Source organism: Bradyrhizobium sp. SZCCHNGR1005, from assembly GCF_032489995.1.
Classification (GTDB): Bacteria; Pseudomonadota; Alphaproteobacteria; order Rhizobiales; family Xanthobacteraceae; genus Bradyrhizobium.
The window spans coordinates 1-53,914 of sequence record NZ_JAUEZC010000011.1 but is presented as its reverse complement, the minus strand read 5'-3'; the positions used below and the strand labels follow the sequence as shown (position 1 = coordinate 53,914).

The 53,914-nt window shown below is 64.0% G+C and carries 59 protein-coding genes and 1 pseudogene (1 of these 60 cut by a window edge); 31 read left to right on the top strand and 29 right to left on the bottom strand.

From position 1 onward, the window contains the following. The 4 genes from mgtE to QXZ85_RS30780 all read left to right on the top strand — a co-directional run. Positions 1-329, top strand: partial view of a magnesium transporter gene (gene mgtE / locus QXZ85_RS30795; protein WP_315703255.1) — the 3' portion only. 1,087 nt of this gene lie to the left of the window's left edge; 329 of the gene's 1,416 nt are visible here — the last part of the coding sequence; the start codon falls outside the window, past its left edge; it ends in the stop codon at positions 327-329. A gap of 95 nt (positions 330-424) precedes the next feature. Continuing rightward, complete coding sequence (locus QXZ85_RS30790) at positions 425-712, top strand: helix-turn-helix domain-containing protein (protein WP_315703256.1); 288 nt, start codon at positions 425-427, stop codon at positions 710-712. Positions 713-782: 70 nt separating this feature from the next. Next, positions 783-1,601 (top strand): aldo/keto reductase, encoded by an 819-nt coding sequence (locus QXZ85_RS30785; RefSeq protein WP_315703257.1) that lies wholly within the window; start codon positions 783-785, stop codon positions 1,599-1,601. 113 nt (positions 1,602-1,714) lie between these two features. Then, positions 1,715-2,539, top strand: coding sequence for a hypothetical protein (locus tag QXZ85_RS30780; RefSeq protein WP_315703258.1), 825 nt, complete (start codon positions 1,715-1,717; stop codon positions 2,537-2,539). A 16-nt stretch (positions 2,540-2,555) separates the two neighbouring features. On the opposite strand, the gene QXZ85_RS30775 is transcribed toward QXZ85_RS30780, so the two are convergent. After that, the gene (locus QXZ85_RS30775) at positions 2,556-3,233 is read right to left on the bottom strand and encodes a DUF599 domain-containing protein (RefSeq protein WP_315703259.1); all 678 of its coding nucleotides are present in this window, start codon (positions 3,231-3,233) and stop codon (positions 2,556-2,558) included. Positions 3,234-3,367: 134 nt separating this feature from the next. Here QXZ85_RS30775 and QXZ85_RS30770 point away from each other — a divergent pair, with 134 nt between their 5' ends. From QXZ85_RS30770 to QXZ85_RS30750, 5 genes are all read left to right on the top strand, one after another. Then, entirely contained in the window at positions 3,368-4,027 is a 660-nt protein-coding gene (locus tag QXZ85_RS30770; protein ID WP_315703260.1) for a glutathione S-transferase family protein, read from the top strand. Positions 4,028-4,118: 91 nt separating this feature from the next. Then, positions 4,119-4,487, top strand: a complete 369-nt coding sequence (locus tag QXZ85_RS30765) for a YidB family protein (RefSeq protein WP_315703261.1) — start codon at positions 4,119-4,121, stop codon at positions 4,485-4,487. 205 nt (positions 4,488-4,692) lie between these two features. Next, positions 4,693-4,884 carry a hypothetical protein gene (locus QXZ85_RS30760; RefSeq protein WP_315704252.1) on the top strand — a complete coding sequence of 64 codons (192 nt, stop codon included), beginning with the start codon at positions 4,693-4,695 and terminating at the stop codon, positions 4,882-4,884. Positions 4,885-5,259: 375 nt separating this feature from the next. Then, positions 5,260-6,234 (top strand): hypothetical protein, encoded by a 975-nt coding sequence (locus tag QXZ85_RS30755; protein ID WP_316175456.1) that lies wholly within the window; start codon positions 5,260-5,262, stop codon positions 6,232-6,234. 29 nt (positions 6,235-6,263) lie between these two features. Beyond that, a complete protein-coding gene (locus tag QXZ85_RS30750; RefSeq protein ID WP_315703263.1) occupies positions 6,264-6,704 on the top strand; it encodes a DUF1489 domain-containing protein in 441 nt (146 codons plus the stop codon). Positions 6,705-6,742: 38 nt separating this feature from the next. Here the strand turns inward: QXZ85_RS30750 and panC are convergent, their stop codons facing one another. Continuing rightward, positions 6,743-7,594 carry a pantoate--beta-alanine ligase gene (gene panC, locus QXZ85_RS30745; protein WP_315703264.1) on the bottom strand — a complete coding sequence of 284 codons (852 nt, stop codon included), beginning with the start codon at positions 7,592-7,594 and terminating at the stop codon, positions 6,743-6,745. Positions 7,595-7,858: 264 nt separating this feature from the next. Between panC and QXZ85_RS30740 the strand changes: the two genes are divergently transcribed. The 4 genes from QXZ85_RS30740 to QXZ85_RS30725 all read left to right on the top strand — a co-directional run bounded on the left by QXZ85_RS30740 (position 7,859) and on the right by QXZ85_RS30725 (position 11,699). Then, the gene (locus tag QXZ85_RS30740) at positions 7,859-8,782 is read left to right on the top strand and encodes a division plane positioning ATPase MipZ (protein ID WP_315703265.1); all 924 of its coding nucleotides are present in this window, start codon (positions 7,859-7,861) and stop codon (positions 8,780-8,782) included. Between the two features lie 395 nt (positions 8,783-9,177). Further along, complete coding sequence (locus QXZ85_RS30735) at positions 9,178-10,056, top strand: alpha/beta fold hydrolase (protein ID WP_315703266.1); 879 nt, start codon at positions 9,178-9,180, stop codon at positions 10,054-10,056. 98 nt (positions 10,057-10,154) lie between these two features. Then, entirely contained in the window at positions 10,155-10,910 is a 756-nt protein-coding gene (locus tag QXZ85_RS30730; protein WP_315763008.1) for a VWA domain-containing protein, read from the top strand. 72 nt (positions 10,911-10,982) lie between these two features. Continuing rightward, entirely contained in the window at positions 10,983-11,699 is a 717-nt protein-coding gene (locus QXZ85_RS30725) for a DnaJ domain-containing protein (RefSeq protein WP_315703268.1), read from the top strand. Between the two features lie 239 nt (positions 11,700-11,938). On the opposite strand, the gene QXZ85_RS30720 is transcribed toward QXZ85_RS30725, so the two are convergent. Next, positions 11,939-13,687: a D-alanyl-D-alanine carboxypeptidase gene (locus tag QXZ85_RS30720; RefSeq protein WP_316175453.1), complete on the bottom strand. Its 1,749-nt coding sequence runs from the start codon at positions 13,685-13,687 to the stop codon at positions 11,939-11,941. Between the two features lie 396 nt (positions 13,688-14,083). Between QXZ85_RS30720 and QXZ85_RS30715 the strand changes: the two genes are divergently transcribed. The 4 genes from QXZ85_RS30715 (at position 14,084) to QXZ85_RS30700 (ending at position 18,569) form a co-directional block, all read left to right on the top strand. Further along, on the top strand, positions 14,084-14,428 hold the full coding sequence (locus QXZ85_RS30715; RefSeq protein WP_315703270.1) for a phasin family protein: 345 nt from the start codon (positions 14,084-14,086) through the stop codon (positions 14,426-14,428). Positions 14,429-15,151: 723 nt separating this feature from the next. Further along, complete coding sequence (gene clpS, locus QXZ85_RS30710; protein ID WP_315703271.1) at positions 15,152-15,487, top strand: ATP-dependent Clp protease adapter ClpS; 336 nt, start codon at positions 15,152-15,154, stop codon at positions 15,485-15,487. Between the two features lie 414 nt (positions 15,488-15,901). After that, a complete protein-coding gene (gene clpA, locus QXZ85_RS30705) occupies positions 15,902-18,298 on the top strand; it encodes an ATP-dependent Clp protease ATP-binding subunit ClpA (RefSeq protein ID WP_315703272.1) in 2,397 nt (798 codons plus the stop codon). Between the two features lie 67 nt (positions 18,299-18,365). After that, complete coding sequence (locus tag QXZ85_RS30700) at positions 18,366-18,569, top strand: hypothetical protein (protein WP_315744385.1); 204 nt, start codon at positions 18,366-18,368, stop codon at positions 18,567-18,569. Positions 18,570-18,649: 80 nt separating this feature from the next. Here the strand turns inward: QXZ85_RS30700 and QXZ85_RS30695 are convergent, their stop codons facing one another. The 6 genes from QXZ85_RS30695 to QXZ85_RS30670 form a co-directional block, all read right to left on the bottom strand. Beyond that, positions 18,650-18,793 (bottom strand): hypothetical protein, encoded by a 144-nt coding sequence (locus tag QXZ85_RS30695; protein ID WP_315766588.1) that lies wholly within the window; start codon positions 18,791-18,793, stop codon positions 18,650-18,652. A 22-nt stretch (positions 18,794-18,815) separates the two neighbouring features. After that, positions 18,816-19,100, bottom strand: coding sequence for a hypothetical protein (locus QXZ85_RS30690; protein WP_315744383.1), 285 nt, complete (start codon positions 19,098-19,100; stop codon positions 18,816-18,818). Positions 19,101-19,415: 315 nt separating this feature from the next. Then, a complete protein-coding gene (locus tag QXZ85_RS30685) occupies positions 19,416-20,837 on the bottom strand; it encodes an MFS transporter (protein ID WP_315769450.1) in 1,422 nt (473 codons plus the stop codon). A gap of 108 nt (positions 20,838-20,945) precedes the next feature. Beyond that, positions 20,946-21,281, bottom strand: a complete 336-nt coding sequence (locus QXZ85_RS30680) for a cytochrome c (protein ID WP_315769451.1) — start codon at positions 21,279-21,281, stop codon at positions 20,946-20,948. A 56-nt stretch (positions 21,282-21,337) separates the two neighbouring features. Continuing rightward, positions 21,338-21,499, bottom strand: coding sequence for a hypothetical protein (locus QXZ85_RS30675; RefSeq protein WP_315769453.1), 162 nt, complete (start codon positions 21,497-21,499; stop codon positions 21,338-21,340). 55 nt (positions 21,500-21,554) lie between these two features. Then, positions 21,555-22,511, bottom strand: coding sequence for a helix-turn-helix domain-containing protein (locus QXZ85_RS30670; RefSeq protein ID WP_316167357.1), 957 nt, complete (start codon positions 22,509-22,511; stop codon positions 21,555-21,557). A 196-nt stretch (positions 22,512-22,707) separates the two neighbouring features. Between QXZ85_RS30670 and QXZ85_RS30665 the strand changes: the two genes are divergently transcribed. Next, positions 22,708-23,748, top strand: a complete 1,041-nt coding sequence (locus tag QXZ85_RS30665; RefSeq protein ID WP_315703277.1) for a carbon-nitrogen hydrolase family protein — start codon at positions 22,708-22,710, stop codon at positions 23,746-23,748. Positions 23,749-23,978: 230 nt separating this feature from the next. Here QXZ85_RS30665 and QXZ85_RS30660 read toward each other — a convergent pair whose 3' ends face one another. Further along, positions 23,979-24,434 (bottom strand): PEGA domain-containing protein, encoded by a 456-nt coding sequence (locus QXZ85_RS30660; RefSeq protein ID WP_315703278.1) that lies wholly within the window; start codon positions 24,432-24,434, stop codon positions 23,979-23,981. 98 nt (positions 24,435-24,532) lie between these two features. Next, positions 24,533-25,465: a glycine/sarcosine/betaine reductase selenoprotein B family protein gene (locus QXZ85_RS30655; RefSeq protein ID WP_315703279.1), complete on the bottom strand. Its 933-nt coding sequence runs from the start codon at positions 25,463-25,465 to the stop codon at positions 24,533-24,535. Positions 25,466-25,617: 152 nt separating this feature from the next. On the opposite strand from QXZ85_RS30655, the gene QXZ85_RS30650 reads away from it, so the two are divergent. Next, positions 25,618-26,688 carry a transglycosylase SLT domain-containing protein gene (locus tag QXZ85_RS30650; RefSeq protein ID WP_409977515.1) on the top strand — a complete coding sequence of 357 codons (1,071 nt, stop codon included), beginning with the start codon at positions 25,618-25,620 and terminating at the stop codon, positions 26,686-26,688. A 102-nt stretch (positions 26,689-26,790) separates the two neighbouring features. Further along, positions 26,791-27,285, top strand: coding sequence for a tRNA (N6-threonylcarbamoyladenosine(37)-N6)-methyltransferase TrmO (gene tsaA / locus QXZ85_RS30645; RefSeq protein ID WP_316167352.1), 495 nt, complete (start codon positions 26,791-26,793; stop codon positions 27,283-27,285). A 107-nt stretch (positions 27,286-27,392) separates the two neighbouring features. On the opposite strand, the gene QXZ85_RS30640 is transcribed toward tsaA, so the two are convergent. The 4 genes from QXZ85_RS30640 to QXZ85_RS30625 form a co-directional block, all read right to left on the bottom strand. After that, positions 27,393-27,818 (bottom strand): HIT family protein, encoded by a 426-nt coding sequence (locus QXZ85_RS30640; RefSeq protein ID WP_315730178.1) that lies wholly within the window; start codon positions 27,816-27,818, stop codon positions 27,393-27,395. 66 nt (positions 27,819-27,884) lie between these two features. Next, positions 27,885-29,096: a GNAT family N-acetyltransferase gene (locus QXZ85_RS30635; RefSeq protein WP_315744368.1), complete on the bottom strand. Its 1,212-nt coding sequence runs from the start codon at positions 29,094-29,096 to the stop codon at positions 27,885-27,887. Positions 29,097-29,197: 101 nt separating this feature from the next. After that, positions 29,198-29,950, bottom strand: a complete 753-nt coding sequence (locus QXZ85_RS30630; RefSeq protein WP_315703284.1) for a glycerophosphodiester phosphodiesterase — start codon at positions 29,948-29,950, stop codon at positions 29,198-29,200. Between the two features lie 26 nt (positions 29,951-29,976). Beyond that, positions 29,977-30,444 (bottom strand): RidA family protein, encoded by a 468-nt coding sequence (locus QXZ85_RS30625; protein WP_315730180.1) that lies wholly within the window; start codon positions 30,442-30,444, stop codon positions 29,977-29,979. Positions 30,445-30,692: 248 nt separating this feature from the next. Here QXZ85_RS30625 and QXZ85_RS30620 point away from each other — a divergent pair, with 248 nt between their 5' ends. Further along, positions 30,693-31,550, top strand: a complete 858-nt coding sequence (locus QXZ85_RS30620; protein ID WP_315703286.1) for a cell envelope integrity EipB family protein — start codon at positions 30,693-30,695, stop codon at positions 31,548-31,550. A gap of 85 nt (positions 31,551-31,635) precedes the next feature. Here the strand turns inward: QXZ85_RS30620 and QXZ85_RS30615 are convergent, their stop codons facing one another. Both QXZ85_RS30615 and QXZ85_RS30610 read right to left on the bottom strand, forming a co-directional pair. Next, positions 31,636-32,961: a DNA polymerase IV gene (locus tag QXZ85_RS30615; protein ID WP_315703287.1), complete on the bottom strand. Its 1,326-nt coding sequence runs from the start codon at positions 32,959-32,961 to the stop codon at positions 31,636-31,638. Beyond that, positions 32,940-33,239: a DUF3572 domain-containing protein gene (locus tag QXZ85_RS30610; protein WP_315703288.1), complete on the bottom strand. Its 300-nt coding sequence runs from the start codon at positions 33,237-33,239 to the stop codon at positions 32,940-32,942. The genes QXZ85_RS30615 and QXZ85_RS30610 overlap by 22 nt, the downstream gene beginning before the upstream one ends. 217 nt (positions 33,240-33,456) lie before the next feature. On the opposite strand from QXZ85_RS30610, the gene QXZ85_RS30605 reads away from it, so the two are divergent. From QXZ85_RS30605 to QXZ85_RS30590, 4 genes are all read left to right on the top strand, one after another. After that, positions 33,457-33,822, top strand: a complete 366-nt coding sequence (locus QXZ85_RS30605) for a response regulator (RefSeq protein WP_315703289.1) — start codon at positions 33,457-33,459, stop codon at positions 33,820-33,822. A 10-nt stretch (positions 33,823-33,832) separates the two neighbouring features. Further along, positions 33,833-35,251 carry a PleD family two-component system response regulator gene (locus QXZ85_RS30600; protein ID WP_315730181.1) on the top strand — a complete coding sequence of 473 codons (1,419 nt, stop codon included), beginning with the start codon at positions 33,833-33,835 and terminating at the stop codon, positions 35,249-35,251. Positions 35,252-35,733: 482 nt separating this feature from the next. Continuing rightward, complete coding sequence (locus QXZ85_RS30595; protein WP_315751201.1) at positions 35,734-36,141, top strand: DUF1127 domain-containing protein; 408 nt, start codon at positions 35,734-35,736, stop codon at positions 36,139-36,141. 121 nt (positions 36,142-36,262) lie between these two features. Then, the gene (locus QXZ85_RS30590) at positions 36,263-36,787 is read left to right on the top strand and encodes a GNAT family N-acetyltransferase (RefSeq protein ID WP_315703292.1); all 525 of its coding nucleotides are present in this window, start codon (positions 36,263-36,265) and stop codon (positions 36,785-36,787) included. A gap of 175 nt (positions 36,788-36,962) precedes the next feature. On the opposite strand, the gene QXZ85_RS30585 is transcribed toward QXZ85_RS30590, so the two are convergent. The 3 genes from QXZ85_RS30585 to QXZ85_RS30575 form a co-directional block, all read right to left on the bottom strand. After that, on the bottom strand, positions 36,963-38,315 hold the full coding sequence (locus QXZ85_RS30585) for a globin-coupled sensor protein (RefSeq protein ID WP_315703293.1): 1,353 nt from the start codon (positions 38,313-38,315) through the stop codon (positions 36,963-36,965). A gap of 293 nt (positions 38,316-38,608) precedes the next feature. After that, positions 38,609-38,776 (bottom strand): 50S ribosomal protein L33, encoded by a 168-nt coding sequence (gene rpmG / locus QXZ85_RS30580; RefSeq protein ID WP_008960778.1) that lies wholly within the window; start codon positions 38,774-38,776, stop codon positions 38,609-38,611. Positions 38,777-38,899: 123 nt separating this feature from the next. Further along, a complete protein-coding gene (locus QXZ85_RS30575; RefSeq protein WP_316175449.1) occupies positions 38,900-40,225 on the bottom strand; it encodes an LLM class flavin-dependent oxidoreductase in 1,326 nt (441 codons plus the stop codon). A gap of 192 nt (positions 40,226-40,417) precedes the next feature. Here QXZ85_RS30575 and QXZ85_RS30570 point away from each other — a divergent pair, with 192 nt between their 5' ends. Together QXZ85_RS30570 and QXZ85_RS30565 are read left to right on the top strand one after the other, a co-directional pair. Then, entirely contained in the window at positions 40,418-40,672 is a 255-nt protein-coding gene (locus QXZ85_RS30570) for a hypothetical protein (protein WP_315703295.1), read from the top strand. A gap of 99 nt (positions 40,673-40,771) precedes the next feature. Further along, entirely contained in the window at positions 40,772-40,966 is a 195-nt protein-coding gene (locus tag QXZ85_RS30565; RefSeq protein ID WP_315703296.1) for a hypothetical protein, read from the top strand. Between the two features lie 257 nt (positions 40,967-41,223). Here QXZ85_RS30565 and QXZ85_RS30560 read toward each other — a convergent pair whose 3' ends face one another. Further along, positions 41,224-42,159, bottom strand: a complete 936-nt coding sequence (locus QXZ85_RS30560; RefSeq protein ID WP_315703297.1) for an alpha/beta hydrolase — start codon at positions 42,157-42,159, stop codon at positions 41,224-41,226. A gap of 122 nt (positions 42,160-42,281) precedes the next feature. After that, positions 42,282-43,064 (bottom strand): SDR family oxidoreductase, encoded by a 783-nt coding sequence (locus tag QXZ85_RS30555; protein ID WP_315703298.1) that lies wholly within the window; start codon positions 43,062-43,064, stop codon positions 42,282-42,284. Positions 43,065-43,222: 158 nt separating this feature from the next. Between QXZ85_RS30555 and QXZ85_RS30550 the strand changes: the two genes are divergently transcribed. After that, positions 43,223-43,732, top strand: a complete 510-nt coding sequence (locus tag QXZ85_RS30550; protein WP_316175447.1) for a helix-turn-helix domain-containing protein — start codon at positions 43,223-43,225, stop codon at positions 43,730-43,732. Here the strand turns inward: QXZ85_RS30550 and QXZ85_RS30545 are convergent. The 5 genes and pseudogenes from QXZ85_RS30545 to topA all read right to left on the bottom strand — a co-directional run. Then, positions 43,694-44,007: pseudogene (locus QXZ85_RS30545) on the bottom strand (hypothetical protein); the annotation flags it as partial. The gene QXZ85_RS30550 and the pseudogene QXZ85_RS30545 overlap by 39 nt on opposite strands. 15 nt (positions 44,008-44,022) lie before the next feature. Beyond that, on the bottom strand, positions 44,023-44,781 hold the full coding sequence (locus QXZ85_RS30540; protein WP_315703300.1) for an NUDIX domain-containing protein: 759 nt from the start codon (positions 44,779-44,781) through the stop codon (positions 44,023-44,025). A gap of 32 nt (positions 44,782-44,813) precedes the next feature. Beyond that, entirely contained in the window at positions 44,814-45,269 is a 456-nt protein-coding gene (locus QXZ85_RS30535) for a DUF983 domain-containing protein (RefSeq protein ID WP_315703301.1), read from the bottom strand. Beyond that, on the bottom strand, positions 45,257-47,644 hold the full coding sequence (gene rnr, locus QXZ85_RS30530; RefSeq protein ID WP_315744364.1) for a ribonuclease R: 2,388 nt from the start codon (positions 47,642-47,644) through the stop codon (positions 45,257-45,259). The genes QXZ85_RS30535 and rnr overlap by 13 nt, the downstream gene beginning before the upstream one ends. Before the next feature lie 4 nt (positions 47,645-47,648). After that, positions 47,649-50,432 (bottom strand): type I DNA topoisomerase, encoded by a 2,784-nt coding sequence (topA, locus tag QXZ85_RS30525; RefSeq protein WP_315703303.1) that lies wholly within the window; start codon positions 50,430-50,432, stop codon positions 47,649-47,651. A gap of 249 nt (positions 50,433-50,681) precedes the next feature. Between topA and QXZ85_RS30520 the strand changes: the two genes are divergently transcribed. Then, the gene (locus QXZ85_RS30520) at positions 50,682-50,894 is read left to right on the top strand and encodes a hypothetical protein (protein WP_315703304.1); all 213 of its coding nucleotides are present in this window, start codon (positions 50,682-50,684) and stop codon (positions 50,892-50,894) included. Positions 50,895-51,236: 342 nt separating this feature from the next. After that, complete coding sequence (locus QXZ85_RS30515; RefSeq protein WP_315769466.1) at positions 51,237-51,428, top strand: hypothetical protein; 192 nt, start codon at positions 51,237-51,239, stop codon at positions 51,426-51,428. A 61-nt stretch (positions 51,429-51,489) separates the two neighbouring features. Here the strand turns inward: QXZ85_RS30515 and QXZ85_RS30510 are convergent, their stop codons facing one another. Beyond that, positions 51,490-52,104: an FMN-dependent NADH-azoreductase gene (locus QXZ85_RS30510; RefSeq protein WP_315769467.1), complete on the bottom strand. Its 615-nt coding sequence runs from the start codon at positions 52,102-52,104 to the stop codon at positions 51,490-51,492. 88 nt (positions 52,105-52,192) lie between these two features. On the opposite strand from QXZ85_RS30510, the gene QXZ85_RS30505 reads away from it, so the two are divergent. After that, entirely contained in the window at positions 52,193-52,603 is a 411-nt protein-coding gene (locus QXZ85_RS30505; protein WP_315704253.1) for a helix-turn-helix domain-containing protein, read from the top strand. A 15-nt stretch (positions 52,604-52,618) separates the two neighbouring features. On the opposite strand, the gene dprA is transcribed toward QXZ85_RS30505, so the two are convergent. Continuing rightward, positions 52,619-53,737, bottom strand: a complete 1,119-nt coding sequence (gene dprA / locus QXZ85_RS30500) for a DNA-processing protein DprA (RefSeq protein ID WP_315769470.1) — start codon at positions 53,735-53,737, stop codon at positions 52,619-52,621. Positions 53,738-53,914: the final 177 nt, after the last annotated feature.

Genomic DNA, 53,914 nt, shown 5'->3' with positions numbered 1-53,914 from the left:
CCACGCGCGAGCTCGGCTCCAACAACGCCTTTCGCGTCGTCTTGCGCGAGGGACTGGTCGGCCTTGTCAACGGCGTTGCCTTCGCCCTGATCACAGGCGTCGCTGCGGTCGCCTGGTTCAAGATCCCCGGGCTTGGCATCGTGATCGGGCTCGCGATCATCTCGAACCTGGTGGCCGGCGCGCTCGGCGGCATCCTGATCCCGATGGTGCTCGATCGGGTGAAGGCGGATCCGGCCGTCGCGTCCGGTACTTTCGTCACCACCGTGACCGACGTGGTCGGCTTCTTCGCCTTTCTCGGCATTGCGACATTGTGGTTCGGGCTTAAGTGACCGGATCGAATAGCTGAGAGATTTGAAGGGCTTTTATCGTTAATCCGACCTTAACGCGGCTGCGCGAGAGTGGCGCACCGAGACGGAGTCGGATCATGCAACGTTTGCGCTTGAAGGCAGATGGACGGATCGTGGAGCTGCGCGACGGCCAGGAATTTCCACTGGCGCCGGCTGCGGCACCCACCGCGCCTGCCGAGGTTCGCGACCTCAGGCGTCGCGCCCATCTCACTCAGCAGGAATTCGCCGCCAAGCTCGGGGTCCCCGTCGAGACGATCCGGAACTGGGAGCAGGGCAAGCGCATGCCGCGGGGGCCGGCCCGCGCACTTCTGACAGTGATCGCGCACGCGCCGGATACGGTGTTCGCTGCCTTAGCCAAGACTTAAGCTCAAACCTAGTCTCGCATGGCACCATCTGCAGATGCGGACATAATGCCTCCCATCGGAGGGCGCGGCCATGCAAGCGATCGAGGCCAACGGCGCCAGCATCCCGGCGATCGGACTGGGAACCTGGGAATTGCGCGGGCGGAGCTGCGCCCGCATCGTCGAGCAGGCCTTGAAGCTCGGCTATCGCCATATCGATACCGCCCAGGTCTATGAGAACGAGCGCGAGGTCGGGGAGGGGCTGCGTGCCTCGGGCATCCGCCGCGATGCCGTCTTCCTGACCACAAAGGTCTGGACCACCCACTTCGCGCCCCATGACCTCGAACGCTCGGCGAAGGAGAGCCTGGCGCGGCTGCGCGTCTCCGAGGTCGACCTGTTGCTGCTGCACTGGCCGAATCCGCAGGTACCGCTGGCGGAGACCCTGGGCGCGCTGGCGCATGCAAAGGCGCTCGGGCTGACCCGCCACATCGGCGTGTCGAATTTCACGGTGGCCCTGGTCGAGGAGGCGGTCGCGGCCAGTTCCGAACCCCTGGTGTGCAACCAGGTCGAATATCATCCCTATCTGGACCAGACCAAGGTGCGCGAGGCCTGCGCCCGCCACGGCCTCGCCGTGGTCGCCTACAGTCCGGTGGCCAGGGGCAAGATCAAGTCCGATGCGACGCTGATCCGAATCGGACGCGCGCACGGCAAGACGCCGGCGCAGGTCTGCCTGCGCTGGCTGGTGCAGCAGAATGTGGTCCCGATTCCCCGCACCTCGCGCATCGAGCGGCTGTCGGAGAACATCGCCATCTTCGATTTCGCCTTGTCGGATGCAGAGATGGACGAGATCTTCGCGCTCGCTAGTCCTGAAGGACGGCTCACCAACTTCGCCTTCGCGCCGAAATGGGATTGAGGCCCGACCGCGGCTTGCTATGCTCGGGCTGAGATGGCACACGCGATGGCCAGCGCGCCGCGTGGCGGCGCCAGGGCCTCGGCGATGACCGCGCGGACGCGCGAAGAAGCAGCATGGAACGGTGGCAGTTTATCCGTTGGGGCATCGCGGCGTCGGTGCTTGCGCATATCGTCATCGCGGCCCTGATTTTCCTGTCGACCGGCGTGCGGCGCTTCGAGCCTCCTGCACCGGAGGTCGTGGCGGTCGACATCGTCGATCCGGATGAGCCTGCGAAGGCGCCTGAACCCGCGCCGAGCCCTTCACCGACGCCTGACCTCGCCTTGCCCAAGCCGGACGTCTCGCCGGCGCCCGCGGCGGCCGCACCCGCTCCGGCACCCGCACAACAGCCGACCCCGGCGCCAACGCGCGAAGCCAAAGTGCCACAGCCGCCCGAGCCGCAGCCAGAAACGAAGCCGTCCGCGCAGCCGCAAGCTCCGGCCCCGTCACCGGCAGCACCGAGCTACGTCCCCGCGCAACCGGACCTGACGGTCAAATATGGCGTGATGCTGGGGCTACCGCCGCCCTTGCCGCCTTTATCCGCGTCAGGGGACGGTTCGGAGGACGGCAAGGATGCCGGACCTTCGGCGAACACCAATCTCTCTGCCAATCTCGTGGCGCCGTTCCGGCAGCATCTGAAAAGCTGTTCGAAATTGCCGGCTTCCGTGTCCCGTTCCGACAACATCATGGTCAAGCTTCGCGTGGCCATGATGCCGGACGGTCGGCTCGCGGCGGAGCCCGTGCTGATCGCGGGCACCGCCTCGGTCAAGGCGTTGGATCTGAAGCAGAGCGCCGTGCAGGCGCTCACGGCCTGCCAGCCTTACGGGATGTTGCCGCCGGACCGCTATCGCGAATGGAAGGTCCTCGAACTGTCGTTCACGCCCCAGGATTTCGTGGACTGAGGGACGCTGCTCCCACTCAATGGCCCATGGCCTCCCAGGCGCTGGAGGCGAATTGCCGGCGCCAGGTCACGATGACGACGGCCGCCGTCGTGACGAATAGCGCCCAGGGGCTCACGAACCACCCGAGATAGCCGAGCGCGAAAAAGAAGGCGCGCTGGCCGCGATTGAAATGGCGGCCGCCGGCCTCGAACAGGCGCGTGGTTCGGATCACATGGGCTTCGGCCTCCGGCGTGCCGCGCTGCGGCGCCAGCGGCATGCCGCCGATCAGGATCGCGACATAGTTGAACAGCCGATAGGCCCAGGCGAACTTGAAGAAGGTATAGATGAAGATCAGGACCAGTCCGACGCACTTCACCTCCCACAGGGCCGGGTGCGGGCTGAGGTCGACCGGGAAGGTCTTGAACACGGCGAGCGCATCGCTGGTCGAGCGCAACAGCGCAAGCCCGCCGCCGATCGCGATCAGGCTCGAGGAGGCGAAGAAGGCGGTGCCGTTCTGCAGGGACGACATGATCTGCATGTCGACCATGCGCGCGTCGCGCTCGAGCAGGCGCCGGATCCAGACCTCGCGGTACGCATTCATCCGGGCCGAGAGGCTGTTCCGCCCATAGGCCGTGTGCTCCAGGGTGATGGCATAGACCACCCATTCCAACACGAAAAAAGAGACCGCAGCGATATCGACGGTATACGTGCTCATCCTGTATTCCTTGCCAACCGCGAGTGTCCTGAATCCGAAGCTTGCTTCAGCCGTGGCTTGGCTGCGCGGGACCAAGGCAGACGCCGCGCGGCTCGGCATCGCAAGACGACGTCGCAATGGAGACAGGTTCGGACATGACGTTGAAGCTCGTAATCGGCAACAAGAATTATTCATCCTGGTCGATGCGGCCGTGGCTGGCGATGCGCGGCTGCAACATCGCCTTCGAAGAAATCTTCGTGCCGCTCTATACCGACGACAAGGCTGACAAGGATCGGCTGTTGAGCTTCTCGCCGGCGGGAAAAGTGCCGATCCTGATCGACGGCGACATCACCGTGTGGGATTCGCTTGCGATCATCGAATATCTCGCGGAGCGTTTTCCCGACGCCGAGCTGTGGCCGAAGGACCTCGCCGAGCGCGCCTATGCGCGCGCGATTTCGGCCGAGATGCATTCCGGTTTCGTGCCGCTGAGGAGCGCGTGTCCGATGAACTTGCACCGGCCGGTGCGGGCAATCGCCTTGTCGGAGGAGGTGAGGGCCAATATCGCGCGCATCGAGCAGATCTGGCAGGAGTGCCGCCTTCGCTATGGGACGCGCGGACCGTTCCTGTTCGGCGCATTCAGCGCGGCTGACGCCATGTTCGCCCCGGTCGTCCACCGCTTCCGCACCTTTGCCATCGACGTCACGCCGCAGGCGCAGGCGTATATGGATACCATGCAGGCGATGCCCGCCTGCGCGGAATGGACCCGGGACGGGCTTGCGGAAACGCTGGTCATCGACCGGATCGAGCAGATCTGAGCGCACAGCAAGATGACCGCGGGGAGCTTGGGCCTGCCCTGTGCGTCCTGGTATGCTTGCTGAAGTGGATGTAGCGGACGGAGCGGTAGCGATGGGATTCCTCGACGAACTCAAGAACTCGCCGGCCTTTCGGGGCGCTCTGGGGCAATTGGAGGCCGCCGTGCTTCCCGTCGTCCTGAACGAGGTCTTCGGCCAAGGCGGGCAGGGCGGTTTGAGCGCGATCGTCGCCAAGCTGGAGCAGGCCGGTTACGGCGCCCAGGTCAAATCCTGGCTCGGCAACGGCCAGAACCTGCCAATCTCGGCCGAGCAGCTGCAGCAGGTGCTCGGCAGCGACGTGGTGAAGCAGCTCGCGGCCCGCTACAACATTCCCGTCGACCAGCTCTCCAAGGTGCTTGCCGAGCAATTGCCGCTGGCCGTCGACCACGCGAGTCCGGACGGGAGGCTTCCCCATACCGCCTGATCGGCCGGATCGCCGGAATGCGGGGCGCGCTGCCGCTCCCGGCGGGCATCATGCTGAAAAGGTTTGCAAAATTGACGTATTCGCCATGCGCGCTTCGCTGGCCAGGGAGCGGGCCTGCGTGCTATAGACGCCATTAATATAAGAGAGCCGGATGGCTCCGCCGCGGGGGACCGTTGGCGGCCCGGCGTTCAAGCAGGAGAAGGCGTTGAAACACAAATTCCCCGTCGGGGCGACCGTCACCTTTACCGCAAGCAGCGTCTCGCGCCCGGCCGCCAATGGTACCTATGAGATCATCCGCCAGCTCCCGACCGAGGGCGACGACTACCAATACCGCATCAAGAGCTCGACGGAGGCGTTCGAGCGCGTTGCCAAGGAAAGCCAGCTGGCGCAGTCTTAGCGCGCACTCTGGACTGAGGCGGCGAGCAGCTTCCGCCAGTGCGATTTATTTGACCCCGTTGCCGCGTGGCTACGGTCCGGTGGAACAAGGAGGGGAACAACCGCCGCTGCGCTGCTGTGCTCGCTGGACGCCGCGCAGAGGAGGGGCAGAGGGGGTAACGACGGGACGTTCCATCCGCTTGCGGATGGGGTGGGGATAGCGGGTCGCCTTGAACCACTCTCCGCGCGCACAGCGGTCGGAATCGGCCTATGGTCGGGTGGCTGGGCCGCCTGAGGTCTGTGTTGCATTTGGCCATTGCTGATCGCCTATCGCGGCCCCGCGCTCCGGGCGCGACTATCGCAATCGATCGCCGGCTCGCCAAAGGGACCGTTGCGCATGAACTTGACCTTGCCCGACCAATTCTGGAGCTCTCCGGCCTTCCCGATGTGGCTCACCTTGGCGGCCGCGGCCTTTTTCGGCCTGGTCGTCCTGGTCACGCTGTTGCGCGCCGAGAAGTCGGTTGCCAATGGAGCGCTCACGGTCATCACCCTGTTGGCCGTCGGGATCGCGGTTGCGTCCACGATGCGAAGCCTGGATGAGGGCGGCCATAGCGAAGCCAGCGAGAACGTGGCCATGCCGGCGGGCACCATGCTTCCCGCGCTCGCCTGCGTCGACGATCTCGCGGGCGATCTCGTGCTGTCGAACTGCGAGAAGAATCTGTTCGGGGCGGCCGACGCCACCGCGGCCGCGGTGAGCTATGCGGGCGCCATGATCTCCCGCTTGACCGCAACCGGCGACGTGACTGCCGCCAACAAGATCATGACCCCCGAACTGCTCGCGCTGCGTCGGGCGATCGAGCGCGACCGCTACGGATTGATGGCCTATGTGCTGCTCACGCGTGACCGCTGCACACCCTCCGACTGCTACGCGTTCCGCTCCGTGACCGACCGTCAGCAGCTCGTCAGCAATATGGAGGGGCGAACCTATGAGGGGTTGGTGACGCGCTATGCGTCGCAGTGGAATGTCCCTCAAGCGGCCCCGGGCGCGCAGTCGCAAGCGGCGACCGGCAGCTTTGCCGGACTGGCGCCGTCCATGCCGACGGGCAAGCCCACCAATGCGGAGTTTCCGAGCGCGTCCTCGACGCCGCCGGTCAGCATCATGGTTCCGGAGCCGACCGCATCGACCTCGCGCTCGGCCGCAACCGGGGGCGCGGCTTCGGCCGCTCCCGCGCCGCGGGCGCCGCCGCCTGCGGTCGCGGCGAGCCACGCCCAGGCGCCGGCCAAGAAGCCTGCGGCGCCGAAACCAAAGCCGCCTGCATCGACGCCACAGGCCGCACCCGAGGCAGCCGAACCGGCGCCGAGCAACGAGTAAGCGCTAACCCCTAACCCCTCTGTAAGGCCATGTCCCTCCATTTGATCAAGCTGGCCGTCGGCTGCGAGTCGGTCAACGAACTGAAGGAATGGATCGCCGAGCGCATGCAGGCGGCCAGGAAGAAGGGGCTGCCGGAGCACCACGTGCATGTGACCCGGATGACGCCGAAGCGGATCGAGGAGATCCTGGCCGGCGGATCGCTCTACTGGGTGATCCGGGGCGAGATTGCCGCGCGCGAGAGGATCATCGCCGTCGAGCCGTTCCGCGATCGCGACGGCATCGGACGCTGCCGCCTGGTGATGCAGCCGAAGGTGATCTCCGTCTCGCCGCGGCCGATGCGTCCGTTCCAGGGCTGGCGCTACCTGAAGCCGGACGATGCGCCGCCCGATCTCGGCAAGGCGAGCGCCGACAGCGTGGCCGCCATGCCCGAGCCGATGCGGCGTGAATTGCGCGATCTCGGGCTGCTCTGATTCGTCGGTGGCACCTCAGCCTGCCGGGCTGCGTAGACTTACGCCCCGATGTTGTCGATCAGCCGGGTCTTCCCGAGTTTGGCTGCCACCAGGATACGCCAAGGTCCGTCCTTGGCCGAGGCGAGCGGGGCGAGCGTCTCCGCGTGGCGAACCTCGAGGTAATCGAGCACGAAACCGGCGCTCGTGATCAATTCGGTCCCGCCCGCAACTGCGGCTTCGATGCTGCCTCCGGCGCGCAGCCTGCCGGCAACCTCCTTCATGGCCTTATAGAGCGTCGGGGCGGCGCGGCGTTCCTCCGCGGACAGGTAGACGTTGCGGGACGACATCGCGAGGCCGTCGCGCTCGCGCACGGTGCGTGAACCGATCACCCTGACGCCGAGATCGAGATCGCGTGCGAGTTGCGTCACCACGCGCAGCTGCTGATAATCCTTCTCGCCGAACACAGCGATGTCGGGCCGGCATTGGGTGAAGAGCTTGGCGACCACGGTTGCGACCCCGCCGAAGAACTGCGGGCGGTAACGATCTTCGAGGCCGGCCAGAGCTGCCCCCTCCGGGACAATGCGGGTTGCAAAGCCATCCGGATACATCGCCTTCGCGTCGGGATGCCAGATCAGGTCCACCTTCTCGGCGGCGAGCTTTGCTACGTCCTCCTTCCAGGTGCGCGGATAGGATCCGAAATCCTCGGTCGGTGCGAACTGAGTGGGGTTGACGAAGATGGAGACGGCCACCTTGTCGGCGCGCCGCTTTGCCAGTCGCACCAGGGACACATGCCCGTCATGGAGCGCTCCCATGGTGGGGACCAATGCAAGCGACGCCTTTCTTGCGCGCAAGCCATCGAGCGCACGACGCAGTGCGGACAGGTTGCGGACGATCAGGGGACTTCGTGACATTTTTGCTCGATCTGCAGACTGAAATGATGAGGTCGTGTGTTAGTTCTTGACCGGTTGACGGCCGACCTTATCAAGGACGATGCGAGACCACCAAGCGTACTTAGCACGTCTGCTGCTGCTGCCGCACGCATCCGCGTCGCAGGCCGCTCGGTCGTGAGTCAGACGCCGGCGCGTCGCGCATTGCGATGCGGGCTTACAATACGCGCGCATTTAACTTGACCGCAGACGAGCGTGACTCGAAGATGATCGCGAGGGGTCGTTGACATGCTGGTGCAGACGAGCCAGGGGCAATCGGGTTCGGCCCATGTGATCGTGCTCGGTAACGAGAAGGGCGGTTCCGGCAAGTCCACGACCGCTCTGCACATCGCCGTGGCCTTGATGAAGGCCGGCCAGCGCGTCGCCACCATCGATCTCGATTGCCGGCAGCAGAGCTTCACCCGCTACATCAACAACCGCAGCGCCTGGGCGCGCCGCACCGGTCTGCCGCTCGAATTGCCGACGCACTACTGCATCAAGCTCGGCCAGACGATGCAGATCGCCGAAAACGAGAACGCCGAATTCCAGCAGTTCATCGAGGCCGTCGCCGCGGTCGAACATGCCTTCGACTTCATCGTGATCGATACGCCGGGGACGGACAGCTACTTGATGCGGCTCGCGCATTCGATGGCCGATACCCTGGTGACGCCGATCAATGACAGCTTCCTGGATTTCGACGTGCTCGGCACGGTCGATCCTGCCACCTATGCGGTGACCGGCGAGAGCCATTATGCGGAGATGGTCCGCGACGTCAGGCGCAAACGGCGGCAGGTCGACGGTGCGAGCACCGACTGGATCGTGGTGCGCAATCGGCTTTCGATGCTCGGGTCGCGCAACAAGCAGTTGGTGGCGGAAGGGCTGAGGGAGCTGTCGTCGCGGCTCGGCTTCCGTTCGATCGACGGCTTTGCCGAGCGGGTGGTCTATCGGGAATTCTTTCCGCGCGGCCTGACCGCGCTCGACGATATCGACGAGGCGACGCTCGGGACCCGTCCCAATCTCGGCCACGTGACGGCCCGGGAAGAGGTCATGACCCTGTTGCGGCAGCTCAAGCTGCCGCTGGACGAGCGCGGACGGCGGCGCGCCGCGAACCGGGCGGAATGGTTTGCCCAGGTCGATAAGCCGCTGGATGTCCACGACATCATCAGTGCCTGAGACGCCGGGGGGGCAATCGCTTCGGCTTGCCTAAGGTTCGACTTGCTTAAGGTTCGACTTGCCTGAAGTTCGCCTTGCCAAAAATGTCCGGATCCGGCGAGGGGTCCCGCAAATCTACGGATTTGTCGCAGCGCGACCCGGGAACCCGAATTGCGTGATCCGCTTTACGGACAATTTGGCATCGGATTGAATTTTTCCATTGCCATCCAGTGTCCAAATAGAGCCGGCGCGTGCCCCAGGTTATGCTGCACAGCAGTTAGCTGCAACGCACAACGATGAGGCGGCCGATACACAACATTTAGTCTTCCGGTCACAGGGCCGTTACATATATTAAACACAAGGGGCAGTCAGAGTTCGGTTGCAACCGCTAAGGGCTGAGGAGCCCGAGGACGAACATGAAACGTGGAATCAGCGTTCTGTTGTCTGTCAGTGTTCTGGCCGCGGCCGGCTACGTGACCATGAGCAAATGGGCGATCCGGCACGAGACGCTTCGTTTCCATGACGCATCCCGCGACAACCGCTTGGTCGAGGTCGATGTGGCCGTCCGGCGCGACAAGGAGATGCAGGCCGACGCCGGCATGATCAAGCTGCCGGTCGCGATCCTCAATCACGGAAATACCGTCAAGTTCACCGAGTATTCCTTCCTGGCCAACGTGTTCGCCGCGCGCGGCTACATGGTGGTCAGCATCCAGCACGACCTGCCGACCGACCCGCCGATGGTCACCAAGGTCGGCGAGATCTATGTCGGCCGGCTGCCGCAGATTCAGCGCGGCGTCGCCAACATCAAATTCGCCGTGGAGGAGATGCGCCAGGTCGAGCCCAACGCCGATTATGGCCATCTGACCATCGTCGGCCATTCGATGGGTGGCGACATCTCGATGTATTTCGCCAAGCAGTATCCCGATGAAGTTCGCAAGGTGGTGACGCTCGATAATCTGCGCGTGCCCTTCATCACCCAGGGCAGGTTCAAGATCCTGTCCTTCCGCTCCAACGATCCGCAGTTCAAGACCGATCCGGGTGTGCTTCCGAGCGACGATGTCTGCGAGAAGGAAGGCATCACGGTCGTGAAGACCGACTTCCAGCATAACGACATGCGCGACACCGGCCCGGAAGAGGCCAAGGTGTCGATTCAGGCCATGCTCGACAAGTTCCTGGCGGATAGCGACAGCGCAAGCGACGTATCGCCGGTCAAGACCAAGTCACCGCTGACCGATCCCGGCCCGGTCGCGCCCTATGCACCGGTGGCAAAGCCCGCCAAGCCGCTGACCCACTAACAAGGGAGCGTGCCTGCCGGGCCGTCTTCCGAGCCCGGGAGCGCATTGCAGGTCCTGCCGCGGCTGCCCACATCCCAGGGGCAGCTTCGTGAGCGAGGATGACGACCGACCCCACCAAGATACGCCCCGACGAGGCGACCTCGACCAGCGCCGAGACGCGACACGGCAGCGTGCCGGAGGAGGCGCGCTCGAGCGCTTCCGCCATTGCCGACTTCGTCGCCAAGGCCCGCTCCATGGCGCCAGCGGCGGGCACCCGAGGCCGGCTGGTCTTCGCGCTCGACGCCACCATGAGCCGACAGCCGACCTGGGACATAGCCTGCGCGTTGCAAGCCGACATGTTTCGCGAGGCGGCTTCGCTCGGCAGCCTCGATATTCGCCTGATCTATTATCGCGGCTTCGACGAGTGCCGGGCCACGCGCTGGATTTCCGACAGCGCCCAGCTCGCGCGCTTGATGGGCAAGATCGACTGCCGCGGCGGCAACACCCAGATCGGCAAGGTGTTGAGTGAAGCCCGCCGCGACGCCACCGCGTCCGGTGTGCGGGCTCTGGTTTTCGTCGGGGACGCGATGGAAGAAAGCGTCGACGAGCTCTGTAACAAGGCCGGCGAACTCGGCATCCTCAAGGTGCCGATCTTCATGTTCCAGGAGGGACATGATCCCGCAGCCGAACAGGCCTTCCGTGAGATCGCCCGGCTCAGCGGCGGCGCCTGGTGCCGCTTCGATCCAGGTGCTGTCGCTCAGTTGCGCGAGCTGCTGCGCGCAGCAGCCGCTTATGCCGCCGGCGGCCGGGAGGCGCTGCTGCAGCTGTCCGCACGCGAAGCGGGCGCGGCGCGGCTGCTTGGGCAGATGAAGTAGCGGCACGGCCGGCGTCGGGCGAGGCGTAATCTCCGTCCTGCTTTTTCCGGAGCACGCGACTATATTCGGCCCATGACTCTCGTTGCAGGCGCCGTCGCCGTCATCACCCTTTATTTGCTGCTGCAGATGTTTCGCGCCGCGAACCCTGCCGTGCTCGCGCGCGCGATCAAGATCGTGGGCGGCATCCTGTGTCTGGCCGTGGCGGCCTTTACCGGAATTCGCGGCGAATTCGTCGTGGCCATCCCGATCGGGCTGTTTGGGGCCGGTCTGTTGGGCTGGGCGCCGTCCGGCATCGGCAATTTCGGAAATATCTTCGGACTGGGGTCGAAACGCTCTGCGGGCAACAGCTCGCAGGTGCGCTCGCAATTCATCGAGATGATGCTCGATCACGACAGCGGACGGCTGGCGGGGCGGTTCGTCGCCGGTCCGCATACCGGCCGTTCGCTCGACGATTTCGATCTGCCGCAGCTGGCGGCGATGATCCCGACGCTCGACGTCGATAGCGTCGCGTTACTTGAAAGCTATCTGGACCGCCGGTTTCCCGCTTGGCGTCAGCACGCGGATCGAGACGCGGCAGGGGGGCAGCGCCGCGCGGCGGCGAACGGCAAAATGACGGCGGAGGAGGCCTATCAGATCCTTGGCCTGCAGCCGGGGGCGGGGCGGGACGAGATCGGGCGCGCCCACCGTGCGCTCATGAAGAAACTGCATCCCGATCAGGGGGGGTCTACGTATCTCGCCGCCCGGGTAAACGAGGCCAAGGATACTCTGCTTCGCACGCATCACGGCTGACTCCGGCAACGCCACTCACGCCACAAGACCGAAACCGCTTCCATCGCTTGCTCTGCCGACGCCGGCAGTCGCCCGCCGTTGACCGGCGCGATCGATCGTTCATGGTGAAGAAGTTCTAGCCCTAAATTCTTGACGAGAGGTTTGCGCGGCGGCTGTTGGCGGCCGCGGTCAAGGCGAGACAAACAAAAAAGGCCCGTGCGCGTGGCGCACGGGCCTCATGGTTGCAGGATTTGCCGTTCTTAGTTGTGCACGGTCATGCAGGAGATGTCGGCGCGCTTCAGCTTCTTGCAGACGGCTTCGGCTTGATCACGATCCAGACCGGCGAAGCGGGCGCGGATCAGCGTCTTATCGCCCTTCGACACGGTTTCAGTGAACGGATCCGCCTTGCTGAGCAGGCCTTGGGCCTGGCTCCGCGCGGTTTCGATTCGCTTCTGGGCTTCCGCTTCGCTTTCCAGAGCGCCGACCTGAACGATCCATCCGCTGTGAGTGACGGTGACTTTCGTGGCAGCTTCCGAGGCCGGAGCGGCGGAGGCCTGCTGCTGCAGCGGGGCCGGAGGTTGCGGCGCCGGCGCGGCATAAGCCATGGCCTGCGAGGAGGCTGGCGGCAGGCTCGAGGCGGGCAGGACGCCGAGGATGCCGTTGCCCGTGCCGTGGCCGGGCGGCTGCGGCGGCAACTCGGCCCGCTGCGGCTCGGGCCGATAGCCGTCATTCCGGGCGGCTTCGACCGGGGCTACCGGCTGCGGTGAGGCGGAGGCGAGCTTCACCGGACCGGCCTTGACCTGAACGGTCTTCACTCTGACCGGCTTCATCGGCTCGGTGGAGCCGGGCATGATCGACATCGGCTGGCTCTCGATCACGCCCGAGGTCATCGGAGCCGGTTCGCTCTTCGCCTCGAACTTCTTGTTGTCCTTCGGCTGCGTCGGCGGCAAGGCGGCGGTCGCCTCCGACAGCGCCGAGAAAACCCTCGCGGCGCGGCTCGGTGCCGGGGCGTCGGGAGCGGCCGAGGCGACCTGTGTCGCGCCTTGGTCGGCCGTCTCGGTGGATGAATCGGAGCCGCTGCGTTCCGTGATCGCCGCGACCGTGCGCCTGGACGCGGCCTTATCGAGATTCTCCGCCAGCAGGTTGCGCATGATGGCGTCGCGGGAGCCGCCGCTGCGGCCGCCCAGCACGACGCCGACCAGGAAGCGGTTGCCGCGATGAAGCGAGGTGACGAGATTGAAGCCCGACGCGCGCGTGTAGCCGGTCTTGATGCCGTCGACGCCATCGACGCTGCCGAGCAGGTGATTGTGATTGCGGATCGACTGACCGCGATAGTTGAAGACCTCGGTCGAGAAGTAACGATAGTAGCGCGGGAAGCGATCCTGGATCGCGCGGCCGAGGATCGATTGATCGCGCGCCGTGGTGATCTGGTCATCGTCCGGCAGGCCCGAGGCGTTCACGTAAGTGGTGCGGCTCATGCCGAGCGCGCGCGCCTTGCGGGTCATCATCTTGGCGAAATTGTCTTCGTCGCCGCCGATGGCCTCGGCAATCACCACTGCGGCGTCGTTGGCCGAACGCGTCACCAGGCCCTTGATGGCATCCTCGACGCGGATCGACTGGCCCGGGCGCAGGCCGAGCTTGGTCGGCGATTGTTCGGAGGCGTGCTCGGAGACCGACATCTCGGTGTCGAGCTTCATCTTGCCGGACTCCAGCCGCTCGAACAGCAGATAGAGCGTCATGATCTTGGTCAGCGAGGCGGGATGCCGCAGCGCATCGGGGTTGGTCGCCGTCAACGTCGCTCCGGAATTGCCGTCGACGATGATCGAGGCGAAGGCGGGACTGTAGCTGCCCTCGTCATTACGCGGCGAGTGGCGCGATGCGTGATGGTGCCGATGATGTCGACGCGCTTCGGCGCTGTCGACCGTGAACACCGCCGCGGTCGCGAGCGTGAGCATCCCGTAGATGCCAACCCGCACCAGGCGCGAGGAAGCCAAGTTTTTGCGAAGCATGAAATCCCCGTCCAATTTCTGACTTGATCACCGGCTCGTGAGGCAAAATTGTGCCGAACGCTCCCGTGACCTTGAGCCTGCCGGGCTGCCGATTGGCCGATAACGGTGACCACAGATCGAAAGACCGGAACTGAGGTTTTGTTAAGACGCTGTTTCCGAACAGCTTTTGCTGGATCCGCCGGCTTTTTTTTGCGGCAGGACCATAGGAGAGGTTAGGGCGGGCGGGTTGCCAAAAGATTAAAGAACTCTTGCGGAGATCTCCGGGATATCCCTCTAATCCCATCTGTTGTGCATTGCACAAGATTCTTGCTTTCATTGTGCGGTGCAGTATATATGGCCTACGCCTCAGAAGAGCGAAGGCCTTCTGAGTTGCGCTTCGTCAGGGAAAGGGATGCCATGTTTAAGGTTGAGGACTTTCAGAACTACGGCAAGGAGCAATTCGAAACCGTCGTGAGCTCCGCGACGTCCGTACAGAACGGCCTGCATGCGATCGCCACCGCCTACGGCGACTACACCAAGAAATCGTTCGAAGACACCAAGTCCTTCGTCGAGAAGCTGTCGGGTGTGAAGTCGCTCGACAAGGTGTTGGAAGTTCAGAACGAATACGCCAAGTCAGCCTACGAGACCTTCGTCGCCGACTCGCAGAAGATCGCGAGCCTCTATTCGGATCTGGCCAAGCAGGCATTCAAGCCGCTGGAAGGTTTCGCTGCCAAGTTCACCCAGCCGGCCGCGACCCACTAAATCGGCGTTCGCCCGCTGTGGGACGACAAAAGCCCGGCGATCGCCGGGCTTCTTTTTTTGGCTGATGTTCGACATCAGTTTTGCTTCGATTGCCGACGCCTGCGCGGAACCATCGCCTTCGTCCGGCCAACGATCCTCCATTTTCAAGGGGCAGGACAATCAACGGCAACGGGCGCGACGATGATGACGGGCTCATGGATCGCGGCAAGCGCTGTTGGCGGCGATGTCCATCGTGATCATCGCGGCCTACGACCGGTCGTGTCGGTCACGAGCAGGAGGAAGCTACCGACGCTTGCGAGAAGCGCGCCGTTGAATGCCGGTCACGCGGATCATAAAAACTGAGGCAAAGACTTCACAGCCCGTCATTGCCTGCGGGGACCGGTTCCTCGTTGATGTCCACTGAATCCGCTTTGTAAAATCCGGACGAATTGATTAACCTCTTCCACCGTCGCCTGGGTGGAGAGTCGGTCCTTGCGGCGAGCGTGGTTGACCGCGATGCGTGCTTGCGGCGAGCCGGCAGCTGACCCATATTGCCGGTGTCGGTCCAGCCGGACCGGTCGGCTGGGAAAGGCGATCTGGGACGCTGGTCCGGGCAGCCAGAGTGGCTCCGGCGGGGACAAGGCAGAAAACCCGTTGAGGGATTCTGCCGTAATATCTAACGCGTGTACCATGTCGCAGCTAACGTCCAGATTTGACCTGTCAGCACCTCTGCCACTGCCCAATATGAGCAGCAACGAGAATCGGCCCGGCGGAACCGGCGGCGGCCCCGTCACGTCCGTCATCACCAAGGTCAAGCCGAAGACCAAGCGTCCGAACCTCTATCGCGTCCTGATCCTGAACGACGATTACACGCCGATGGAGTTCGTCGTTCACGTCTTGGAAAAATTCTTCAACAAGGACATCGAGGCCGCGACCAAGATCATGCTTCACGTCCACCACCACGGCATCGGGGAATGCGGGGTGTTCACGTACGAGATCGCCGAAACCAAGGTGACTCAGGTGATGGATTTCGCCCGCAAGCACCAGCACCCGCTGCAATGTGTGATGGAGAAGAAATAGGCAGGGAAGATAGGGCCGGGCCGGTCTTGCCGACTGCTGTCTTGACCGACGCGTCTTGGCGGACGTGGTGGCTGGAGTCGACGGGTTCGCAAGCCGGCCTTTTTCGATTTCGTAGCCTTTGATCTGCAGCCCGCCATCTTCGCGCGACATGCCCTCACGCGATCGTTTCGCAACCGATCGTTCTGTGAAATAGGCGCAAGAGCAGACTCCCCGGACCGCAAAAACCATCCAACTCGGCGTCAGCGCCGGTCCGCCACGGTCGGAACGGGTTTTGCATTGACGATCCGGTGAACGCGTAATCGGGCGGCTCTGCCGGTCTTTTGTCGCACTCGATTATAACTATATTTGACAAAGGTTGTTGTTGCCTGACCGGGCGGCGGCGATCATGATGCCAAGGGGCCATAGAGGACGCGCATGCCGACTTTTTCTCAAAGCCTTGAACAATCCCTGCATCGTGCGCTGGCGATTGCCAACGAGCGTCATCATCAATACGCGACACTGGAACATCTCCTGCTGTCCTTGATCGACGACTCCGATGCCGCGGCCGTGATGCGCGCATGCAGCGTCGATCTCGACAAGCTGCGCGGCAGCCTCGTCAACTATCTCGAAACCGAATTCGAAAATCTGGTCACGGACGGCAGCGACGATGCCAAGCCGACCGCGGGGTTCCAGCGCGTGATCCAGCGCGCGGTGATTCACGTCCAGTCCTCCGGACGCGAGGAGGTGACCGGCGCCAATGTGCTGATCGCGATCTTCGCCGAGCGCGAAAGCCACGCCGCGTACTTCCTGCAGGAGCAGGACATGACGCGCTACGACGCCGTCAACTACATCAGCCACGGCATCGCCAAGCGGCCGGGCGTCTCCGAGGCGCGCCCCGTGCGCGGCGTCGACGAGGAGACCGAGACCAAGGGCACCGAGGACTCCAAGAAGAAGGGCGAGGCGCTGGAAACCTATTGCGTCAACCTCAACAAGAAGGCGCGCGACGGCAAGATCGATCCCGTCATCGGCCGCAACTCGGAGATCAACCGCGCCATCCAGGTGCTGTGCCGCCGCCAGAAGAACAACCCGCTGTTCGTGGGTGAAGCGGGCGTCGGCAAGACCGCGATCGCGGAAGGCCTCGCCAAGCGTATCGTCGATAGTGAGGTTCCGGAAGTTCTGGCCGCTGCCACCGTGTTCTCGCTGGACATGGGCACGCTGCTCGCCGGCACGCGCTATCGCGGCGATTTCGAAGAGCGCCTGAAGCAGGTGCTGAAGGAACTCGAGGCGCACCCCAACGCAATCCTGTTCATCGACGAGATCCATACCGTGATCGGTGCGGGCGCCACCTCCGGCGGCGCGATGGATGCGTCCAACCTGTTGAAGCCGGCGCTGGCGTCCGGAACGATCCGCTGCATGGGCTCCACCACCTACAAGGAGTACCGCCAGCACTTCGAGAAGGACCGCGCGCTGGTGCGCCGGTTCCAGAAGATCGACGTCAACGAGCCGTCGGTCGAGGATGCGATCGCGATCCTGAAGGGATTGAAGCCGTATTTCGAGGATTATCATCGCCTGAAATACACCAACGAGGCGATCGAGGCCGCGGTGCAGCTCTCCTCGCGCTACATCCACGACCGCAAGTTGCCGGACAAAGCGATCGACGTGATCGACGAATCCGGCGCGGCGCAGATGCTGGTGTCCGAGAGCAAGCGCAAGAAGACGATCGGCATCAAGGAGATCGAGACCACGATCGCCACGATGGCGCGGATTCCCCCGAAGAGCGTTTCGAAGGACGATGCCGAGGTGCTCAAGCATCTTGAGCAGACCTTGAAGCGGGTGGTGTTCGGTCAGGACAAGGCGATCGACTCGCTGTCGGCCTCGATCAAGCTGGCGCGCGCCGGCTTGCGCGAGCCGGAGAAGCCGATCGGCTGCTACCTGTTCTCGGGGCCCACCGGCGTCGGCAAGACCGAAGTCGCCAAGCAGCTCGCGGCTACACTCGGCGTGGAGCTGTTGCGCTTCGACATGTCCGAATACATGGAGCGGCACACCGTATCGCGCCTGATCGGCGCGCCTCCGGGCTATGTCGGCTTCGACCAGGGCGGTCTCCTGACCGACGGCGTCGACCAGCATCCGCATTGCGTGGTGCTGCTGGACGAGATCGAGAAGGCGCATCCGGACCTGTACAATGTGCTGCTGCAGATCATGGATCACGGCCGGCTCACCGATCACAACGGCAAGCAGGTCAATTTCCGCAACGTGATCCTGATCATGACCACGAATGCGGGCGCCGCTGACCTCGCCAGGCAGGCGTTCGGCTTCCATCGCTCGAAGCGGGAAGGCGACGATCACGAGGCGATCAACCGCCAGTTCGCGCCGGAATTCCGCAACCGGCTCGATGCGATCGTGTCGTTCGCGCATCTGTCGGTGGACGTGATCGGCATGGTGGTCGAGAAGTTCGTGCTGCAGCTCGAAGCTCAGCTCGCCGACCGTGACGTCACCATCGAGCTGTCGGAGCCGGCCAAGGCCTGGCTGATCCAGCACGGCTATGACGAGCAGATGGGCGCGCGCCCGATGGGTCGCGTGATCCAGGAGCACATCAAGAAGCCGCTGGCGGATGAAGTGCTTTTCGGCAAGCTGAAGGGCGGCGGCCATGTCCGCGTCGTCCTGGTCAAGGACGAGGCCGATCCGGAGGCCGAGAAGATCGGCTTCGAGTTCGTCGAAGGCCCGGTCACGCCCAAGTCGGAAGTGCCTGCGGCCCGCAAGCGCAAGCCGAAATCGGGCGGATCCGGCGGCTCCAAGGGGCCGGCCTCGAAGGGACCGCTGGTGAAGGCCTGATCGGCACGAGCTGGAAGATCATTCAACTGAAAAGGCCGGCTCTCGCGCCGGCCTTTTTGCGTATCTGATGAAAGTCGTTACGGAAGGACAAGCACATTTTCAAACGCAATCAAGTGCGATCAAGGCGGCGATTGGGCGCCGCTTTTGGAGATCGACCGAAGAAAAAGCCAACAGCGTTGACCATCGTGGTGATCAGAGCAGTTGCAAGAACCTGTATGACAGCGGGCGGATTGTCTTTCAGGGTGATGGCGGCAATAAGTGGCAAAAGTAATAGGAAACACAGCACTAAAGTTAGACCAACGACATGAGAAGGAGAGAGTTCATCCTCGCCGAGAATGTGGTGGAGCCACCCTACTTTTTTTTTATGATTTTGGGATCGACGCGTTTATCCCGAGCTTCCTTCACCTGTTTAGTCAGCTCCGGTAGTAATTCTCGGAGCTGTTTGACCAATTCAGTTTCTTGAGGCGACAATTCACCTTTTACCGCTCCAGCCATATCCCCCTCTTACCCGAAGTGGCTACGTGTCTTCTCTGAGACCCTCAAGCAAGAGAGGGAAGATTTGTTCGGTTGCTTCCTGGCTGAAGTCTCCGTCGATCAACCGAGCTCTAGCCTTTTCATCGTCCCCCAAAAGAACAAGACGCATTGCTTCCACCAACGCTTCTCTCTGCTTTGGGGTTGCTGAAGTCTTCGCCAATTCGGGCGTGGCACTTTCCGCGGCCAGCTTGGAGGCCGTCGCAATATCGAGAAAGCCGGTTTCGTGTTCCACCACGGTGGTGCTCCCATACCGCGCAGCTGACAACATTCGCCCTCCCGAGGTTGGGGCGATATCGCTAACGAAACGTTACCTTCATGGAAATATCGCGGCCTAAAGGGTCCGTTTCGCGAAACGAAATCACTCCGCTGATAAAGAATCCGGCGAGGCGAACTTTCAACTAATGGTAGCCGCGTTGTCAACGCCGCTCGTTACACTCGGTTCAGGTGTATCGCGAAAAAGCTTGGTCAAGGGAGCGCCTCGAATGTGAAGTCTATTATATTTTCTTCAGTTGCCCAAATTAGTTATCGGTCCTTCCGATCTGTTCTTGAGGCATTCGCTCCGATAATGCTGGAACACCATCGGTCACTCGCCCTTCAGCCGCTGTCCGTCCCGGACCCGGACATGTTCGGCGCCTCTGGCTCCGGCCGGCGACAGGCGGAGCATGCTGAGCGCTGCACCGAGCAGCGCGAACCCCACGCCGGTCGACAGTGAAAACCGCGTCCCCTCGGTCGGACTGATCGCCAGGAACATCGCAACCAACGCCGCGCCCATGGTCTGGCCCAACAGCCGAGCGGTGCCCAGCATGCCGCTGGCGCCGCCGGCGCGCTCGCGCGGGGCTGCCGCGATCATGGTGCGATTGTTCGGGGTCTGGAACAGGCCGAAGCCAAGCCCGGCCAGCGCCATCCGCCAGACCACGTCCAAGGCCGAGGGTTGGGGCGGCAACAGCGCCAGCGCGCCAAGGCCGCAGGCGAACAAGGTCAGGCCGACACCGCCGAGCAGCCCCGCCGGGACACGGTCGATCAGCCGTCCCGAGATTGGTGCGGCGATCCCAACCGCAATCGGCCAGGGCGTGATCAAGAGTCCCATCTGCACGGCCGAATAGCCGAAATGGCTTTCCAGATAGAAGGGGATCGCCACGAAGGCGAGCATCTGACCGCAGAAGGAGGCGATCGACGTCGCGATCGAGAGCCCGAAGATCGGAATGCGCAGCAGGTCGAGCGGCAATAGCGGCGAGGCCATGTGGGTCTCGCGGTAGAACAGCGCCACGCCGGAGATGCCGGCGATGGTGAATTCGATGGCGCAGGTCAAGAGCGCCTCGCCATGTCCGAGGCTGTCGATCGCGGCGATGCCGAAGCCGAAGGTGAGCGCGCTCAAGGCTGCGCTCTGCCAGTCGAACATGTGCGGCGAGCGCAGCGTATGCGGCAGACAGCGTATGCCCAGCGCGAACGTCAGGAAGCCGAGCGGCACGTTGATCGCGAACAGCCAGGGCCAGGTCCCGACCGAGAGGATGCCGGCCGCGATGGTCGGGCCGACGGCCGCCGAGACCGCGACGACCATCGCGTTGACGCCGATGCCCCGGCCGAGCAGCGCATGCGGATAGATGAAGCGCACCAGCGCCGAGTTCACGCTGAGGATACCGGCGGCACCGAAGCCCTGCAGGATGCGGGAGAGCGTCAGCAACAACAGCGTGTGCGACAGCGCGCAGGCTGCGGAGGCGATGGTGAACAGCACGAGGCCGGCGAGATAGACGCGGCGGTAGCCGATGATCTCGCCGAGCGAAGCCAGCGGCAACAGCGAGATGGTAACTGCGAGCTGGTAGCCGTTGACGATCCAGATCGAGAAGGCCGGGCTGGCGTTGAGGTCGCGTGCGATGGTCGGCAGCGCGACATTGGCAATCGCGCCGTCGACGACGGCCATGATGATGCCGAGCGCGATCGTGACGATCGCCCAGTTTCGCTGCGGCAGAGGAAGGCCATCGGCGTGGACGACAGGCGAGTCCGGCATCACTCGGCGGGCTCCGGGGTCGACCGCGGTTGCGGTCCGTGTGGGGGACGGCCTGCGACAACCGTTCCGGCGGAACCCCGTTCCTCGAGCAGCCCCCTCGGGCGCCGGTCATTTCCGCTTCGGATGGACCTGGATCGCCTTGAGGTAATTGACCACGGCCTCGGCGTCGGCGCGGTCGAATTGGAAGGTCGGCATGTCCGGGTGGATCGTCGACAGACCGCTCTGCAGACGCTGGGCAAAATCTTCGTCGTAGAGTTTGGGGTCGCCAAAAGTGCGGAAGGGCGGGGCATCCGGGTGCGGGCTGGCTCCAGTCTGACCTACCGCATGGCATCGACTGCAAAGCGTTTGCAAGAGCGCTTTTCCTCGCGCCTGCTCGCTGTCCAATGCATGGCTGGGACTGCCGACGACCCAGAGCAGCACGGCGAACAGGATGAGCTTTTTCATGCGAGCATTCCGTCGCGCGAGATGGCGGGGGCCGACGGCGGAGCTTCGGGCACGGCCTACCAGCGTCCGGTCAGCTTTTCATAGACGTAAAGCGCGACCAAGCCAATCGTGACCAGGGTCGAGACGACGGCGATCACGCGCCCCCAATCGAAGCGCGTGTTGTCGCCCTTGTGCAGCGTCAGCAGCGCAAACAGGGCTTTGGGTGCAAAGCGGCGCATAGCACGGTCCTGCTGCGCCGGACCTGCGGAAGAGGCCCGGCGCGTTGCTGGGAGCTTAGCGTGTTTTGGCGCTGCGCCGCCACTCGCGCGGTGACAGGCCGAACTGTTCGCGGAACGCGCGACCGAAATGCGAGAGGTCGTTAAAGCCCCAGCTGAAAGCGATCTCGCTGATCTGACGATGTGTATGCGTCGGCGAGCCGAGGTCGCGCTGGCATCGCCTGAGACGCTCGGCGAGCACGTAGCGCCGGAACGAGGTCTCCTCGTCGGAGAACAGATCGTTGACATAGCGCGCGGACAGGCCCAGCTCGCGCGCGACCTTTGGCAGTGACAAATCGGGATCGGACAGCCGTGCGCTGATATGCGCCCTGATGCGATAGAGCAGGGCCGCGCGATGGCTGGAGCTGGGCAGGGGCTGCGTGCGGAGCCGCTCGGCCAAGGTCATGGCCAGCAGGTCGGCGGCCTGCTCCGACAGGCGCTCGGCATGCTCGGCCCCGATGTGATCGGCGCGCTCGCATAGCTTGATGATGAAGTCATAGGCGAGCGGCTGCAGCGGGCTGTCGGCGCCGAAGGAAATCGCCGTCACCGCTTCGATCGCGCCAATCCTGCGCTGCAATATCTGGCGGGGGAGCTTGAACACGGTCTGCCTGAACGCGGCATCGAACTGCAGCTCATACGGGCGCGTCGTGTCGTAGATCGCGAACTCGCCGGGCCGGATCACCGTGTCGCGGCCATCCTGGACCACGCCGCCGATCCCCTCACGTCCCAGCGCAACCAGGACGAAGTCCGCGTCAGCGCGGGAGATCCGCTGCGACGTCCGGTATACGTGTTGACGGTCCGAGCACACCTCGGAGCAGACGGCCTGTCCGAACGCGGTGTGCGTCACCGAGCCACGAAAGGCGCTGCCGAGATCGGACGTGCAGTCGAGGCCGACATAGACGTCGCAGACGATGTCCTGCCAGAGCGCCAGCCTGCGATGGCCCGGGCTTCCGTCGGTGGTGAACAGGATCGGCATCGGTCCGTCTCCTTCTGCACCTCTGTCGATTGGATAGCCTCAAGGCAGCAAATTCCGGGCCGGCTGGGCGATTGGCCGCCCCGCAGTCGAATTTTCGTTCCCTGCAAGACGAGCGCGAATACCGCCTGGGGTCAATAGTGCACGCGAGCGTCGAGGCGGCGGGGCGCGCCGCGATTTGCAACAGGGAGCAACAGCGATGGGAATCGTACATCCGAAATACAAGGTGGCGGTGGTGCAGGCCGCACCCGCCTGGTTGGACCTCGAAGCCTCGATCAGGAAGACCATCGCGCTGATCGAGGAGGCGGCCGACAAGGGCGCCAAGCTGGTCGCCTTCCCGGAGGTGTTCATCCCCGGCTACCCTTGGCACATCTGGATGGACGCGCCGGCCTGGTGCATCGGCCGCGGCTTCACGCAGCGCTATTTCGACAATTCGCTGTCCTATGACAGCCCGGAGGCCGAGGCGCTGCGTGCGGCCGTGCGCAAGGCGAAGCTCACGGCCGTGCTCGGCTTATCCGAGCGCGACGGCGGCAGCCTCTACATCGCGCAATGGCTGATCGGTCCGGACGGCGAGACGATTGCCAAACGCCGCAAGTTGCGGCCGACCCATGCCGAGCGCACCGTGTATGGCGAGGGCGACGGCAGCGATCTCGCCGTACACGAGCGACCCGACATCGGCCGGCTCGGCGCGCTGTGCTGCTGGGAGCACCTGCAGCCGCTCTCGAAATATGCGATGTACGCCCAGAACGAGCAGGTGCACGTCGCGGCCTGGCCGAGCTTCTCGCTCTACGACCCGTTCGCGCCGGCGCTCGGCGCCGAGGTCAATAATGCGGCCTCGCGCGTCTATGCGGTGGAAGGATCGTGTTTCGTACTGGCGCCCTGTGCGACGGTGTCGCAGTCGATGATCGACGAGCTCTGCGACCGCCCCGACAAGCATGCGCTGCTGCATGTCGGCGGCGGTCACGCCGCGATCTTCGGTCCGGACGGCAGCTCGCTGGCTCAGAAGCTACCGCCGGATCAGGAAGGTTTGCTGATTGCCGAGATCGATCTCGGCATGATTGGCATCGCCAAGAATGCCGCCGATCCCGCCGGGCACTATTCGCGGCCGGACGTGACGCGGCTGCTGCTCAACAAGAAGCCGTTCAACCGGGTCGAGCAGTTCGCGCTGCCGGTGGACGGCATATCGCCGACTGCTCAGGCCGGCGAGGTTTCGGCGGGTCGACCCGTCGAAGCCGCCTGAAGGATGGTGTCACGGAGTCCGCGATCACTGCGCAACTCACCGTTGCGCGCTCTCGCGATCGCTGCGTCGATGGCGACTGCACGCCGCCTTGTCCATCCGTACGTCGCCCGCCACAAGCCGAGCGTCTCCGCGTCGTGACGGCTTGGTTCGGCGTGCAGTATCGCGGCGAGGGACCGTGGCGTTGCCGCCCTGGTGTCCAGCTTTCTGAAGTCCGCGTCGGACGAGGACGCTTAGGTGCCGGCTTCCGGCTTGTGCGACGGAGCAAGCTTGCGAGGCCGTGCGGGCCGCGCCGGTGCCGGGGCACTATGCGGCTGCAGCGTGACGATCACGGGATTGGGCTTGTGGTCGGTGGCTGCGCCGGTCGCGGCATCGACGCCCATGCCGATCAGCCCGCCGGCAAGGACGTTGCCCGCGAAGCCGGCCGCGCCCGCGGCCGGAATGTCCTTCGTCAGCGGCACGATCTGGGTCTCGTAGCCTTCCTTCGCGATGGTGACCGTGACGTCGGCATTGCGCTTGGCCACGAACGCACAAGGCGTCATGCACGTCATCGGTGCTTCGAGACCCGAGACCGTCGCCTCCGCGCCCGATGGCGTCGATGCGACGCTGATCGTTTCCGTTGTCCCTCGCGTCACCGACGCGCAGCCGCCCACCATGGCGCACAGCGCCAAGCACCCCAAAACACGCATTAAAACTGTTCCCCCAGCACCCTGCGGCAATCAAGCGCAACCGGGGAGGCGGGGCAAGGACAAAGCCCTATCGGAAAGGGAGTTCTCTGGGAATTCTGTTAGCTGTTGCCCTCGCGCAATCCCTTGGCCACGGCCTTTTGCGCGTCGAATTCGGCGCGCCGCCGCGCCAATTCCTCCGGGCTCAGCAGCGCGGGATTGCTGTAGTCCCGCTTCCAGCCGGCATCCTCGCTCCAGCGCAGCGGCGACTGCATGGTGGTTTGCGGGCCAGGTGCGCTTTCCAAGAGCTGCAAGGCCAGCTCGAGCGTCAGGGCTTGCGAGGCGGCATCGTGCGGCTTGCCGGCGGAATTGCCGAGCGGAAAATCCGAGAACAGAAAGCGCGGCACCGCGACGTGCTCGACGATGTCCTTGGCGCAGCCCATGATGACGGTGGCGATGCCGTTCGCTTCCAGATGCCGCGCCACCAGGCTGACGGTCTGGTGACACACCGGGCAGTTCGGCACCAGCACGACGGCATCGACGTCGTCGGCACGACAGCGCGCCAGGATCTCCGGCGCATCGGTCTCGATGGTGGCGCGATGGCTGCGGTTGGTCGGTGCGCCGAAGAAGCGCGGCGCGACTTCGCCGATGCGGCCCTCGCGGGCGAGCCGCATCAGCTGTGGCAGCGGAAACCAGGTGCCGGAGTCCTCGGCCGAGGTGTGCACGCGGTCATAAGCGATGTGGGAAATGCGCAGATCATGCGTCTTCGACGTATCGCCATCATAGACCGAGTAGAACTTGGCGCCGCCATTGTATGGCGCACCGGGGCCTTGATTGCCCTTGGCGGGATCGTAAGGCGCCGCCGTCGTGACGATGGTGACGCGCGATTGGCGGAGCGGCTTCTTCAAGGGCTGGAATGGCGCGGATGTGTAGTGCGCCCACCGATAGGGCGTGTCATAGCCGATTGCGAGATAGTAGTCGCGCGTACGCGCCATATAGGGCAGCGGCACATCGTCGTCCGGCGCGAAGCCGAACCGATCATCGGCGTCTGTCATGCCTGACGTTCCTCGGTAAAATAGTCGTTGCGTGAAATTGCTGACGTTGGACGCGGTGTGTCAAGCTGCCGCGTCGAGGAACATGCAGCGGCCTCACGCTTTGAGGGGAGGGAACGCCGACCGGTTCCGACTGGATCATGCAACCTTTGCAGATGCTTGCCGCAATCCGCCTCTTCTGTATGGGCCTCTGCCTGGCGTTCGCAGCGCCAGCTGCTGCATTGGCCGAAGAGACGGCCAAGCCGCCGGTCGCCGAGCCGCCGCCCGCGCCACAGGCTTCGTCGCCAAGCTCCGCTCAGCCGGCCAAGGATGACGCGAAGCCGGATGCGCCCCAGGAGAAGGCGGAGGAGAAGGCCGCGCCTCCGGCCCCTGCCGGGGCCGCCGCGCAAGCCACGGAGCCCAAGCGGGAGGATCCGAGAGAAAGCGACACCCGCGAAGCCATCTGCCTGATGATCGAATCCGCGGCCCGGGCGAACAACCTGCCGCTCGAATTCTTCGCCCGCGTGATCTGGCAGGAGAGCCGCTTCCAGGCGGACGCGGAGGGGCCGGTCACCCGCAATGGCCAGCGCGCGCAGGGCATCGCGCAGTTCATGCCGGGGACAGCGGACGAGCGGCGGCTGCTCGATCCGTTCGATCCGGTGCAGGCGCTGCCGAAATCGGCTCAATTCCTGGCCGAGCTGCGTGACCAGTTCGGCAATCTCGGGCTGGCCGCAGCGGCGTATAATGCCGGCCCGCGCCGGGTGCAGGACTGGCTCGCCGGCAAGGGCCAGATGCCCTATGAGACGCGCAATTACGTCTCGGCCATTACCGGGACGACGATCGACGATTGGGCCACGGCGGGCAAGGGCGGCAAGCCGCCACCGAACTCGCCACCCACCTCCTGTCATCAGCTGATGGCGCTGCTCAAGCGCGCGCCGAATCCGTTCGTCACCCAGCTCGAACAGCACGTCGCGCTGGCCGCGGCCAAGCTCTGGGGCGTGCAGCTCGCCGCCGGCTTCGACCGCAACAAGGCGTTGGCGATGTATGCCCGCGCCATCCGGGGACTCAGCGCGATCATCGGCGACCGCGATCCAAGTCTATTGTCGTCGGTGATGCGCTCGCGCGGCTCCCATCCGTTCTACCAGGTGCGGATCGGCGCCGACACGCGCGCTGAGGCCGACGACCTCTGCAACCGCATCCGCCGCGCCCGTGGCGCCTGCTTCGTGCTGCGCAACAGAGGCGTGTGACGACCAGCCTCGGCGGCCGATGGGGGCGGTGAGATTGCGCGAGCGCAATTGCGGTGTCCGGGCAATCGGCTAGACTCTATGCTGGATAATTGGACCTTGCTGATGACCACAGAGACCGATCTGCGCCCGGGGGAAGTCACCGTCGAGGCGCCGCCGCCGCACGATGCCCAGCTCTATTTCATCGGACGGATCCGCACGCCCTGGACGTCCAGGCTGGAGACGCCGCGGCAGGGCAGCCATGAGGGGCCGGTGTGCCGGCTCGAAATCTTCGAGCCGTGGGTGGCGGCGCTGAAGGGCGTCGACTTCTACACCCATCTGGAGGTGATCTATTGGCTGCACCGCTCGCGCCGCGATCTCGTGCTGCAGAGTCCCAAGCATCACGACGAGAAGACCCGCGGCACCTTCTCGCTGCGGTCGCCAGTGCGGCCCAACCCGATCGGGACTTCAACAGTGAAGTTCGTCGCCCTCGAAGGCAATACGGTGCTGGTGCGTGGGCTCGATTGCCTCGACGAGACGCCGCTGCTCGACATCAAGCCGGACCGCTGCGTGTTCTCGCCGCTCTCGCAGCAGCAGGTGGTGGGTGTCGGCGGCAAGTAGCAAGCGCGACACCGTCATTGCGAGGCGCGCATGCGCCGAAGCAATCCAGAATCTTCGTTTGGCTCAGGATTGCGTCGTTTCGCTCGCAATGACGGAAGCAGCAGTAATCAGCCCTTCAGGGCCGCTGCCAACTTCGCCGCGTGCTCTTCCAGCACCTTGGGGTCTTCCTTGCGGCTCGCGGGCGGCAGCAGGGAATCGCCGGCGTGGCGGGGCATCACATGCACATGCAGGTGGAACACCACCTGGCCGCCGGCGTGCTCGTTGAACTGCTGGATGGTGACGCCGTCGGCATTGAATGCCGACTTGGCGGCGCGAGCGATCTTGCGGGTCGCGCGCGCCACATGGAGATAATCCTCTTCGGTGATGTCGAGGATGTTGCGGGCAGGGGCCTTCGGGATCACCAGCGTGTGGCCGGGCACGCGCGGCATGATGTCGAGGAAGGCCAGCACATGGTCGTTCTCATAGACCTTGTAGCTGGGGAATTCGCCGCGCAGGATTTTTGCGAACGGATTGTTGGGATCATAGGCGGTCATTGCTGCACCTCGGGGCTCCTCGGACGGCGCTACTTTCCTCGCCGTCCGCCAAAGGTCAAGGGCCGGTCAGGACGGCTCGTCCATCGCTTTGCGGAACGGCCCGGCCTCGGTGAGCTCGCGGCCGACCTCGTCGACATAGGCGCGCTCGCGCTTCAGATAATCGTCGATGGCGCGGCGCAGGCCGCGATCGGCGATGAAGTGGGCGGAATAGGTGGTCTGCGGCAGGTAGCCGCGGGCGATCTTGTGCTCGCCCTGCGCGCCGGCTTCCACGACCCTGAGCCGGCGCTCAATCGCAAACTCGATCGCCTGATAGTAGCAGACCTCGAAATGCAGGAACGGGTGGTGCTCGATCGCGCCCCAATTGCGCCCGAACAGCGTGTCGGAGCCGATGAAGTTGATCGCGCCTGCGATCCAGCGGCCCTCGCGTCTGGCCATCACCAGCAGCACGTCGTCGGCCATGCTCGCGCCGATCAGCGAAAAGAATTTCCGGTTGAGATAGGGGCGGCCCCATTTGCGCGAGCCGGTGTCCATATAGAAGTCGAAGAAGGCGTCCCAGGCCTCTTCCGTGATGTCCTTGCCGGTCAGCCGGTGGATCGTGATTCCATTCGCCAGTGCGTCGCGCCGCTCGCGCTTGATCGCCTTGCGGTGGCGGGAATTCAGCGTCGCCAGGAAATCGTCGAAGGTTGCGAAGCCCTCGTTGTGCCAGTGAAACTGCTGGTCCGTGCGCTGCAGGAAACCCTGCCGTGCCAGCAGCTCCCATTCATGCTCGCGGGCAAAGGTGACATGGACGGAAGAGGCCTCGCTGATCCCGCATAGCGCAATCAGCCCCTGCGCGAGCGCATTGCCGATTTGGGCCCGGTCTTCGCCGGCACGGATCAGGAGGCGGGGACCTGTGGCCGGGGTGAACGGAACCGAGACCTGCAGCTTCGGGTAATAGCGGCCGCCGGCGCGCTCATAGGCATCCGCCCAGCCGCGGTCGAAGACATATTCGCCTTGCGAGTGCGATTTCAGATAGCAGGGCACGATGCCGACGATCCGCTCGTTGACCTTGGCCACGAGATGGCGCGGCGCCCAGCCGGTGCGGATCGTGGCGCAGCCGGAGGCTTCGGCAGCAGACAAAAATGCGTGCGAGACGAAAGGGTTATAGGACTGGCTGAGATCGTCGCACGAACTCGGCAGCTTTGCCGGACCTCGCGGATTGGCGCAGGCGTCCCAGTCGGCGGCCGGAATCTCGCCAATCCCGGGCAGAGCTTCGAGCGTGATCTCAGATGATGCCATCGAACCCTTGGAAGCCCTTGGAAGAGGTGGAGGGACGAGCGCTTCCCGTCAGGCCCCTCGCTTTAAGATCGTGCATCGCAGCAGCAACTGCAAGGTCGCTCTCAAGCCTCCGGCACAAAGCCTTCGAAAATCATCTGATCTGCGTAGCGGGCGGCGGCCTGGCGCTGCTCCGGGGTACGCACCGTCCAGGCCAGCAGCGGGCAGCCGAACACATTGCGCGCGATCCAGGGCGCGGGCGCCGGCAGCTGATTGACCCAATAGGCGACGAAATGCGGCTGAGTGCGGAACCCGTGCTTCAGATGCAGCATGCTGTCGCGCTGCTCACGCGTCAGCTTGTTCCAGTAACCGTCCTCATAGTTCCGCTGGGCGACGATGCCGCGCGGCAGCTTCGGCATGATCTCGCGCAGCGCCATCACCTGGTCCGGGTCGAAGGACATCCCCACCACGGGACCCGAATAGGTGGCCAGCACCTCGGCCATCCGTTTCACCAGGCGGCGATCGCCGTTGAAAAAGCTTTTCACCTCGATGACCAGCGGCACGCGGCCGGCGACGAGGTTGCAGAGATCGGCGAGCGTCATCATGCGCTCACCGGTGTTCTTGAAGGGGAGCGCTTGCAGCTCGGCTGCGGTCTTCTCGATCAGATAGCCGGAGCCCTCGGTGAGCCGGCCGAGCTCATGGTCATGATGCACCATGGCCTCGCCATCGGCCGACAACTGGATGTCGCATTCGATGGCGAAATTGCCGGCCACTGCGGCGCGCGCCGCGGCCGGCATGTTCTCGACCACGCCGCGGGCGATGTCATGCAGCCCGCGATGGGCGACGGGGCGGGCGGTCAGCCAGTCAGGTGCACGCATGTTGGCCCCGTCCGCTCTGCCAAGCTTCAGGCGATTTCGAACACGCCTTCGACTTCCACCGCCGCATCGGCCGGCAGCGCGGCGACGCCGACGGTGGTGCGGGCATGGCGGCCCTTGTCGCCGAACACGGCGACCATCAGGTCCGAGGCGCCGTTCAGCACTTTCGGGCCGTCCAGGAAATCCGGCGCCGAGTTGACGAAGCCGCCGAGCCGAACCACGCGCACGACCTTCTCGAGGTCGCCGACCGCAGCCTTCACCTGGGCCAGCAGGTTGATGGCGCAGCCGCGGGCGGCCGCCGCGCCGTCTTCCACCGAGACGCCAGCGCCGAGCTTGCCCTTGGCGATCAGCTTGCCGTCTGCGCCGAAGCAGACCTGGCCCGAGACAAACAGCAGATTGCCTGATCGGACGAAGGGGACGTAATTCGCCACCGGCGCCGCGGGCTGAGGCAAGGTGATGCCCTGAGCCGCCAAATTCTGTTCAACCGTACCCGCCATGGATATCCCCGTCTGGTCATGAATGGCCGATCCGACGGTCGGACCGGCGGCTTTCTTTGGCGTATCGCACCGTCACTTGCAAGTCGGCCGCAGAGCCATAACCAGCTGCCGAAATCTGCAGCAGCGCCTCCAGTCGCGGTCCGCGTGCGACTGGATCATTCGCACGTTTACGTGAGGCAGCCCCAGTTGCGACGCAATGCCACGATCTCTAATGTGACGGTTCTTTTATCGGCCTTGGAAAGACTCACATGGCTCATTCGTTTCGACCGGCGATCGGTGCGCTGGCTATTGCCGCAATGTCCTTCGGCTCGGCGCAGGCCGCGGCCGGAGCGCCGTTCCTGCCGCATCAGGCGCTCTACGATCTGAGCCTGGTGAAGTCGCGCGGATCGAGCCCGATCAACAGCGCGCGCGGCCGGATCCTTTACAATTTCTCGGGCAATGCCTGCGAGGGTTACACCTCCGAATTCCGCCAGGTCTCCGAACTCGACGTCGGTGAAGGCAAGGTGACGTTGAGCGATTTGCGCTCGACGGCGTGGGAGGACGGCGCCGGCAAGAGCTACCGGTTCAAGATCGACTCGCGGACCAACGACACCGACTCCAATCCGGTCGATGGCATTGCCGAGCGCACCGGTGATCATATCACGGTCAAATTGAAGCAGCCGGAGCCTAAGACCTTCACGCTCGACGGCAAGACGGTGTTTCCGACCGAGCAGATCCAGCGCATCATTGCCGCGGCTCGCGAGGGTAAATCGTTGCTTGAACTCACCGTCTACGACGGCTCGGACAATGGCGAGAAGGTCTACAATACGTTGTCCGTGATCGGGCAGCCGATTCCCGCCGACAAGGCGGTTTCCGCGCCTGATCCAGCGACTGCGAGCGAGCAGATGAAGGGGCTGACCCGCTGGCCGGTTACCGTGAGCTATTACGACAACGAGGCGAAGAAGACGGAAGGCGAACAGACGCCGATCTATTCAATGTCGTTCGAGCTGTACGAGAATGGCGTGTCGCGTTCGCTGGTGCTCGACTACAATGATTTCGTCATTGCCGGCGCGGTGAGCAAGTTCGACATCAAGGACAACAAGGACGCCAAGCCCTGCAGCAACTGACGTCGTCGAGTCGTCGGTCTCTTGGCCTTTCCGGCTTCGATGTGACGTCTTTGGCGGGCCTGCGCGCTTCGGTTACGATCCCGCCTCAGCCGGTCTTTTCCGGGCCGTCGTAGGCGATGCCGCGGATCACGGCGCTCTGGCCGAATTTCTTGCGCAAGGCGTCCATCGCGCGCTCGGCCTGCGCCGAGCGGCGGTCGAGCATGTCGGCATCAGCGGCTTCCGACCCCGGTCGCAACGCGCTGACGCCGGCGCCCATCAGACGGAAGGCGGTGCCGTCGGTCTCGCGCGCCAGCATGTCGCGGCAGACCGCAAAGATCTTGCCGGCCAGCTGGGTCGGTGCGCCCACGGATTGCGAACGGGTGCGCTGGCGGAAATCCGCCGTCTTCAGTTTCAAGGTGATGGTGCAGCCGGACAGATCGCTCGCCTTCAGCCGGTGCGAGACTTTCTCTGAAAGCCGCCACAGCAGCTTTTCCAGGGTGGCGTAATCGCGGATATCGTCCTCGAACGTGGTCTCGCTGGAAATGCTTTTGGCGCCGCGATCGGCAACGACCTTGCGGTCGTCGATGCCGCGCGCCAGGCGCCAGAGCCTGCGGCCGTCGCTCGGAAACTGCTTCATCAGCTCGATCTCATCGGCCCGCTGCAGGTCGGCGATGGTGCGAAAGCCACGGCTCGCCAGCCGCTCCTGGGTGGCGGGGCCGACGCCGAAGATGAAGCCGACCGGCTTGTCCTTGAGCATGTCGCAGGCTTGTTCCTGATCCAACGTGGCGAAGCCGCGCGGCTTGTCGAGATCGGACGCGATCTTGGCCAGGAACTTGTTGCAGGACAGCCCGACCGAGACCGTGATGCCGATGTTCGTCTCCACCTCCTGGGCAAAGCGCGCCAGCACCTTGGCCGGGATCATGCCGTGGACGCGTTCGGTCCCGGACAAATCCAGGAATGCCTCGTCGATCGACAATGGCTCGACCAGCGGCGTCAGGGCCTGCATCGCCTGTCGCACCTCGCGGCCGACGCGGACGTATTTTGCCATGTCGGGGCGGATCACCACCGCAGACGGGCAGAGCTCGAGTGCCTTGAACATCGGCATCGCCGAGCGGACTCCGTAGGTCCGCGCGATGTAGCACGCCGCCGAAACCACGCCGCGCTTGCCGCCGCCGATGATGACGGGCCGATCGGCGACCTCAGGATTGTCGCGCTTCTCGACCGTCGCGTAGAACGCGTCGCAATCGATATGGGCGAGCGTGAGCGCGGGCAGCGCGCGATGCCGGACCAAGCGCGGTGAGCCGCACGCGGTACAGCGCCTGGCCTGTGCGTCGAGATCGCTCAGACAGTCCCGACAGAAGCAGGCCGGCCCGGTTGCCGCGCGCGGTCCTGCATCCGGCGGGGGGGCGCTCACGGCACGTCGCGCTCCCATTTGCGGTCCCCCAATACCTCCCGCGCCGCCATGATGTTGGTCGGATGAAGCTTGGAGGCGGCCGCGAAAGCCTTAACGCTCTCGTCGTCCCGCAAAACGAAATCGAGCACATTGACGAGGAAATTCGGGTCGGTCGCCGCCGAGCGCAGCGTCTCCGGGCCGATGCCGGTGTCGGCCAGGAACCGGCCCAGGCGCTCGGGTTCCCCCGCCAGGAAGGAAAGGGCCTGAACCGCAACGATTTCAGCCACTTCGCGGGGATTCTGAACAGGCTTTTTCAACGGCCGATTTGCCTTTCCGTTAACTTCTCGTCTCTACTTTGCGATCATCATGCCCGAGTCTTCGGAATCTGTTCAAGCAAGTGGAAACCATCTTCCCGAAGATGGATGATCAACTTTAACGGCTTTACGCGAATCTAGGGCGAGTTTGAATTAGATGACACGGCGGGCAGGGGCGTCCGCCGGAGGGCAGGCCGGTGTCAATGAATGGGAGGGACGGATGGGAAAGACCGTCCTGATCGTGGAGGACAACGAGCTCAATATGAAGCTCTTCCGCGATCTTCTGGAAGCGCATGGCTATCAGACCGCCGGCACCAGCTCCGGTGTGGAGGCGCTCGACATCGTCCGCAAGACGCGCCCCGATCTGATCCTGATGGATATTCAGCTGCCTCAGGTCTCCGGCCTCGAAGTGACGCGCTGGATCAAGGATGATCCGGAGCTGCGTTCGATCCCGGTGGTCGCCGTCACGGCATTTGCGATGAAGGGCGACGAAGAGCGCATCCGCGAGGGCGGATGCGAGGCCTATCTTTCAAAACCGATCTCGGTCGGAAAATTCATTGAAACTGTGCGACGATTTATCGGGTAGGGAGTCTTCGATGTCCGCGCGTATTCTTGTGGTCGACGACGTCCCGGCCAACGTGAAGCTATTGGAAGCACGGCTGTCTGCCGAATATTTCGACGTGCTGACCGCGGCCAATGGCGCCGAGGCGCTGCAGATCTGTCAGCGCGCCGAGTGCGACATCATCCTGCTCGACGTAATGATGCCGGACATGGACGGTTTCGAGGTCTGTCGCAGGCTCAAGACGAACCCGGTGACGCATTACATCCCGGTGGTCATGATCACCGCGCTCGACAGTCCCGCGGATCGTGTCCGCGGACTGGAGGCCGGCGCCGACGACTTCCTCACCAAGCCGGTCTCGGACGTCGTCTTGATCGCGCGTGTCAGGTCGCTGACGCGGCTGAAGATGATGACCGATGAGTTGCGCATGCGCGCGCTCACCTCGCTCGAGATCGGCGTGCAGGCGCCGGAGCGCAATGCGGTCGCCGATACCGGACGCGGCGGGCGGGTGCTCCTGGTCGATGACCGGCCGTCGTCCTATGAGCGCTTGGCCCCGCTGCTTGCGACCGAGCACACGGTCGACGTGGAGCCCAATCCGGCGGAGGCGGTGTTCAACGCCGCCGACGGCAACTATGATCTCGTCATCGTCTCGCTCGATCTCGACAACTTCGATGGTCTGAGGCTGTGCAGCCAGATCCGCTCGCTGGAGCGGACCCGCCATGTTCCGATCCTGGCCCTGACGGAAGCGGAGAACAACACGCGCCTGTTGCGCGGGCTCGAGATCGGCGTGAACGATTATCTGTTGCGTCCGGTCGACAAGAACGAGCTGATGGCACGGGCACGCACCCAGATCCGCAGGCGCCGCTACACCGATCATCTGCGCGACAATGTGCAGAACTCGATCGAGATGGCGATCACGGATGGGCTCACCTCGCTGCACAACCGTCGCTACATGGAAACGCATCTCGCCACGCTCGCGGAGCAGGCGGCAAGCCGCGGCAAGCCCCTGGGGCTGATGATGCTGGACATCGACTTCTTCAAGGCCATCAACGACACTTACGGTCACGATGCCGGTGATGACGTGCTGCGCGAATTCGCCATGCGCGTACGCCGCTCGATCCGCGGCATCGATCTGGCCTGCCGCTATGGCGGCGAGGAGTTCGTGATCGTGATGCCGGAGACCGATCTGCATGTCGCGGGCATGGTCGCGGAGCGGCTGCGCCGGTCGATCGCCAATGAGCCGTTTGCAGTCCATAAGGGCGTGAAGCGCATCGACGTGACGGTCTCGATCGGACTGTCCACGCTCGAGCACAAGGGCGAGCCGATCAGCGACGTGCTCAAGCGTGCGGATACGGCGCTCTATCGGGCCAAGCACGACGGCCGCAATCGCGTCGTCACCATCGCGCCGCCGAACCAGGCGAGCTATCTGCCGCAGGTGGCCGGACGAGGCCGCTGAGGGGCAGGGCGGTGCTGCGGCCCGGTTGCAGCGCGCGCCGCCGGCGATGCGTGCGCGCATCTCTCTCCACCTGTCATTCCGGGGCGCTCACGACTTTGTCGCGCGCGGAATGACAGCGAGTTTGTTGTAAGAAACATCCCGACATAAATCTCGTCCTCGCAACGCATTTTGCGATCGAGCTTTGAAGTTCATTCCCTCTTCGAGACGGAACGTCTGAAGACGACTTCACGTCGGCTCGGGAGACCTCCTGGCGAGCAACGCGGTACGTGCCTTGATCTTGCACGACCTCCGTGGTAAGCACGTAGCATGATCAACGTCGTGCGCAATCGTACCCGTAAACACATGACCCGCTCTCGCTGGGCCGTGGAAGGAGTCGTGCGCTAGGAATTCGACGACGCGATCTTTTCACCAGGCCCCGCCGGCATCGGACGGGGCCTTTTGTTTGGCCACGCTCTCTGCCGGCACAACAGCAGGAGCATCCGATGCCACCCCAACAGACGAACAGCAGGTCCGAGATCGAGCCCAATGCCGCAGGGCTCGGCCTCGATCCCATCGCGCTGACGAGAAACGCCGCAGGCCACGCTTTGGCAGCGGCGCGCCCCGATGCGTCCATTGCCGCGCTGAGAGACGCCTTGTCGGAAAAGGACGCTGCCGGACCACCGGCCGCATCGACGCGGAGTCTGTTCAGCTTGCTCGAGCGATACTGGCGCGCGTTTCAGGAAGGTCGCCGGCGCCGGAGGGGGAGAGCGAGCTTGCTTGAGCTGAGTGAGAGACAGTTGATGGATATCGGCCTGACACAAGGTGACATCGACTCCATCGCCGCTCACCAAGCGATTGAGAGGCTCAAGGACAGCACGACGTATCTGTTGCTGTCCCGAGGTGTGATGTAGCTGATGGCAAGTCGCCGCGCGTTTGACTTGGCGCCGTCATATGCGGACATGTGCGTTGCGAGCGATTTGGGCCCGCAACGCGCTTCAAGAAAATGAGATGTCACGTAGAGAGAGCGTGTCCATGAGCGCCGATGTCATGATCCGACGCCTAAGGCCAGACGACGCGAATTCGTTCAGAGCCATTCGCTTGGAGGCACTGACGGTGAACCCGGAAGCGTTGGGGAGCACCCTTGCGCTTGAAGATAAGCTCGACGTGCCGTGGTTTGCGAGCCGACTTGAAAACTCACACGTCATGGGTGCGTTTCGAGATGACGAACTTGTCGGAACGGCCGGTTTCGCTGTTCAGCAGGGGCAGAAGCACGCCCATAAGGGCAGGCTTTGGGGGATGTATGTTCGACCGAGCTCAAGAAACATCGGCGTCGGACGCTTGTTGGTGAGCGCCGTGCTGGATGTCGCGCGCGAGAAAGTTGAACTGATCCAATTGACCGTCGTCAGGGATAATCGACCTGCCCGGAGGCTCTATGAGAGTGTAGGTTTCGTGGAATTCGGTATGGAGCCGAAAGCCTCAAAGCTTGGCGAAAAATATTACGACGAAGCACATATGGCGCTCGACTTCAGTCAGTCAGGGCGGATCAGCGAAGCGTGATCCGCCGCTCTTCTACAATCGTTGTGGAATCCGCCCCACGGGCTGGTTCGCGCGTCAAACTCGCCGCAGCGGCCGTGGCGGCTGCGATGCGGCTCTGGCCCTGGGCCGTCGATACAAAACGGCCGGCGCGGGACCAATTCCCGGCCGGCTGTCGATGTGTCCGGATGAAGGGCTATTACGCCGCGCGCACGCCCTTGAGAAACTTCTCGAGTTCGTCCTTGAGCAGGCTGCTGTCCTTAGAGAGCGAGTGCGCTGCGGCCAATACCTGCGCGGATGCCTTGCCGGTCGCGCTGGCACCCTGACTGGCGTCGCCGATGTTGCTGGCGACGCGGCTGGTGCCGCTGGCGACGTCCTGCACGTTGCGGGAGATCTGTCCGGTGGACGCGCCCTGCTGCTCCACGGCCGCGGCGATGCCAGCGGCGATCTCCGAGATCTGCTTGATCGTGCCGCCGATCCGCTTGATGGAGGCGACCGAAGTCTGCGTGGCGCTCTGGATGCCCTCGATCTGCTGGCCGATCTCCTCGGTCGCCTTGGCGGTCTGCGAGGCCAGCGCCTTGACCTCGGACGCGACGACGGCAAAGCCGCGGCCGGCGTCGCCGGCGCGGGCGGCTTCAATGGTCGCGTTGAGCGCGAGAAGATTGGTTTGGGCCGCAATCGAAGTGATCAGCTTGAGCACGTCGCCGATCCGCTCGGCCGTGCGGGAAAGCTCGCTGATGCCGGCATCCGTCTGCTCGATCTGTCGCACCGCTTCCTCCGCGATGCCGGTCGACTCGGTGACTTGCCGGCCGATCTCGTTGACGGAGGAGGCCATCTCTTCCGTGGCGGAGGCGACCGACTGCACCTTGGTCGAGACTTCGGTCGAGGCGGAAGCCGCACTCGACGACAGCACCTGGGTGTTCTCCGCGGTCTTGCTCAGCGTGGTGGCGGACGCCTCGAGTTCATGCGAGGCCGTGGAGACCTTGTTGATGATCTGTCCGACGGTGGCTTCGAACTCGTCCGCCAATTTGCGGACCGCAAGGTGCTGTTCCTGCTTGGCGGCGTCGAGATACACGGAGATCGCAAGATCCATGTCGAGCATGGCCGCGCGCGTGATCGCCGCCTGCAGCACCGCCTTCTTCTCCCGCGCACCTTGACCGGCGAACCAGCCGTTTGCCATTTCGGTTTCGATGGCTTTCTGCAGACCGGTTACGATCATCGAATAGCCGGCAATATACCAGCGCGGTTCGATGCCAAGACGGTTGTGGGTCATGCCGATCCGCGTCACCGACTGCACATAGGCGTCGTCGAATTTGGCGGCCGCGAGCGAGCTCCAGTGATCGATCTGAGCCTGCTTGGCGTGGCGAATGACGGCCGGGTTGGGAAACAGCTTGGCGAGCTGGGGGTACTTGGTGACGTGGGCGTAGAACTGGTCGAGGATGCCGGGCAGGACGCGGCCGATCAGCGGGCGCAGCTCGCGTAGAGCTTCGCGGGTGGCGTTATCGATACCGATGAAATCGAGGCGGGACAAAATGGCATTTGTGTCGTTCATCGGCGAATCCATCGGTCAAAGCAAAACAGCAGGCCGCCCCTATCAGGGCCCTATGGTGCTAAGCGTGAATTGCAAATGTTTGGTTGACGTTTCCCTAAGCGGAGAGAGGCTCCGGTATTATTATCGGGTGGCGGGGTAGGCTAGATGGTGAGCGGGGAAGGGCCGACGCTGTGGATGCGGTGCCGTTCGGGCGTCTCTGATCGTGATCCGTCGAGCCCAAGCGACCAAAGGTCAAAACCCAAATAAAAACGGGGCCTTGAAGGCCCCGTCAAAGTCGGCAGATACCCGCGATCTTACTTGATCTTGGCTTCGCGGAATTCGACGTGCTTGCGCGCAACCGGGTCATACTTCTTCTTGACCATCTTCTCGGTCATGGTGCGCGAATTCTTCTTGGCGACGTAATAGAAGCCGGTGTCGGCCGACGACACGAGCTTGACCTTGATGGTGACCGCTTTGGCCATGACTTGAACCTTTGTGGACGGAATCGGTGGGAGTGGGCGCCGGCCAAAGAGGGGGCGCAGTTGGCGGGCAACCTACCCAGCCAGCCTCCAAAGTCAAGGTTTCCGGGCCGGATTCTCCGGCCTTTAGCCCTCGAAGAAGCGGTTTTTCGGCCGGGGCAGGCCGAGATTTTCCCGCAGCGTCGGCCCCTCATACTCTTTACGGAAGATCCCGCGCCGCTGGAGTTCGGGAATCACCTTATCGACGAAGTCGTAGAGCCCCTGGGGCAAATATGGGAACATGATGTTGAATCCGTCGCTGCCGCGGCTGGTCAGCCATTCCTCCATCTGGTCGGCGATGGTTTTGGCCGTGCCGACGAACGACAATCCGCCGTAGCCGCCGACCCGCTGGGCCAGCTGGCGCACCGTGAGGTTCTCGCGGGCGGCGAGATCGACCATGCGCTGGCGCCCGCTCTTGGATGCATTGGTCTCCGGGATCGGCGGCAGCGGCCCGTCACGATCGAAGCCGGATGCATCGGTGCCGAGGATCACCGACAGCGAAGCAATGGCGCTGTCGTAATGCACCAGACTGTCCAGCTTCGCGCGTTTCTCCTTGGCCTCATCGACACTGTCGCCGACCACGACGAAGGCGCCGGGCAGGATCTTCAGATGCTCCGGATCGCGGCCGACCTTCTCCATCCGTCCCTTGATGTCGGCATAGAGCGTCTTTCCGTCGGCGAGGTTGCCGCCGCCGGTGAAGACCGCTTCGGCGGTTTCGGCCGCGAGCTGCTTGCCGTCCTCGGAGGCGCCGGCCTGCACGATCACCGGCCAGCCCTGCACGGGGCGCGCGATGTTCAGCGGCCCGCGGACCTTCAGATATTTGCCCTTGTGATCGAGCACATGCATCTTGGCGGGATCGAAATACAGGCCTTGGTCGACGTCGCGCACGAAGGCGTCATCGGCAAAGGAATCCCACAGGCCGGTGACGACGTCGTAGAACTCCCGCGCCCGCTTGTAGCGCTCGGCATGCTCCATGTGATCGTCGAGGCCGAAGTTCAGCGCGGCGTCCGGATTGGACGTCGTGACGATGTTCCAGCCGGCGCGGCCGCCGGAGATATGGTCGAGCGAGGCAAAGCGGCGCGCGACGTGATAGGGTTCGTCGAAGGTGGTCGAGCCGGTCGCGATCAGGCCGATGTTCTCGGTGACGGCCGACAGCGCCGAGAGCAGCGTGAACGGCTCGAACGAGGTCACGGTGTGGCTGCGCTTCAGCGCATTGATCGGCATGTTCAGTACGGCCAGATGGTCGGCCATGAAGAAGGCGTCGAACTTGCCGGCCTCGATCTTGCGGATCAGCTGCTTCAGATGGGAGAAGTTGAAATTGGCGTCAGGCCACGCTCCAGGATAACGCCAGGCGGCGGTGTGAATCGAGACCGGGCGCATGAAGGCGCCGAGCTTGAGTTGACGTGGGGCCATAGGCTGCACTTTCCTGGATGTTATTTGCAAAGACATGGGAACGTTTGGTTCGTGAGTCATCGGCCGTCTCGGGGAGGAATGTTGCCATTTGCATTCCGTATGGGGAATATCGTTCCCCTGGTCGAACATGTCCGATGCATCGAACCGTCCAGCGGAGTCGCCGACAAACTGCCCAGTCACTGAGAGTACCTCATGGCAGCTGCAGCGGAAGCTGACATCATTCGCCTCGAACTACCGATGCCTTTGCTTGGGCGGGCGATCGCTTTGCCGCTGATTGCGGCCGGCTGCTACCTGCTTTGGAATGTGGCGGTTGGTCTTGGCGAGGTGCTGGCAAGCCCCAGCTATCCCGGGGGAGATTGGGCAGCAATCGCCATTTTTGCCGGACTTGGCCTCGCGGTCATCATTCCGGGTCTCCTTATTGCGACTTTTCGCGGGGCGCCACGGTGAGTCCGAGCGCTGGCGAAATCGTCATCACGAGGAGTTTCGGGCCATTCCAGCTTCGGAGTGTCCGACGGCTCTCGAACTACAAGCTGATCAGCATTACCGATGATGGCGACGCCAACGCACGCGGTGTACGAAGTCAATTTGTGCGGCGGCAAAGGCGCTGAGCCGCTCAATGTGCGCGGTTTCAGCCGTTGCGAGGACGCAAACGCCTTGGCGCGGCAGTTCGCCGGCGCGCTCAAAATCCCGGTTAAGGACTTTGTCGATACCGAGCCTGATGCGGACGATGTCGACGGCTGATCATGCCAGCACGTCCTTGCATCTTGCCGCCGTCGGAAGTGGAAGAACGACTGACGCCGAATACTCGGAATGGCGTATTTGCCGAAGCGGTCGTCGTCCAATCCGCCACGGATACGTCATTTGAGACTGATCGACAATCGCGAAGAAGAGACGTGGACATCGTCCTTTGCACGCAAACTCATGCTGCGGAAGAGAGGGAGCAGTTGGCGGTTATCGCCCTTCGTGCGACTGCCCTCGCTCCGCGATCTCGAAAAAGTTCAGCCCTTGCTGGTGGCCTTGACGAAAGCGCCGATTTGGGCGGAAGCCTCGTCTGGATATTGATGATGCGGCCCGTGCCCGGCTCGCGCATAGGTGATCAGATGAAGGGTCGGCAGTTGTCGATTCAACGCGTACCAGTTCTCGATCGGGAACACGATGTCGTGGTCGGCTCCCAGGTGCAGGATTGGAACCGACGTCGTCTTCAAGAGCTGCAAAATCTGGTCTGACGGAAACACAGGATTGCGCGGCGTGTTGCCGATCTGCGCCATGGCCCAGTCGGCCGGAACGTCGGGGCTGCGGTCCTGCTTTCGCGCCATAATGCGATCGAACGAGCGCTTTGAAGCCGCCCGGCTGCCTGCGTCCGCAGGTTCGAAGAACACAGTCGTGAACTGCTCCAATGCGATGCCGGGGATTGCCGCGGTATCATAGAAGAGTTGCTCGCCCGTCTTGACCAGCGGGCCCGGAGGCGTCGTGGCCAACAGAACCACATGACTTGCCATCGGACCGGTCATTGCCAGCAAGATCTGCGCGGCGATCCCTCCGATCGACCATCCACCGATCGCGACGTCCTTGAGGCCGAGTGCCTCGATGAGATCCTTGCCATCCTTGGCGAGCGACATCGGATTGTAGGATTTTTCGCCAGTCGACTGGCCAAGACCTGAATAGTCGAAGGTTACGACCTGAAAGCCCTGTGCGGCCAATCCGTCGATGAAGGCGGGATCCCAAAGATCGAGGACGCCGCGAAAGCGGTTGCACAGGACCAGCGGCTTGCCCGTACCGACGGATCGATAGGCGAGGCGGCGTCCGCCAACGTCGACGAACTGGGTGGGGGCGGTCACCGAACTGGCGGCGGCCTGCGCCTTCAGCGGCAACGCAAGTGCCGCAGCGCCCAGCGCTCCGGCAGTGATCATCGTGCGACGAGATTGAGAGTTCATGTCCGTAATTCCTGCTAAGGCAGCATCGAGGCTGCTGGCTGGATCGACGGGATGGTTACGCGTTTCGAGATGAGGCTGGAGTACCGATCGGCCGGTATCGCCGACCGATCGGAGCGTTGGGACTAGGCGCTGGCGCACGCGCGGTAGCGCTCGGCGGGCTGCGCACCCAAACCTGAGGGCAGAACCGCGCGTGCGCCCTCGAACGCCTCCCAGAGGCCAAGGTCCGAAAGGGGCGGTATCGTCACGGCTTCGCGCCGATCGAAGCCGACCAGCGCCGCGTCGACCAGGTCCTCGACGCCCATGAGATTGGGAATTTTCGAGAGATCGGCACCCGCCCGTTCCCAGATTTCGGTCCTGGTTGCCGCCGGTACCACGGCCTGGACGTAGACGCCCTTAGGCCCGACCTCGGCCGCCAGCCCCTGCGAAAAGGTGAGCACGTAAGACTTGGTTGCCGAATAAATCCCCGGGAAAAACGCGGGCATGAACGACACCACCGAACCGAGATTGATGATGGCGCCGCTTCCGCGTTTCACCATGCCCCCGATCGCCGCCGAAGCCAGCAGGGTCGGCGCAGTCACATTGAGCTTGAGCAGTTGCTCCATAGCGGCGGGATCCGCCGCTTCGAACGGGCCGAGCAGCGCCGCGCCAGCGTTGTTGACCAGAATCTCGACTGGGCTGCCCGAACGCAGCCGGTTCGCCACCATTTGCAGCTGTGCGGCATCTGTCAAATCCGCAGTCAGGACTTCGACGGCAATCCCGTGCGCCTTGTGCAGTTCCGCCGCAAGGGCCGCCATTCGCTCCGTCGCGCGAGCGACGAGGACGAGGTCATGGCCGCGCGCGGCAAGGCGCCGCGCATAGACGGCGCCGATGCCGCTGGAGGCGCCAGTAATGAGTGCAGTGGACATGTCTTCTTCTCCATGGGAGGGGCCATCTGTCCCCAAATGTAGATGACGATCATCATCTAATTGCAAAGATGATGGTTGTCATCTACATTTTTTTGAACTGAGGGAGATTTATTTTGGCGAGAAGCCGGGAGCAGAAGGCGGAGAGCAGGCGGGCGATCGTGAACTCGGCCGCTAAGTTGTTCCGGGAAAAGGGAGTTGACGGTGTTACCGTCGCGGAGATCATGGACGCAGCGGGACTGACGCACGGCGGCTTTCCAAGGCACTTCGCGAGTAAACAGGAGCTCGTGACCGAGGCCCTGGCGGACATTTTCGAGTCCAGCAATCGTCAACCCTTGCTGCCGACGGATGTCCGTGGCTTCGCCCGCGCGTATCTGCGGCCAGAACATCGGGATGCGGCGGGGGCGGGATGCGTCTTCGCGGCGCTCGGGCCCGAGATGTCGCGGGCGCCGGCGCCCACACGCCGCGTCCTGACCGAGGAGATGCGACGGCAGATCGAACAATTCATAGCCTCGGCGCCAGGTGACGATTCGCACCAGAAGCGTGTCGCGGCCATCGGCAGTTGGGCAGCGATGATTGGGGCGATGTTGCTCGCGCGCATCTCCGATTCAGAAGAGCTGTCGGACGAAATCCTACAGGCGACCCGCGCCTTTCTCGGCGCGGAGCCCTGAGAGTTGCCGATATCGGAGCGCTTCGACAAGTAAGCGAATGCCTGCGCCTGCTGCCTGCGGCTCGGTCAATGCAAGTGATAGCCGGAAATTGGTGGGCACCAATCCTCCAGCACGCGCGAAGACGCCCCTGCGCGCGACCTCGGCCTTGACCTGTTCCTCGGGAGGCAGGCAAGTCCGAGCCCAGCCCATAGCCACCACCGCCCGCGGAAGTCTTGGCCGATCCGCACTGCGATCATGTCCTTCGCGACTTGCTCGCCGAGGCGGACCCCGGCGTCGATGGAGACTGACGTCTACGCGCCCAGCACGTCCCTGTGCATCTTGCCGCTGTAGAAGTGGAAGAATGGCACCGGCGCATCGTGGCGCAGCGGACCGGTGGCAAGGCGCCGCTCCAGTTCGTTGAGCACATTCTTCGTCATCGGGTGCAGATCGGCGAGGGGTTTCGAGCCGAGCTCGACCCACACGAGCTCGACGAGCTCGGCATCCGGATGCACCACACCCTCGACGCGATGGGTGATCGAGGAGGCGTCCGCCGTGAAGAAGCGGGTATCGAAACGCTTGATGCGGCCGGGCGGAGTGATTGCGCGCGCGATCAGGAACAGGCTGGACGGATCGGGCAGCAGGCCCGCTTGAGCAAATGGGGCCCAGGGCCCATCGAGTGTCGGCAGCGCGCCGTCGATCCGCCGCCCCAGGCATAGGCCCGTCTCTTCGCAGGCCTCGCGGATGGCGGCGACGGCGAGCGACTTCGCGCGCGATACGCTCGTCTGCGGCCGTCCCTTGAACAGATTGGCTTGTAGCTCCGGCGGAATAGGAGCCGCCACGGGCACGCGATGGTCCGTCTTGTCGACGCGTCCACCGGGGAAGACGAACTTGCCGGGCATGAACACCACCTTGTCGTGGCGTTTGCCCACCAGCACCTTCGGCGCATGTCCGCTGCGGTCGATCAGGATCAGCGTCGCCGCGTCCCTCGGCTTGGTGTAGGGATGATGATCGGCCTCCTTCTCGGCGGGCTTGCCCGCCGGCGCTCCCGTGGTCTGTGCCGTCTCGCTCATGTCCTCCCCATTTCCATTCGTTTGTTGGCCGTTCACACCGGCGGGATGCCTTCCGCGGGATTGTCGTCGAAGCCGTGCATGCGCAAGGCCCATTGCAGGCCGACGACGGTGCCCTTGACGGGTTGCAGCAGCGCCAGCGAGGCGAACAGCGTCAGCGGCAGATAGATCGCCAGCTGCAGCGGGACCGGGGGCGAATAATTGGTTTCGATATAGAGCGCGAGCGGCACCACGATGTGACCGACGATGACGATCACGAGATAGGCCGGCAGGTCGTCGGCGCGATGGCCGGAGAAATCCTGGCCGCAATTGTCACAGCTGTCGGCGACCTTGAGAAAGGCGCGAAACAGCTTGCCTTCGCCGCAGCGCGGGCAACGGCCGCGACAGCCGCGCTTCATCGCGCTCCAGACGTCGCGCGTCTCGACCAGACCGGTGTCGCGCGTCCAGGTCGTCGGGCGCACGCTCTTCGGGGTCGTGCTCATGGCGTCCATGATTTGCCTTTCTTCGATGTGCCGGACTTGCGTTTAGTCTTCGGCTTCGCGTTTTTCTGACGTTTGGTCCGTGTCCCAGCCTTCGCGCGCTTCGATGTCGCCTCTTTGCCCTTTTTGGCTTCGGATTTCAGCCTGCCTCTGACGCTCTCGCGCGCCTTGGGACCTTCACGCCGCCGATGGCGCGGGACCAGCACGTCGGCCTCGGTCAATAGTTCGAACCGCAGGGCGCCGGCCACGGGCTGAGCTTCTACCAGACGCACGTCGACGACGTCACCCAGCCGGTGCATGGCGCCGCTGCGCTGGCCGATCAGCGCGTGCCGCGTTTCGTCGTAATCGAAATATTCCGTGCCGAGGGTGCGGATCGGCACCAGCCCGTCGGCTCCGGTGTCGTTGAGCTTGACGAACAGGCCGGCGCGGGTGACGCCGGAGATACGGCCCTGGAAGGTGGCGCCGACGCGATCGGCGAGGTGATGCGCAATGAGACGGTCGGCGGTCTCGCGCTCGGCCTTCATGGCACGGCGCTCGGTCACCGAAATCTGCGCGGCGACTTCCGCGAGATGATCTCCCGTCTCGCTGTCGGGCAGGGCGCCATCGCCGAGGCCCAGCGCCCGGATCAATCCACGATGGACGACAAGGTCGGCATAGCGGCGGATCGGCGAGGTGAAATGCGCATAGCGGCGCAGGTTGAGGCCGAAATGCCCGTAATTCTCCGCGGAATATTCCGCCTGCGCCTGCGAACGCAACACCACCTCATTGACCAGCTGCTCGTAGTCCTGCCCCGCCACCAGGGTCAGCACGCGGTTGAACAATGATGGACGCAGCGCGCCGGACTTGGCGAAGGGGACATCGAGCGTCTTCAGGAATTCCTGCAGAGCGTGGACCTTCTCGACCGCGGGCTCGTCATGCACGCGGTAGATCAGCGGCAGCGATTTCTTCTCCAGCATTTCCGCCGCTGCGACGTTGGCGAGGATCATGAATTCCTCGATCAGCCGATGCGCATTGAGCCGCTCCGGCACGACGACGCGGTCGACCGTGCCATCGGGCTTCAACAGGATCTTGCGTTCGGGAAGATCGAGATCGAGCGGATCGCGGGCGTCGCGGCCGCGCTTGGCAACCTCATAGGCGGCGTAAAGGGGCTTCAAGATCGGCTCGAGCAGGGGGCCGGCGACGTCGTCCGGCCTGCCGTCGATCGCCGCTTGCGCCTGTGCATAGGCGAGCTTGGCCGCCGAGCGCATCAACACGCGATGGAAAGTATGCGAACGCTTGCGGCCGTCGGCGCCGAGCACAATGCGCACCGCGAGCGCGCCGCGCGGCTCGCCCGGCACCAGCGAGCAGAGATTGTTGGAGATGCGCTCCGGCAGCATCGGCACGACGCGATCGGGGAAATAGACCGAGTTGCCGCGCCGAAGCGCGTCGCGGTCGAGCGCCGAACCTGGCCGTACATAATAGGCGACATCGGCGATGGCGACATGGACGATGTAGCCGCCCTTGTTGTTCGGATCGGGATCAGGCTCGGCGTGGACCGCGTCGTCGTGGTCCTTGGCGTCGGGCGGATCGATGGTGACCAGCGGCAGCTCGCGCCAGTCTTCGCGTCCCTTCAAGCTTGCAGGCTGGGCGTCCTCGGCCTCCTGCACTGCAGCGGGTGAGAAATCGAGCGGGATTTCATGCGCGTGGATCGCGATCAGGCTGATCGCCTTTTCCGTCGCGATCGAGCCGTAGCGCTCCTTGACGCGGCCGGCGGGCAGACCGAAACCGCGTCCGCGCAAAAGGTCGACGCTGACGAGATCGCCGTCCTTGGCCTCGCGGCTGTCCGCGGGGGCGATGCTGAGCTCGCGTCCGGCCTGCTTCTTGTCGACCGGGATCAGCCGGCCGCCGCCGCCGGGCGATGCGCGGAAGATGCCGAGCACACGATGCTTGGCATGATCCAGCACCTTGATGACGCGGCCCCGATAGGACACGCCTTCGGCGGTTTCGCTGGAGTCGATCCGTAACAACGCGCGGTCGCCGACCCCGGCGGTGGCGCCGGGGCGGGCATGGCGCGGCGTGTGAATGCGGATGCGCGGTGGTTCGGATTGTTCGGCCTCGTCCCATTCGGCCGGGGTGGCGATCAGTTCGCCGTCGCTGTCACGACCGGTGATGTCGGCAATGAGCGTCGCCGGCAGGGACGCGGCCTCCGTGATCGCTCGTCGGCCGCTCTTCTTGACGGCGCCCTGATCGACGAGATCGCGCAAAATTCGTTTCAGCTCGGCGCGATCGGCATTCTTCAGGCCGAATTCGCGCGCGATTTCCTTGGTGCCAACCTTGCCCGGATTGGCGCGGATGAAGGCGACGATGGCCTCCCGCGAAGGGAAGCCGATGTCGCGCTTTTGGCTCATTTTCTCATCCGCGGGCCTTGCCGGCGCTTTTCTTCGCAGGTGCCTTCGCGCCGGAGGACGGTTTGGCCGAGGTCTTGACGGCCTTGCCGACCGGCGCGCGCGCCTTGCTGGTGGACTCTGAGTTCGATTTGGCTGCGGCCTTCTTCACCGCTGCTTTCTTGGCTGGCTTCTTCGCAGGCTTTGGCGTGTCGCCATCCTCTCCTTCGGCCTCGGCGGCCTTGGATTTGGCGGCCTTGGCTGCGGTCTTCCCTGGCGTCTTGGCCTTTTTCGCAGCCTTGCCGCCACCCTTCGCGGCCCGTTCATCGAGCAACGCAATGGCCTCGGGCAGCGTGATCGTATCCTTGTCCTTGTCGCCGGGGATCGTCGCGTTGACGCCGCCGGCCGTGACATAGGCGCCATAACGCCCGCTCTTCACGGCAACAGCGCCGAGCGAGGGATGGTCGCCGAGCGCCTTGCCGGGATCGGCGCCGAAGCGCTTGCTTGGACCCTTGGCGACCTTCTCGGCGATCAGCGTGACGGCGCGGTTGAGGCCGATGTCGAACACCTCGTCGCCCGCTTCCAGGCTCGCATAGGTCTTGTCGTGCTTCACGAACGGGCCGAAGCGGCCGATGCCTGCGGTGATCGGCAGGCCCGTCTCCGGATGCCGGCCGATTTCGCGTGGCAGCGACAGCAGCTTCAGCGCGAGCTCGAGGTCGACGTCGGACGGCTGCGTGCCCTTGGGAATGCCCGCGCGCTTGGGCTTCTCGCCTTCCGCATAATCCTTCTGGTCGCCGAGCTGGATATAGGGGCCGAAGCGGCCGGCCTTGATCGTGACGTCCAGACCGGACTCCGGGTCCTGCCCGAGCACGCGATCGGCCGCAGCCTCGCTGTCGGCGGCGAGCGGCCGTGTATAGCGGCACTCCGGATAGTTCGAGCAGCCGACAAAGGCGCCGAACTTTCCGGCCTTCAGGTTCAGCCGTCCGGTGCCGCAGGTCGGGCATTGCCTGATATCGCCGCCATCGGCGCGCGGCGGATAGATGTGCGGACCCAGCATCTCATCGAGCGAGTCCAGCACCTGCGCGACGCGCAGATCCTTGATGTCGTCGACGGCGCCGATGAAGTCGCGCCAGAAATCCTTCAGCACCTGCTGCCAGGAGATCTCGTTGTTGGAGATGCGGTCGAGCTGCTCCTCGAGATCGGCCGTGAAGTCGTATTCGACGTAGCGGCGGAAGAAGTTCTCCAGGAACGCGACCACGACGCGGCCCTTGTCCTCGCCGTGCAGACGCTTCTTCTCCAGCTTCACATAGCCGCGGTCCTTCAGGACCTGCAGGATCGAGGCATAGGTCGAGGGCCGGCCGATGCCGAGCTCCTCCATCCGCTTGACCAGCGAAGCTTCCGAGAAGCGCGGCGGCGGTTCGGTGAAATGCTGGGTGACGGAGAGGTCCTGCCGCTTCAACGGCTCGCCCTGGCTCATCTGCGGCAGACGGCGGCTGTCCTCGTCCTCCTCGTCGTCGCGGCCTTCCTGGTACAGTGCCAGGAAGCCGTCGAACTTGATCACCTGGCCGGTGGCGCGCAGCTCCAGCGCGCGCGAACCTGCCTTGGCTGATATGTCGACCGTGGTGCGCTCGAGCTCCGCCGATTCCATCTGGCTGGCGATGGTGCGGGTCCAGATCAGCTCATAGAGCTTGGCCTGATCGTCGTCGAGCCGCCGGCGCAGGTCGGCCGGGCGGCGCGACAGATCCGTCGGGCGGATGGCTTCGTGCGCTTCCTGCGCGTTCTTGGCCTTGGTCTGGTACTGGCGCGGGCTGTCCGGCACATAGGCGTTGCCGTAGATCTCGCCGATCACCTTGCGCGCCTGCGTGATCGCCTCGGGTGCGATCTGCACGCCGTCGGTTCGCATATAAGTAATGAGGCCGGTGGTCTCGCCGCCGATATCGATGCCCTCATAGAGCCGCTGCGCGATGCGCATGGTGTGCGCCGGCGCAAAGCCGAGCTTGCGGCTCGCCTCCTGCTGCAACGTCGAAGTCGTGAAGGGCGCTTGCGGATTGCGCCGTGCGGGCTTGGCGTCGACGGACGTGACGGTGAAGGTCGCCGCGTTCAGCGCCTGCTTGAAGTCTTCGGCTTCGGCACCGGTGCCGATATCGAGGCGCTGGATTTTCTTGCCGTCGGCCCCGACCAGACGCGCCTCGAAGGTTTCGCCGCGGGGCGTCGCCAGCGTCGCGATCAATGACCAGTATTCGCGCGGAACGAACTTCTCGATCTCCATCTCGCGGTCGCAGACCAGCCGCAACGCCACCGACTGCACGCGCCCAGCGGAGCGCGCGCCGGGGAGCTTGCGCCACAGCACCGGCGAAAGGGTGAAGCCGACCAGATAATCCAGCGCACGGCGCGCCATATAGGCGTCGACCAGCGCGCCGTCGATCTGGCGCGGATGCTTCATGGCTTCGGAGACGGCCTGCTTGGTGATGGCGTTGAACACCACGCGCTCGATCTTCTGATCCTTCAGCGCGCGCTTCTCCTTCAGGACCTCCAGCACGTGCCAGGAGATCGCCTCGCCCTCGCGATCAGGGTCGGTGGCGAGAATCAGCCGCTCCGCTCCCTTCAGCGACTTGGCAATCTCGTTCAGTCGACTGGCGGCCTTGGGATCGACCTCCCAGATCATCCGAAAATTGTGGTCGGGATCGACGGATCCATTTTTTGCCGGGAGGTCGCGGACATGGCCGAAAGAGGCCAAAACCTCATAGGAGGAGCCCAGATATTTATTGATCGTCTTGGCTTTCGCCGGCGACTCCACGATGACGATATTCATGCAGTTCCAGTAGCTTACGGGAAAGATTGAAGCCAGTTTCGCGGATTCGCCAAAGGCCTCGTTGACCCGAACATGGGTGGTGAGACGGTTCCTGTCAAATCGAAGCGTGTTGAAAGCCGGGGCGAGAAGGCTACCGACGTATAAGCAGGGTTGCGGAGAGGTGCCCTGGAGTTACGCTCGCATCAGGAGTACTTTTACATCGATGCACGTAATTTGATCAATTTGATTAAATCAGCGCGAAAGCGAAACATGTCATCCACCGGCGCAGGACGGCGCTCTTCCCATGAAGGCGTGGAAGAGATCGGAGTGGACGAGGCGATCGCGTTCATTGCGGAAACGACGGAGAGCTTGGCGCGGCTGGCACGTCGCCACGACCTCGACATGCTTGATTATATATTGCGCATGGCCCGCTTGGAGGCGGAGGAACATTGGCGGCGTCGCGATCGCCGCACCTTATCCTGAGCTGTGCCTCCCCTGAACGCGGTATGCCTTCAACTCGGATGGCGCGAGCCTGGATGCCGCGGCCGCAGGGTCGTATCGCCGACGGCCAGGAGCTGTTTGTAGATGGCGGCGCAAGCGCATCGCCGGCCGGCGCGCCGATCTATCGAGGCTAAGCAGAAGGGCGCAGGGAACTTCAGCTCAGAGTGCGCGTGTCCGCGGGCACTCTGAGCTTTCCGCTGAATTTGCTTCTCACTTGAACCTTTGTCGCGGCCGGGCAGACCCCCAAGGGGGACAAGGGAGGACAAGCAAGGGGGACAAGGGGGAGCGGAGTTCATTTGACATATTCATATTCGGAGAGTTGCGATGACAAAGCTTGCGCGCGTCTCTGCATCAGTGCCCGTTTCGGCTGCTCCATCCAACAAGGCGACTGCAAACAAGGCGGCAGCCGCACGATCTGACTGGGACAGTTTTCTCTCAGTTCTGTTGTTCTGCGCGCTCGGCCTTCTGGTCTCGCTGGGCGCTTTGCTGCTCGGCGCACCCTTGGTCTGGGATTGACCGGATCGACTGTCGCGGAACGGCTGCCGCCTCCGGCGAGGCAAGCGGCAGCCGGATATTGTCAAGCCGCCCGCAAGCTGCTGGCAGCCTCGAGCGCGCTCTTGACCGCCTGCTCGCGGTGCTCGGGGCTGACCTGGATGCCCTCGGCCGCAATGAATTCGATGTCCGTCACGCCGAGGAAGCTGAAGACCCCGCGCAGATAAGTCTCCAGATGTTCGAAGGCCGCCATCGGGGTGTCCGCGCCGTAATAGCCGCCGCGTGAGATCGCGACGATCACGCGCTTGCCTCCGGAGAGCCCTTCCGGGCCCTGCGGGCCGTATTTGAACGTCTTGCCCGGGACCGCGATCCGATCGATCCAGGCCTTGAGCTGGCTCGGGATGGAAAAATTGTACATGGGGGCGCCGATCACGACGATATCGGCTGCCAGGAACTCCTCGAGCACGGCCTGTGCCGTCGCAAGGTCCTGCTGGATGGCGGGATCGCTCGGCGAAATGCCCTGAGCCGCGGCCAAATGCGCGCCGGACAGGTGGGGCAGGGGCACAGCCGAGAGGTCGCGATAGGTGATTTCAAGGACGGGAGCCGTTTGCCGCAGCCGTTCGACGACGGCTGCAGAGACCTGCCGGCTGACGGAGTGGGGGCCGAGGACGCTTGAATCCAAGTGGAGGAGTTTGGGCATGACAGTCACCTTGTGTCGGTTTAAGTTTGTAACCGACGCTATATGAGTGACTGCTGGCGCAGCGCACAAGAACGCACAATTTTCAAACCTGAGCACATCCGTGAAACCAGAGAACATGGAAGTTGCCGCCCAACGGCCACAGCCCGAGCATAATGATTGCCGCGGCGCTGCCTCGATTCTCGCGCGGGTCGGGGACAAATGGAGCGTGTTCGTCATCATGATGCTGGGCGACGGCCCGAAGCGCTTCAACGAACTCAAGCGGCTGGTCGGCGGCATTTCGCAGCGAATGCTGACCTTGACCCTGCGCGGCTTGGAGCGCGACGGCCTGGTGACGCGAACGGTGTTTCCCACCATTCCACCGCGCGTCGATTACGAACTCACCGATCTCGGCAGGGGCCTGTCGCAGCCGGTCAAGGCGCTTGGCGAATGGGCGATTGCGCACCGCGACCAGATCGAAGACGCGCGTATGCGATTTGATCTGCGCAGCGGGAGCGACTGATCGCTTCGGTTCGGCTCAGCTGAGCGACACCAGGCTGCCGCCGTGGCGCTCGAGCCTGCCGGCAAGTTCGAGCTCGAGGAGCACCGTGCGCAGCACGGCGGGCGCGAGGCCGCTGATCCGGATCAGGTCGTCGATCGAGACAGGGGTGGGCCCGAGCAGAGCGAGGATCTGATCGCGATCGTGGCTCTCGGGATCGGGCGCGAACGGCTCCTCATCATCTTCGTACAAGGGAAGCTGCGGCGGCCGCTCCATGATCGGTTCGACCGCGCGGATGATGTCGGCGACCTCGGTGACCAGCGTCGCGCCCTGCTTGATCAGATCGTTGGTGCCGGCCGCGCGCGGGTCGAGCGGCGAGCCCGGCACCGCGAACACTTCGCGGCCCTGTTCGCCGGCCATGCGTGCGGTGATGAGCGAGCCGGAGCGGTGTGCCGCCTCGACCACGACGACACCGAGCGCGCTGCCTGAGATCAATCGGTTGCGGCGGGGAAAATCGCGGGCGCGAGGTTCATGGCCCAGCGGCATTTCCGAGATCGCCGCGCCGCGCTCCGTGACGATGGCCGTGAGCAGGCCTGCGTGTTCCGGCGGATAGATCCGGTCATGACCACCGGCGAGCACGGCAACCGTGCCGCTCGCCAGGCTGGCGCGATGCGCGGCCTGATCGATGCCGCGGGCAAGGCCGGAGATCACAACGAAGCCGGCCTCGCCGAGCTCGCGGGCGAGTTGGCCGGCAAATTTCAACCCGGCGGCCGAAGCGTTGCGAGACCCGACAATGGCGATGATCGGCCGCATCAACGCCTCGCTGTCGCCGTGAATCCCGAGCAGGGGCGGCGCATCGTCCAGCATCGCGAGCCGCGGCGGGTAACCGGCTTCTTCAGGCGCGCGCAGGCTGATGCCGAGCTTGCGGCAGGCGAGAAGCTCGGCGCGCGCTTCGTCCGCACTGCAGATGCGCGCCGAGGCCGCGGCTCCTCCGCGCCGCGCCAGCTCCGGAAGCCGCTGCAGCGCCGCCCGCGCGCTGCCGAAATGGAGCAGCAGCGAGCGGAAGGTCCGCGGGCCGACATTATCGGAGCGGATCAACCGGAGACGGTCGAGCCGCTCGGCTTCGCTGAGTTCGGTTGTCGTGCTGACTGCGTCCACGCCTGCTCTCCGGTTCGGTGCAGCATGGAACAACCGCAGCGCGTGGGGAAGAGGGTAGCGGGGTGCCGCGCTGCCTTTGAGGCGAATCCCAGCACGCGAACTAGGGCGTGGACTCATAAACTCTAGTCCAGAGGCGCGCTGAGGCGAGTGCGACCGCAGCGAGGAAGTTGCATGCGA

Excerpts from the sequence above, each read along its gene's own strand:
- QXZ85_RS30520 (WP_315703304.1), top strand. The coding sequence starts at position 50,682 with ATGTCATCCACCGGCGCAGGACGGCGCTCTTCCCATGAAGGCGTGGAA.
- QXZ85_RS30690 (WP_315744383.1), bottom strand. The coding sequence starts at position 19,100 with ATGTTGTCAGCTGCGCGGTATGGGAGCACCACCGTGGTGGAACACGAA.
- QXZ85_RS30740 (WP_315703265.1), top strand. The coding sequence starts at position 7,859 with ATGCTGGTGCAGACGAGCCAGGGGCAATCGGGTTCGGCCCATGTGATC.
- QXZ85_RS30605 (WP_315703289.1), top strand. The coding sequence starts at position 33,457 with ATGGGAAAGACCGTCCTGATCGTGGAGGACAACGAGCTCAATATGAAG.
- QXZ85_RS30730 (WP_315763008.1), top strand. The coding sequence starts at position 10,155 with ATGACGACCGACCCCACCAAGATACGCCCCGACGAGGCGACCTCGACC.
- QXZ85_RS30535 (WP_315703301.1), bottom strand. The coding sequence starts at position 45,269 with ATGGACGCCATGAGCACGACCCCGAAGAGCGTGCGCCCGACGACCTGG.
- QXZ85_RS30670 (WP_316167357.1), bottom strand. The coding sequence starts at position 22,511 with ATGCCGATCCTGTTCACCACCGACGGAAGCCCGGGCCATCGCAGGCTG.
- QXZ85_RS30680 (WP_315769451.1), bottom strand. The coding sequence starts at position 21,281 with ATGAAAAAGCTCATCCTGTTCGCCGTGCTGCTCTGGGTCGTCGGCAGT.
- QXZ85_RS30665 (WP_315703277.1), top strand. The coding sequence starts at position 22,708 with ATGGGAATCGTACATCCGAAATACAAGGTGGCGGTGGTGCAGGCCGCA.
- QXZ85_RS30780 (WP_315703258.1), top strand. The coding sequence starts at position 1,715 with ATGGAACGGTGGCAGTTTATCCGTTGGGGCATCGCGGCGTCGGTGCTT.
- rpmG (WP_008960778.1), bottom strand. The coding sequence starts at position 38,776 with ATGGCCAAAGCGGTCACCATCAAGGTCAAGCTCGTGTCGTCGGCCGAC.
- QXZ85_RS30590 (WP_315703292.1), top strand. The coding sequence starts at position 36,263 with ATGAGCGCCGATGTCATGATCCGACGCCTAAGGCCAGACGACGCGAAT.
- QXZ85_RS30650 (WP_409977515.1), top strand. The coding sequence starts at position 25,618 with ATGCTTGCCGCAATCCGCCTCTTCTGTATGGGCCTCTGCCTGGCGTTC.
- QXZ85_RS30540 (WP_315703300.1), bottom strand. The coding sequence starts at position 44,781 with ATGAGCGAGACGGCACAGACCACGGGAGCGCCGGCGGGCAAGCCCGCC.
- panC (WP_315703264.1), bottom strand. The coding sequence starts at position 7,594 with ATGTCACGAAGTCCCCTGATCGTCCGCAACCTGTCCGCACTGCGTCGT.
- clpS (WP_315703271.1), top strand. The coding sequence starts at position 15,152 with ATGAGCAGCAACGAGAATCGGCCCGGCGGAACCGGCGGCGGCCCCGTC.
- QXZ85_RS30565 (WP_315703296.1), top strand. The coding sequence starts at position 40,772 with ATGATGGCGACGCCAACGCACGCGGTGTACGAAGTCAATTTGTGCGGC.
- QXZ85_RS30700 (WP_315744385.1), top strand. The coding sequence starts at position 18,366 with ATGAAAGTCGTTACGGAAGGACAAGCACATTTTCAAACGCAATCAAGT.
- QXZ85_RS30695 (WP_315766588.1), bottom strand. The coding sequence starts at position 18,793 with ATGGCTGGAGCGGTAAAAGGTGAATTGTCGCCTCAAGAAACTGAATTG.
- QXZ85_RS30770 (WP_315703260.1), top strand. The coding sequence starts at position 3,368 with ATGACGTTGAAGCTCGTAATCGGCAACAAGAATTATTCATCCTGGTCG.
- QXZ85_RS30790 (WP_315703256.1), top strand. The coding sequence starts at position 425 with ATGCAACGTTTGCGCTTGAAGGCAGATGGACGGATCGTGGAGCTGCGC.
- QXZ85_RS30510 (WP_315769467.1), bottom strand. The coding sequence starts at position 52,104 with ATGCCCAAACTCCTCCACTTGGATTCAAGCGTCCTCGGCCCCCACTCC.
- QXZ85_RS30595 (WP_315751201.1), top strand. The coding sequence starts at position 35,734 with ATGCCACCCCAACAGACGAACAGCAGGTCCGAGATCGAGCCCAATGCC.
- QXZ85_RS30560 (WP_315703297.1), bottom strand. The coding sequence starts at position 42,159 with ATGAACTCTCAATCTCGTCGCACGATGATCACTGCCGGAGCGCTGGGC.
- QXZ85_RS30635 (WP_315744368.1), bottom strand. The coding sequence starts at position 29,096 with ATGGCATCATCTGAGATCACGCTCGAAGCTCTGCCCGGGATTGGCGAG.
- QXZ85_RS30625 (WP_315730180.1), bottom strand. The coding sequence starts at position 30,444 with ATGGCGGGTACGGTTGAACAGAATTTGGCGGCTCAGGGCATCACCTTG.
- clpA (WP_315703272.1), top strand. The coding sequence starts at position 15,902 with ATGCCGACTTTTTCTCAAAGCCTTGAACAATCCCTGCATCGTGCGCTG.
- QXZ85_RS30755 (WP_316175456.1), top strand. The coding sequence starts at position 5,260 with ATGAACTTGACCTTGCCCGACCAATTCTGGAGCTCTCCGGCCTTCCCG.
- QXZ85_RS30655 (WP_315703279.1), bottom strand. The coding sequence starts at position 25,465 with ATGACAGACGCCGATGATCGGTTCGGCTTCGCGCCGGACGACGATGTG.
- QXZ85_RS30750 (WP_315703263.1), top strand. The coding sequence starts at position 6,264 with ATGTCCCTCCATTTGATCAAGCTGGCCGTCGGCTGCGAGTCGGTCAAC.
- QXZ85_RS30660 (WP_315703278.1), bottom strand. The coding sequence starts at position 24,434 with ATGCGTGTTTTGGGGTGCTTGGCGCTGTGCGCCATGGTGGGCGGCTGC.
- topA (WP_315703303.1), bottom strand. The coding sequence starts at position 50,432 with ATGAATATCGTCATCGTGGAGTCGCCGGCGAAAGCCAAGACGATCAAT.
- QXZ85_RS30615 (WP_315703287.1), bottom strand. The coding sequence starts at position 32,961 with ATGGGAGCGCGACGTGCCGTGAGCGCCCCCCCGCCGGATGCAGGACCG.
- QXZ85_RS30685 (WP_315769450.1), bottom strand. The coding sequence starts at position 20,837 with ATGCCGGACTCGCCTGTCGTCCACGCCGATGGCCTTCCTCTGCCGCAG.
- QXZ85_RS30640 (WP_315730178.1), bottom strand. The coding sequence starts at position 27,818 with ATGACCGCCTATGATCCCAACAATCCGTTCGCAAAAATCCTGCGCGGC.
- tsaA (WP_316167352.1), top strand. The coding sequence starts at position 26,791 with ATGACCACAGAGACCGATCTGCGCCCGGGGGAAGTCACCGTCGAGGCG.
- QXZ85_RS30555 (WP_315703298.1), bottom strand. The coding sequence starts at position 43,064 with ATGTCCACTGCACTCATTACTGGCGCCTCCAGCGGCATCGGCGCCGTC.
- QXZ85_RS30785 (WP_315703257.1), top strand. The coding sequence starts at position 783 with ATGCAAGCGATCGAGGCCAACGGCGCCAGCATCCCGGCGATCGGACTG.
- QXZ85_RS30775 (WP_315703259.1), bottom strand. The coding sequence starts at position 3,233 with ATGAGCACGTATACCGTCGATATCGCTGCGGTCTCTTTTTTCGTGTTG.
- QXZ85_RS30675 (WP_315769453.1), bottom strand. The coding sequence starts at position 21,499 with ATGCGCCGCTTTGCACCCAAAGCCCTGTTTGCGCTGCTGACGCTGCAC.
- QXZ85_RS30725 (WP_315703268.1), top strand. The coding sequence starts at position 10,983 with ATGACTCTCGTTGCAGGCGCCGTCGCCGTCATCACCCTTTATTTGCTG.
- rnr (WP_315744364.1), bottom strand. The coding sequence starts at position 47,644 with ATGAGCCAAAAGCGCGACATCGGCTTCCCTTCGCGGGAGGCCATCGTC.
- QXZ85_RS30600 (WP_315730181.1), top strand. The coding sequence starts at position 33,833 with ATGTCCGCGCGTATTCTTGTGGTCGACGACGTCCCGGCCAACGTGAAG.
- QXZ85_RS30765 (WP_315703261.1), top strand. The coding sequence starts at position 4,119 with ATGGGATTCCTCGACGAACTCAAGAACTCGCCGGCCTTTCGGGGCGCT.
- QXZ85_RS30715 (WP_315703270.1), top strand. The coding sequence starts at position 14,084 with ATGTTTAAGGTTGAGGACTTTCAGAACTACGGCAAGGAGCAATTCGAA.
- QXZ85_RS30570 (WP_315703295.1), top strand. The coding sequence starts at position 40,418 with ATGGCAGCTGCAGCGGAAGCTGACATCATTCGCCTCGAACTACCGATG.
- QXZ85_RS30630 (WP_315703284.1), bottom strand. The coding sequence starts at position 29,950 with ATGCGTGCACCTGACTGGCTGACCGCCCGCCCCGTCGCCCATCGCGGG.
- QXZ85_RS30575 (WP_316175449.1), bottom strand. The coding sequence starts at position 40,225 with ATGGCCCCACGTCAACTCAAGCTCGGCGCCTTCATGCGCCCGGTCTCG.
- QXZ85_RS30515 (WP_315769466.1), top strand. The coding sequence starts at position 51,237 with ATGACAAAGCTTGCGCGCGTCTCTGCATCAGTGCCCGTTTCGGCTGCT.
- QXZ85_RS30735 (WP_315703266.1), top strand. The coding sequence starts at position 9,178 with ATGAAACGTGGAATCAGCGTTCTGTTGTCTGTCAGTGTTCTGGCCGCG.
- QXZ85_RS30720 (WP_316175453.1), bottom strand. The coding sequence starts at position 13,687 with ATGCTTCGCAAAAACTTGGCTTCCTCGCGCCTGGTGCGGGTTGGCATC.
- QXZ85_RS30585 (WP_315703293.1), bottom strand. The coding sequence starts at position 38,315 with ATGAACGACACAAATGCCATTTTGTCCCGCCTCGATTTCATCGGTATC.
- QXZ85_RS30620 (WP_315703286.1), top strand. The coding sequence starts at position 30,693 with ATGGCTCATTCGTTTCGACCGGCGATCGGTGCGCTGGCTATTGCCGCA.